The sequence below is a fragment of the Glutamicibacter sp. V16R2B1 genome (assembly GCF_005774635.1).
In the GTDB taxonomy this organism is placed as follows: domain Bacteria; phylum Actinomycetota; class Actinomycetes; order Actinomycetales; family Micrococcaceae; genus Glutamicibacter; species Glutamicibacter creatinolyticus.
This window is the reverse complement of the sequence record NZ_VATX01000012.1, coordinates 1-55,976: the sequence shown is the minus strand read 5'-3', so window position 1 is coordinate 55,976 and position 55,976 is coordinate 1. Positions and strand designations below refer to the sequence as shown.

The 55,976-nt window shown below is 66.9% G+C and carries 52 protein-coding genes and 1 pseudogene (1 of these 53 running past the window's edge); 20 read left to right on the top strand and 33 right to left on the bottom strand.

What is annotated here, in order from left to right:
* The 4 genes in view from FDN03_RS07595 to FDN03_RS07580 are tightly spaced (each overlapping or abutting the next) and all read right to left on the bottom strand, a layout consistent with a single transcriptional unit that may run on beyond the window.
* Nucleotides 1-510, bottom strand: the 5' portion of a protein-coding gene (locus tag FDN03_RS07595; RefSeq protein WP_138175635.1) for a response regulator transcription factor. It extends 96 nt beyond the left edge of the window; 510 of the gene's 606 nt are visible here — the first part of the coding sequence; its start codon is at nucleotides 508-510; its stop codon lies off the left edge, out of view.
* Nucleotides 507-1,631 (bottom strand): histidine kinase, encoded by a 1,125-nt coding sequence (locus FDN03_RS07590; RefSeq protein ID WP_171021173.1) that lies wholly within the window; start codon nucleotides 1,629-1,631, stop codon nucleotides 507-509. Before FDN03_RS07590 ends, FDN03_RS07595 begins: the two co-directional genes overlap by 4 nt.
* Complete coding sequence (locus FDN03_RS07585; RefSeq protein WP_138175631.1) at nucleotides 1,628-2,383, bottom strand: ABC transporter permease; 756 nt, start codon at nucleotides 2,381-2,383, stop codon at nucleotides 1,628-1,630. The genes FDN03_RS07590 and FDN03_RS07585 overlap by 4 nt, the downstream gene beginning before the upstream one ends.
* Nucleotides 2,380-3,297: an ABC transporter ATP-binding protein gene (locus FDN03_RS07580; protein WP_138175628.1), complete on the bottom strand. Its 918-nt coding sequence runs from the start codon at nucleotides 3,295-3,297 to the stop codon at nucleotides 2,380-2,382. Before FDN03_RS07580 ends, FDN03_RS07585 begins: the two co-directional genes overlap by 4 nt.
* A 161-nt stretch (nucleotides 3,298-3,458) precedes the next feature.
* On the opposite strand from FDN03_RS07580, the gene FDN03_RS07575 reads away from it, so the two are divergent.
* Nucleotides 3,459-4,214, top strand: coding sequence for a VTT domain-containing protein (locus FDN03_RS07575; protein WP_171021172.1), 756 nt, complete (start codon nucleotides 3,459-3,461; stop codon nucleotides 4,212-4,214).
* A 66-nt stretch (nucleotides 4,215-4,280) separates the two neighbouring features.
* Here the strand turns inward: FDN03_RS07575 and FDN03_RS07570 are convergent, their stop codons facing one another.
* From FDN03_RS07570 to FDN03_RS07545, 6 genes are all read right to left on the bottom strand, one after another.
* On the bottom strand, nucleotides 4,281-4,637 hold the full coding sequence (locus FDN03_RS07570; RefSeq protein ID WP_138175626.1) for a DUF2695 domain-containing protein: 357 nt from the start codon (nucleotides 4,635-4,637) through the stop codon (nucleotides 4,281-4,283).
* 131 nt (nucleotides 4,638-4,768) lie between these two features.
* Nucleotides 4,769-5,959 carry an aminotransferase class I/II-fold pyridoxal phosphate-dependent enzyme gene (locus FDN03_RS07565; protein WP_138175624.1) on the bottom strand — a complete coding sequence of 397 codons (1,191 nt, stop codon included), beginning with the start codon at nucleotides 5,957-5,959 and terminating at the stop codon, nucleotides 4,769-4,771.
* Nucleotides 5,956-6,441 (bottom strand): carboxymuconolactone decarboxylase family protein, encoded by a 486-nt coding sequence (locus FDN03_RS07560; protein WP_138175622.1) that lies wholly within the window; start codon nucleotides 6,439-6,441, stop codon nucleotides 5,956-5,958. Before FDN03_RS07560 ends, FDN03_RS07565 begins: the two co-directional genes overlap by 4 nt.
* 139 nt (nucleotides 6,442-6,580) lie before the next feature.
* Nucleotides 6,581-7,222, bottom strand: a complete 642-nt coding sequence (locus FDN03_RS07555; RefSeq protein ID WP_171021171.1) for a CueP family metal-binding protein — start codon at nucleotides 7,220-7,222, stop codon at nucleotides 6,581-6,583.
* A 77-nt stretch (nucleotides 7,223-7,299) separates the two neighbouring features.
* Nucleotides 7,300-7,887 (bottom strand): DUF305 domain-containing protein, encoded by a 588-nt coding sequence (locus FDN03_RS07550; protein ID WP_138175620.1) that lies wholly within the window; start codon nucleotides 7,885-7,887, stop codon nucleotides 7,300-7,302.
* Between the two features lie 119 nt (nucleotides 7,888-8,006).
* Nucleotides 8,007-8,462, bottom strand: a complete 456-nt coding sequence (locus FDN03_RS07545) for a DUF6153 family protein (protein ID WP_138175618.1) — start codon at nucleotides 8,460-8,462, stop codon at nucleotides 8,007-8,009.
* Nucleotides 8,463-8,862: 400 nt separating this feature from the next.
* Here FDN03_RS07545 and FDN03_RS07540 point away from each other — a divergent pair, with 400 nt between their 5' ends.
* From FDN03_RS07540 to FDN03_RS07530, 3 genes and pseudogenes are all read left to right on the top strand, one after another.
* A complete protein-coding gene (locus FDN03_RS07540) occupies nucleotides 8,863-11,004 on the top strand; it encodes a heavy metal translocating P-type ATPase (RefSeq protein WP_249354460.1) in 2,142 nt (713 codons plus the stop codon).
* 224 nt (nucleotides 11,005-11,228) lie between these two features.
* A complete protein-coding gene (locus tag FDN03_RS07535) occupies nucleotides 11,229-11,852 on the top strand; it encodes a TetR/AcrR family transcriptional regulator (RefSeq protein WP_138175614.1) in 624 nt (207 codons plus the stop codon).
* Between the two features lie 79 nt (nucleotides 11,853-11,931).
* Nucleotides 11,932-13,287: pseudogene (locus FDN03_RS07530) on the top strand (DHA2 family efflux MFS transporter permease subunit); the annotation flags it as partial.
* A gap of 57 nt (nucleotides 13,288-13,344) precedes the next feature.
* On the opposite strand, the gene rlmN reads toward FDN03_RS07530, so the two are convergent.
* From rlmN to FDN03_RS07505, 5 genes are all read right to left on the bottom strand, one after another.
* Nucleotides 13,345-14,787 carry a 23S rRNA (adenine(2503)-C(2))-methyltransferase RlmN gene (rlmN, locus tag FDN03_RS07525; RefSeq protein ID WP_249354418.1) on the bottom strand — a complete coding sequence of 481 codons (1,443 nt, stop codon included), beginning with the start codon at nucleotides 14,785-14,787 and terminating at the stop codon, nucleotides 13,345-13,347.
* A gap of 66 nt (nucleotides 14,788-14,853) precedes the next feature.
* Entirely contained in the window at nucleotides 14,854-16,029 is a 1,176-nt protein-coding gene (locus FDN03_RS07520) for an NAD(P)/FAD-dependent oxidoreductase (protein WP_171021169.1), read from the bottom strand.
* Nucleotides 16,019-16,729, bottom strand: a complete 711-nt coding sequence (locus FDN03_RS07515) for a methyltransferase domain-containing protein (protein ID WP_138175608.1) — start codon at nucleotides 16,727-16,729, stop codon at nucleotides 16,019-16,021. Before FDN03_RS07515 ends, FDN03_RS07520 begins: the two co-directional genes overlap by 11 nt.
* Nucleotides 16,726-17,877 carry a type III polyketide synthase gene (locus FDN03_RS07510; RefSeq protein WP_138175606.1) on the bottom strand — a complete coding sequence of 384 codons (1,152 nt, stop codon included), beginning with the start codon at nucleotides 17,875-17,877 and terminating at the stop codon, nucleotides 16,726-16,728. Before FDN03_RS07510 ends, FDN03_RS07515 begins: the two co-directional genes overlap by 4 nt.
* A 261-nt stretch (nucleotides 17,878-18,138) precedes the next feature.
* Nucleotides 18,139-19,287, bottom strand: a complete 1,149-nt coding sequence (locus FDN03_RS07505; RefSeq protein WP_138175604.1) for a hypothetical protein — start codon at nucleotides 19,285-19,287, stop codon at nucleotides 18,139-18,141.
* Between the two features lie 233 nt (nucleotides 19,288-19,520).
* Here FDN03_RS07505 and FDN03_RS07500 point away from each other — a divergent pair, with 233 nt between their 5' ends.
* From FDN03_RS07500 to FDN03_RS07490, 3 genes are read left to right on the top strand one after another with little or no spacing between them, the layout of a single operon-like run.
* A complete protein-coding gene (locus tag FDN03_RS07500; RefSeq protein ID WP_138175602.1) occupies nucleotides 19,521-21,092 on the top strand; it encodes a carboxyl transferase domain-containing protein in 1,572 nt (523 codons plus the stop codon).
* A 2-nt stretch (nucleotides 21,093-21,094) separates the two neighbouring features.
* Complete coding sequence (locus tag FDN03_RS07495; protein ID WP_138175600.1) at nucleotides 21,095-23,110, top strand: biotin carboxylase N-terminal domain-containing protein; 2,016 nt, start codon at nucleotides 21,095-21,097, stop codon at nucleotides 23,108-23,110.
* Nucleotides 23,107-23,901, top strand: coding sequence for a CoA ester lyase (locus FDN03_RS07490; RefSeq protein WP_138175598.1), 795 nt, complete (start codon nucleotides 23,107-23,109; stop codon nucleotides 23,899-23,901). The genes FDN03_RS07495 and FDN03_RS07490 overlap by 4 nt, the downstream gene beginning before the upstream one ends.
* Here FDN03_RS07490 and FDN03_RS07485 read toward each other — a convergent pair.
* The 4 genes from FDN03_RS07485 to FDN03_RS07470 form a co-directional block, all read right to left on the bottom strand.
* Nucleotides 23,898-24,632 (bottom strand): sulfite exporter TauE/SafE family protein, encoded by a 735-nt coding sequence (locus tag FDN03_RS07485; protein WP_171021168.1) that lies wholly within the window; start codon nucleotides 24,630-24,632, stop codon nucleotides 23,898-23,900. The genes FDN03_RS07490 and FDN03_RS07485 overlap by 4 nt on opposite strands.
* Nucleotides 24,633-24,726: 94 nt before the next feature.
* Complete coding sequence (locus tag FDN03_RS07480; protein ID WP_138175594.1) at nucleotides 24,727-26,256, bottom strand: APC family permease; 1,530 nt, start codon at nucleotides 26,254-26,256, stop codon at nucleotides 24,727-24,729.
* Nucleotides 26,253-27,362 carry an agmatine deiminase family protein gene (locus tag FDN03_RS07475; RefSeq protein ID WP_249354416.1) on the bottom strand — a complete coding sequence of 370 codons (1,110 nt, stop codon included), beginning with the start codon at nucleotides 27,360-27,362 and terminating at the stop codon, nucleotides 26,253-26,255. The genes FDN03_RS07480 and FDN03_RS07475 overlap by 4 nt, the downstream gene beginning before the upstream one ends.
* Nucleotides 27,355-28,332 carry a nitrilase-related carbon-nitrogen hydrolase gene (locus FDN03_RS07470; protein WP_138175592.1) on the bottom strand — a complete coding sequence of 326 codons (978 nt, stop codon included), beginning with the start codon at nucleotides 28,330-28,332 and terminating at the stop codon, nucleotides 27,355-27,357. Before FDN03_RS07470 ends, FDN03_RS07475 begins: the two co-directional genes overlap by 8 nt.
* Nucleotides 28,333-28,483: 151 nt before the next feature.
* Between FDN03_RS07470 and FDN03_RS07465 the strand changes: the two genes are divergently transcribed.
* Nucleotides 28,484-29,098, top strand: a complete 615-nt coding sequence (locus FDN03_RS07465; protein WP_212743878.1) for a TetR/AcrR family transcriptional regulator C-terminal domain-containing protein — start codon at nucleotides 28,484-28,486, stop codon at nucleotides 29,096-29,098.
* A 28-nt stretch (nucleotides 29,099-29,126) separates the two neighbouring features.
* On the opposite strand, the gene glsA is transcribed toward FDN03_RS07465, so the two are convergent.
* The gene (glsA, locus tag FDN03_RS07460) at nucleotides 29,127-30,161 is read right to left on the bottom strand and encodes a glutaminase A (protein ID WP_171021167.1); all 1,035 of its coding nucleotides are present in this window, start codon (nucleotides 30,159-30,161) and stop codon (nucleotides 29,127-29,129) included.
* A 119-nt stretch (nucleotides 30,162-30,280) separates the two neighbouring features.
* Nucleotides 30,281-31,288 (bottom strand): Lrp/AsnC family transcriptional regulator, encoded by a 1,008-nt coding sequence (locus FDN03_RS07455; protein WP_138175590.1) that lies wholly within the window; start codon nucleotides 31,286-31,288, stop codon nucleotides 30,281-30,283.
* A gap of 109 nt (nucleotides 31,289-31,397) precedes the next feature.
* On the opposite strand from FDN03_RS07455, the gene FDN03_RS07450 reads away from it, so the two are divergent.
* From FDN03_RS07450 to FDN03_RS07420, 7 genes are all read left to right on the top strand, one after another.
* The gene (locus tag FDN03_RS07450; RefSeq protein WP_138175588.1) at nucleotides 31,398-32,873 is read left to right on the top strand and encodes an MFS transporter; all 1,476 of its coding nucleotides are present in this window, start codon (nucleotides 31,398-31,400) and stop codon (nucleotides 32,871-32,873) included.
* A gap of 92 nt (nucleotides 32,874-32,965) precedes the next feature.
* The gene (locus FDN03_RS07445; RefSeq protein WP_212743877.1) at nucleotides 32,966-34,207 is read left to right on the top strand and encodes a M20 family metallopeptidase; all 1,242 of its coding nucleotides are present in this window, start codon (nucleotides 32,966-32,968) and stop codon (nucleotides 34,205-34,207) included.
* Nucleotides 34,208-34,349: 142 nt separating this feature from the next.
* On the top strand, nucleotides 34,350-34,772 hold the full coding sequence (locus FDN03_RS07440) for a hotdog domain-containing protein (protein ID WP_138175586.1): 423 nt from the start codon (nucleotides 34,350-34,352) through the stop codon (nucleotides 34,770-34,772).
* 236 nt (nucleotides 34,773-35,008) lie between these two features.
* A complete protein-coding gene (locus FDN03_RS07435) occupies nucleotides 35,009-35,428 on the top strand; it encodes a VOC family protein (RefSeq protein ID WP_138175584.1) in 420 nt (139 codons plus the stop codon).
* Between the two features lie 116 nt (nucleotides 35,429-35,544).
* Nucleotides 35,545-36,816: a histidine kinase gene (locus tag FDN03_RS07430; RefSeq protein ID WP_138175582.1), complete on the top strand. Its 1,272-nt coding sequence runs from the start codon at nucleotides 35,545-35,547 to the stop codon at nucleotides 36,814-36,816.
* On the top strand, nucleotides 36,804-37,493 hold the full coding sequence (locus tag FDN03_RS07425; RefSeq protein ID WP_138175580.1) for a response regulator transcription factor: 690 nt from the start codon (nucleotides 36,804-36,806) through the stop codon (nucleotides 37,491-37,493). Before FDN03_RS07430 ends, FDN03_RS07425 begins: the two co-directional genes overlap by 13 nt.
* Entirely contained in the window at nucleotides 37,490-38,344 is an 855-nt protein-coding gene (locus FDN03_RS07420) for a hypothetical protein (protein ID WP_138175578.1), read from the top strand. The genes FDN03_RS07425 and FDN03_RS07420 overlap by 4 nt, the downstream gene beginning before the upstream one ends.
* Before the next feature lie 134 nt (nucleotides 38,345-38,478).
* Here FDN03_RS07420 and FDN03_RS07415 read toward each other — a convergent pair whose 3' ends face one another.
* The 3 genes from FDN03_RS07415 to FDN03_RS07405 form a co-directional block, all read right to left on the bottom strand.
* Entirely contained in the window at nucleotides 38,479-39,297 is an 819-nt protein-coding gene (locus FDN03_RS07415) for a PspA/IM30 family protein (protein WP_138175576.1), read from the bottom strand.
* A gap of 229 nt (nucleotides 39,298-39,526) precedes the next feature.
* The gene (locus FDN03_RS07410; RefSeq protein WP_249354415.1) at nucleotides 39,527-39,700 is read right to left on the bottom strand and encodes a hypothetical protein; all 174 of its coding nucleotides are present in this window, start codon (nucleotides 39,698-39,700) and stop codon (nucleotides 39,527-39,529) included.
* 174 nt (nucleotides 39,701-39,874) lie between these two features.
* Nucleotides 39,875-40,717 carry a GNAT family N-acetyltransferase gene (locus FDN03_RS07405; RefSeq protein WP_138175574.1) on the bottom strand — a complete coding sequence of 281 codons (843 nt, stop codon included), beginning with the start codon at nucleotides 40,715-40,717 and terminating at the stop codon, nucleotides 39,875-39,877.
* Between the two features lie 635 nt (nucleotides 40,718-41,352).
* Here FDN03_RS07405 and FDN03_RS07400 point away from each other — a divergent pair.
* Together FDN03_RS07400 and FDN03_RS07395 are read left to right on the top strand one after the other, a co-directional pair.
* Nucleotides 41,353-41,541 carry a hypothetical protein gene (locus FDN03_RS07400; protein WP_054821063.1) on the top strand — a complete coding sequence of 63 codons (189 nt, stop codon included), beginning with the start codon at nucleotides 41,353-41,355 and terminating at the stop codon, nucleotides 41,539-41,541.
* Between the two features lie 43 nt (nucleotides 41,542-41,584).
* A complete protein-coding gene (locus FDN03_RS07395) occupies nucleotides 41,585-41,785 on the top strand; it encodes a DUF6480 family protein (protein ID WP_054821062.1) in 201 nt (66 codons plus the stop codon).
* A gap of 129 nt (nucleotides 41,786-41,914) precedes the next feature.
* Here FDN03_RS07395 and FDN03_RS07390 read toward each other — a convergent pair whose 3' ends face one another.
* The 6 genes from FDN03_RS07390 to fdhD all read right to left on the bottom strand — a co-directional run bounded on the left by FDN03_RS07390 (nucleotide 41,915) and on the right by fdhD (nucleotide 49,299).
* Nucleotides 41,915-42,391, bottom strand: coding sequence for a pyridoxamine 5'-phosphate oxidase family protein (locus FDN03_RS07390; protein WP_138175572.1), 477 nt, complete (start codon nucleotides 42,389-42,391; stop codon nucleotides 41,915-41,917).
* 151 nt (nucleotides 42,392-42,542) lie between these two features.
* Complete coding sequence (locus FDN03_RS07385; RefSeq protein ID WP_138175570.1) at nucleotides 42,543-43,007, bottom strand: hypothetical protein; 465 nt, start codon at nucleotides 43,005-43,007, stop codon at nucleotides 42,543-42,545.
* A gap of 559 nt (nucleotides 43,008-43,566) precedes the next feature.
* Nucleotides 43,567-44,757, bottom strand: a complete 1,191-nt coding sequence (locus tag FDN03_RS07380; RefSeq protein WP_138175568.1) for a histidine kinase — start codon at nucleotides 44,755-44,757, stop codon at nucleotides 43,567-43,569.
* 57 nt (nucleotides 44,758-44,814) lie between these two features.
* Nucleotides 44,815-46,047 carry an MFS transporter gene (locus FDN03_RS07375; protein ID WP_138175566.1) on the bottom strand — a complete coding sequence of 411 codons (1,233 nt, stop codon included), beginning with the start codon at nucleotides 46,045-46,047 and terminating at the stop codon, nucleotides 44,815-44,817.
* Between the two features lie 48 nt (nucleotides 46,048-46,095).
* Nucleotides 46,096-48,417, bottom strand: coding sequence for an FdhF/YdeP family oxidoreductase (locus tag FDN03_RS07370; RefSeq protein WP_138175564.1), 2,322 nt, complete (start codon nucleotides 48,415-48,417; stop codon nucleotides 46,096-46,098).
* Nucleotides 48,418-48,468: 51 nt separating this feature from the next.
* Nucleotides 48,469-49,299 carry a formate dehydrogenase accessory sulfurtransferase FdhD gene (gene fdhD, locus FDN03_RS07365; protein ID WP_138175562.1) on the bottom strand — a complete coding sequence of 277 codons (831 nt, stop codon included), beginning with the start codon at nucleotides 49,297-49,299 and terminating at the stop codon, nucleotides 48,469-48,471.
* A gap of 459 nt (nucleotides 49,300-49,758) precedes the next feature.
* On the opposite strand from fdhD, the gene FDN03_RS07360 reads away from it, so the two are divergent.
* On the top strand, nucleotides 49,759-50,214 hold the full coding sequence (locus FDN03_RS07360) for a DUF4383 domain-containing protein (RefSeq protein WP_138175560.1): 456 nt from the start codon (nucleotides 49,759-49,761) through the stop codon (nucleotides 50,212-50,214).
* Nucleotides 50,215-50,362: 148 nt separating this feature from the next.
* On the opposite strand, the gene FDN03_RS07355 is transcribed toward FDN03_RS07360, so the two are convergent.
* From FDN03_RS07355 to murJ, 3 genes are all read right to left on the bottom strand, one after another.
* Nucleotides 50,363-51,661, bottom strand: coding sequence for a carbamoyl-phosphate synthase (locus FDN03_RS07355; protein WP_138175558.1), 1,299 nt, complete (start codon nucleotides 51,659-51,661; stop codon nucleotides 50,363-50,365).
* A 17-nt stretch (nucleotides 51,662-51,678) separates the two neighbouring features.
* On the bottom strand, nucleotides 51,679-52,824 hold the full coding sequence (locus FDN03_RS07350; RefSeq protein ID WP_138175556.1) for a peptidoglycan bridge formation glycyltransferase FemA/FemB family protein: 1,146 nt from the start codon (nucleotides 52,822-52,824) through the stop codon (nucleotides 51,679-51,681).
* A gap of 122 nt (nucleotides 52,825-52,946) precedes the next feature.
* Nucleotides 52,947-54,719 carry a murein biosynthesis integral membrane protein MurJ gene (gene murJ, locus FDN03_RS07345; protein ID WP_249354413.1) on the bottom strand — a complete coding sequence of 591 codons (1,773 nt, stop codon included), beginning with the start codon at nucleotides 54,717-54,719 and terminating at the stop codon, nucleotides 52,947-52,949.
* Nucleotides 54,720-55,062: 343 nt separating this feature from the next.
* On the opposite strand from murJ, the gene FDN03_RS07340 reads away from it, so the two are divergent.
* Both FDN03_RS07340 and FDN03_RS07335 read left to right on the top strand, forming a co-directional pair.
* Complete coding sequence (locus FDN03_RS07340; RefSeq protein WP_138175554.1) at nucleotides 55,063-55,392, top strand: metal-sensitive transcriptional regulator; 330 nt, start codon at nucleotides 55,063-55,065, stop codon at nucleotides 55,390-55,392.
* A gap of 111 nt (nucleotides 55,393-55,503) precedes the next feature.
* Nucleotides 55,504-55,830, top strand: coding sequence for a heavy-metal-associated domain-containing protein (locus FDN03_RS07335; protein ID WP_138175552.1), 327 nt, complete (start codon nucleotides 55,504-55,506; stop codon nucleotides 55,828-55,830).
* Nucleotides 55,831-55,976: the final 146 nt, after the last annotated feature.

Here is a 55,976-nt window from a genome sequence, read left to right as displayed (position 1 = left end):
GCCCACGGAGAGGTGGATCTGGGTGGCGATCGCGGACACCGGCTGGCCGCTGGACGCCAGGACCAGCACTTCACGTTCCCGCTCCGTCAATGGGTTCACCGCCGACTGGACACTGATCATCGCCAGCTTCGGGTCAACCACCCGGCCCCCGGCGTGCACCTGGCGGACCGCGGCGGCCAGCTCGGCCGGGGAGGCGTCCTTGACCAGGAAGCCGTGGGCCCCGGCGTCGAACGCCTGGCGGAAATATCCCGGACGGTCAAAGGTGGTGACAATCAGGATCTTCACCCCCGGATGCTCCGCCCGCACCTGCACCGCGGTGCTCAACCCGTCCTGCCGGGGCATCTGGATGTCCAGCAGGGCCACGTCCACCGAGTGTTCGGCCAGGGCCGCGGCCACCTCGTCCCCGTCGGAGCATTCGGCGACCACCTCAATGTCCGCCTCCAGGTTCAGCAGCGCGGCCAGTGCCCCGCGCACCAGGTGCTGGTCATCGGCGATCAACACCCTAATCATGTATTGCTCCCCGTCCGCCCAAAATCAATGTGCACGCTGGTGCCGCCCAGCGCCGACTCCCCCACCGTACAGCTGGCCCCAAACAGCCGGGCCCGTTCGCGCATGCCGCGGATGCCGTGGCCTTCGGCGGCGGCGCCCAGCCCGTCCCCGTCATCATCAACGCTGACCCTGTCCTGCTCCAGGCGCACCCACACCGCGGAGGCGTGGGCATGGCGCAGCACATTGGTCATGGCCTCGCGCACCACCCAGGCCACATGGGAGCGCAGCGCGGAGGGAATGTGCTCGGCGTTGCCCACCAGGTTGAAGGTAATCCCGCTATCGGCGCACGCCCGACGCAGCTCCTCCAGCTCCGCACCCAGATCCTCCCGGTTGATCCCGTGCACCGTGGTGCGCACCGAATCCAGGGCGGAGACCGCCAGGCTGGACAGCTGCTCCACCTCGCCGCGGGCCCGCTCGTACTGCCCCGCGTCCATCAGCTGCAACGCCAGCTGGGCCTTGAGGTTCAAGGCAGTCAGCGAATGCCCCACCCCGTCATGCACGTCGCGGGCCATCCGTTCCTGTTCGCTGAGCACCAGGTAGTCCGCCCGCAACTGTTCGGCCGCCACCGAATGCTCGATCGCGCTGGAGGTGACGTAGTAAATGACCATCAGCACCAGGTTCAGGCCGATCAAAAACAACATGTCCAGGAAATCGCCAAAAATGACCGGCAACGCAAAGCAGAGCAACGTGGCCACCGCGTAGGTGGGGTACAGGACCCTGCGCGGCAGCAGGAAAGCGGCATAGGAAGTGATGAACGGAAGCAGGCCCAGGCTGCCGCTGCGCAGCACCGGGATGCCCAGCAGCACAATGCCCACCAGCGCGCCGAAGTACCACAACGCCTCCGCCTGGCGAGCACCGCCAAAACCCACCGCCCAGGAAAACCGGGCATAGCCGCGCAGGTACACGGCGGCGAACACCGCGGTCAGACCCAACCCGATGACCCGGATGGCGGCGGGGTACTCCCCCTGGATCAGCTGCAGGACCGGGAAAATCAGAAACAGGATCCAAACCCCGGAGATCCACCAGCCAAAACGGGCCCAGAACTCATCGGCCTCGCGTTGCGAGGCCTCTAATCCCGTCACTGCCGCGCCCGCGCCTTGCGGGTCGCAACGACCGCGAACACCGCGAAGATCACTGCCCATAGCACCAGATTAGTCGCTGGCATCCACAATGGATCGGGGGCGAACCCGGTTTCCGGGGCCACCTCGCGCAACTGCAGGTAGCGGATCAGCGCCACGTAGCCGTACATCGGGGTGAACCGGGCAATGTCCAGCATCATGCTCTCCAGCGGCATGAACACGTTGCCGAAGAAGGCGAAGAAGACCATCAGCCCACCGGCCAGACCCAGTGCGGACTCGGATTTGAAGACCATGCCCACCCCGATTCCGTAGCAGGCAAAGATCAGTGAACCGCCGATGGTGATCAGGTAGCTGGCCGCCCAGATCCAGTTCTCGCTCACCTGCGCCCCGGTCGCCGCACCCAGGGCAAAGACCAGGGCCGAGGAGATCGCGGCCACCGCGGTGGCCACGAGCATCTTTGAGGAGACAAATGTCGCCGGCGGCATGCGGGTCAACGCCACCTGGCGGCCCCAGCCCTGCATGGTTTCGGTGGCCACGGTGCCGGCAATCGCCACCGTGGAGACGGCCGCACCGTAGGCGGCCATGGACACCATGACGTAAAACTTCACGTTGCCGAAGCCCAGTTCCTGATCCGTGTAGGAGGGGATGTTGCCAAAGAGCACGTACATGGCGCTGGGCATCAGCAGGGAGAAGACCAGGTTGTAGCCGTCGCGCAGGTGCCGGGCGAACTCGACCCGGATGTAGGTGGCGTTCATGATGCGTCCTCCGTGAGGTGAATGAAGGCTTCCTCCAGGCTGGGCGCGGTGATCTCCAGGTCGTAGGCCCCGCACTCGGTCAGCAGAAGGCGGGCAAAGGCGTCCGAGTCCTGGCAGCGGAAGGTGGCGCGCAGGCCGTTGCGCTCCTCCAGCCGCACCTGGCCCGCACCGTTTAGTGCGTGGTCAATCGATGCGGCGGTGGGCAGGGTCGCCACGACCTTGCGCCCGGAGATCATCTGGCGCAGCTGTTCGGTGGCGCCGTCGGCAACCACCTGGCCGTGGGCCATCAGCACCGTGCGTTCGGCGAAGTTTTGCGCCTCTTCCAGATAGTGCGTGGCAAAGATGATGGTGCGCCCCTCGGTGGCCTCGGCCCGCATGGTTTGCCAGAAGTCACGCCGGGCCCGCACATCCATGCCGGCGGTCGGCTCGTCCAGGATCAGCACATCCGGGTCGGGCAGCAGGGCCAGGGCGAACTTGATGCGCTGCTGTTCACCGCCGGAGCATTTGCCGACCCGCCGCTTGCCGATGGCGTCCAGGCCAGTGCGCTGCATGACCGCTTCAACCCGTTCGGGCATCCGGTGCATGGAGGCGATGACCGTGATCGTTTCGCGTACCGTCATGTCCCGCAGCAGCCCTCCGGTCTGCATGACCGCCGAGACCCGTCCGCTCTTGACCGCGCGGTGCGGGTCCAGTCCCAGCACGCGGGCGGTGCCGCTGGTTGGCGGGGTGAGCCCGAGGATCATGTCCACCGTGGTGGTCTTGCCCGCGCCGTTGGGGCCCAGCAGCGCGACGATCTGCCCGGTGGGGATCACCAAATCCAGGTCCCTGACCGCCTCGACGCGGGTGCCGCCGGCGCTGAAGGTCTTGCCCAACCCCTGCAGGGTGACGGCGTCGGCTTTCGTCAGTGTTTGCATGTTTCCCAGTCTGGTTTGGGCGGGCGGCAACGCGAAGAGCCAAAAGTCATGAGCTGGGCATGACGAATGTCATGGGGCGGCACCGCGTCTAGCGCTGGCGGGGCGGTGATTTCGCTCAATTGGCTGGGAAACTCTCAGAATAATCCCGTAATCTTCTTACCGTGCCTGATCTTTCTTCCCTAGCTTCTTTTGCATCCCAGGGCGGCGTACTGCCGCTGGGTGCCGCGTTTCTGCCTGACTGGCTGAACCCTGCCGTATTCCTGAACGACCCTGCCCTCGGCCCCTGGGTGCTGCTGCTGGTGTGCGGCATCGTATTCGCCGAAACCGGCCTTTTGGTCGGCTTCTTCCTGCCCGGGGACTCCATGCTGTTCACGGTGGGCATGCTCATTGCCACCGGAACCATTCACATCCCGCTGTGGCTGTTCTGCCTGGCGATTTTCGTGTGTGCCTTCGCCGGTGACCAGACCGGTTACATGATCGGTAAGAAGACCGGGCCGGCGATCTTCAAACGCGAGGACTCCCGCTTCTTCTCGCAGTCCAATGTCCGGCGTGCCCACGACTTCTTTGAGCGCTTTGGCGGCCGTGCTGTGGTCCTGGCCCGTTTCGTGCCGGTGGTGCGCACCTTCGTCCCGGTCATCGCCGGTGTGGCGAAGATGAAGCACAGCACCTTTGTGTGGTTCAACCTTCTCGGTGCCCTGCTCTGGGGCGTCGGGGTGACCATGCTGGGCTACTGGCTGGGACAGATCGAGTGGATCGAGCAGAACATCGACCTGATCTTCATCCTTATCGTTTTCATCTCGATCATCCCGATCGTTTTCGAGTTGATCAAGGCATCGATGACCGCGCGGAAGAACGCCAAGGCCGAGAGCCAGGATGCTCCGGCTCAGGAATCCCGCTCGAACTCCACCAACAACTAGATCACCACGGCTGCCGGGCATCCTGCGTCCGGGGAACCGCCTTCGGGTCTCCCGGCGCAGGGAGGGCTAGGCAGAACGGCGGCGGAACTGTCCGCCGCCCCATTGCACGCCGCGGCGCATCAACCACTGGTCACAGGGTTGGATGCAGCCGCGGCGTACTCCGTGGCAGACAATGTCGGCGGCATCATCCAACAGCCGGGCCGTGGCCGCACTGGCCGGGCGTACAGCGTTCATCAACACCTCGCAGTCACAGTACGCACCAAGCAGATTGATCTTGCGTTCCAGGGCAGTGGCGCGTGGTGCCGCGGTATTCCGGTAGTGGATGAGGAACCGCAGCGTGCAATCGCAGTCAAAGTCCCGGGCCATTCGGTACAAAAAGCAGATCAGACATTCGTGGTCCACGGGTTCGGGCAGATCCGACATGTCGGCTCCTTTACTGCTGGAGGGATGAGGTCCCTGCCAGCTTCACCGCTTCACACCCGCGCCGCGGCCAGTCGCCGCCGGTTTGTGGACAACCACCCGCATTGGGTCTCTTGCCTACAAAGCCCGGTTGACTAACCTACATGCCTTGCAAGGAATGCTTCGACGCGGTCCAACGCTTCGGCCACGCGCTCGTACCCGGCGGCAAAGGACAGCCTGATGTACTGATGTCCTGCAAAGGGATCAAAATCGCCGCCCGGGGTCAGGGCCACTCCCGCCTCCTGCAAGAGGGCGGTGCAGTAGTCCGAGGCCGTTTCAAATTCGGCCAACACCCCCTGGGCGAGCTTCCCGTAAAGGTAGAACGCTCCGTCGGCAGGGGCCGCCTGGCTAATGCCGAGCTTGTGCAGCCCCTCCAGGACCAGGGCGCGGGTCCGGGCGAACTCCGTCACCCGTTCCTCGGCCTCCCGGTAGCTGGATTCCTCGAATGCCGCGAGCACCGCCTGTTGTGCCGGGGCCGGGGCGCACAGCGCCAGGTTTGAGGCCAGCGCATCCACGGCCTCGACCAGGTCGTCGGGCACCAGCATCCAGCCCAGCCGCCAGCCGGTCATGCCCCAGTATTTGGAGAAGGAAGAAACAACGATGGCGCTGTCCGAATACTTCCAGGCGGTCTGCGAACGACGCTCGGGGTCAAACTCGATGCCGTGGTAGATCTCGTCGCTGACCAGCCTCACCCCCTGCTCGTGGCACCAGCTGGCAAGCTGGCCCAATTCGACTTCGGAGAACATGGTGCCGGTCGGGTTGTTCGGTGAGGCGATGATCAGCCCGTCCAGTCGTCCGTGTTCGGCCCGGGCCTTTTCCAACAGTTCGACACTGGGTTGGAAGCGTTCGGCCGGCCCGGTGGGCAGATCCACGACTGTTAACCCCAACGCCTGCAGGATGTTGGCGTAGGCCGGATATCCGGGCCGCGCCAGCGCGACCACGTCTCCCTGGTCAAAGGCGGCCAGGAACGCCAGCTGGAAGGCTCCGGAGGAGCCGGTGGTCATCACCACGTTCTCCACCGGCACCGGCACCGCGTACTGGCGGTGGTAGTGCCCGGCCACCGCTTGGCGGGTGGAGGTCAGGCCGCGGGCGGGGGTATAGCCAAATTCCTGGTGTTCGCCGTGCAATGCGGCGGCCCGGTCGTTCACGGCCCCGGGGGCGCCGCCGCCGGGTTCGCCAACGCACAGGGAGATCACGTCCTGGCCGTGGGCGCGCAACACCGCCACCTGCTCGACAATCTTCATGACTTCAAAGCCCGGAACCTGGGCGCGGCGGGAAACCTTCATTTCTTGGCCTGCACCTTGAATTCGCGCGGGCGCACCGGATGGCGAGAGAGGATGGAGATGCGGTTGAACGCATTCATGGAGATGGCCAGCCACTGGATGACGGAGAACTCCTCGTCGCTGAGCACCATTCGGGCGCTGGCCAGTGCGGCGACCCGCTCGTCATGGCACGGCAGCTCCGTCGCGGCTTCGGCGATGACCAGGGCGGCGCGTTCGCGCTCGTCAAAAAGATCCGCGTCCTCCCACACCCCCAGCAGGGCGATGCGCTGCATGCTCTCCCCGGCCTCCAGGGCGCGGCGGGTGTGCAGGTCCAGGCAGTAGGAACACCCGTTGATCTGTGAAACCCGCAGGTTCACCAGTTCTGCCAAGCGGGCGTCAATGCCGGCCTTGCGGTACGACTCCCCCAGCTGCTCGGAGAAGGCGACGATGGAGCGCCACAGCTCGGGATTGGACTTGTCCAGGAACAGCGGATCAGAAACAGCCATAAGCCGAGTCTAGTATGCGCCCCCGCTCCCCGAGCCAGCGGACGCCGGCGGGCCGTGCCGGTTCCGGCACGGCCCGCCGGCGCGAGTCCCCGATTTCCTTTCGCTCCCGGTCAGCGCGCGACTGCCCGGGCCCGAGGGGCTAGGTCAGCTGCAAGGTGGTCAGGCAGGTCGCGTCCTCATCGGAGACCGTGGAAATGTTGGTCGTTCCGCTCTTGCCCTGTGCCTCGACCGTCAGGGTCCCCTCCATGCCGCGTGGCAGCCAGAGCCCCACAAATCCGTTGTCGAAGGTTTGCATGGATTCGTCCACGAGCTTCTGCCCGGTCTTGTTGTCGGTGACGGTGACCTTCACGTCGGAGTTCTGCATCTCCCCCAGGCAGGTGGTCAGGCTGTGGAAGTGGCAGTCGTGGGTCTGCTGCTGGTAGGGGGCGAAGGACAGGTAGAACTTGTCCTCCGGCATCGGCAGGGTGACTTCCTGCTGGTCATCCATGAGAACCAGTCCCGCGGGCCGCACCGAGGCGATCAGGGTTTGGCTGCGTTCGCTCACCGGCAGGGCATCCAGCCGGTCGATGATCTGGGTGGTGTTCAATCCGTCGAGTCCCTGGGTCGTCAGGAACTGCTGCGTGGAGTCGGCGGCCTGCACGCTGGTGGTGGGGGCCGGTTCCGGGGTGCTGCTGCACCCGGTCAGGGCCAGCGCCCCCACGGCGAGCACTCCAAGGACACGGGCTGTGTGTCCGGTGGCGGTGCGGTGGCGGTTGTGCTTGGTTGTTGTCGGCTTTGCCATGGTGGTTCCTCGTGCTGGGGTGCGCGGTGGGCCAGGGGCCCACCGCGCGTGGAGTGGAGTGGTTTTTTGGGGGTCGGTTACAGGCCGGCCAGCATGTCCTTCATCTGCTGAATTTCGGTCTGCTGATCGTTGACGACCTGTTCGGCCATATCGATGGCCGGTTGGTAGGACCCGTCGCGAATCTGGTCCTCGGCCATGGTCACGGCCCCCTCGTGGTGGGCAATCATCTGCTCAAGGAACAGCTTGGAGGCGTCCACCCCTTCGGCTTTCTGCAGGGCCTGCAGGTCTTCCTCGCTCATCATCCCGTCCCCGGGGCCCATGTCGTGCATGTTGTGGGACTCTTCCACGCCCCACTCCTGCTGCCAGGACTGCAGTTTCTCGATTTCCGGGCCCTGGGCTTCCTTGATCTGCTCGGCCAGGTTGGTCACCTGCGTGTCGATGCCCTGCTTGGCCAGGATGATGTCGCTCATTTCGATGGCCTGCTCGTGGTGAACGCTCATCATCGCGGCAAAGGACTTGTCCGCGTCGTTAACGCTTGCTGCCGGGGCGGAGGTGGCGGTCTGCTCCGGGGTGGCCCCCGGGTCCTGATCCTGGGTGGCGCACCCGACCAGCACTGGGGCAAGGCCCAGGCTCAGGGCAGCAAGAACGGCAATTGGCTTCTTCATGTGGGTTTTCTCCGTGATTTCGCATCGCTGAGGGCACGAACGGATCGAAAGTCCGCGTGCCGGGGCATGGGTTTTCGACTCCCGCCGGAAGCGCAGGAAGGCGCGCGGGAGCCTGCCGATCAGGTGCGGCTAATACACAGCGCGTGCAGCGATGGGCTTGGCCGGAAGCGCCGTGCCCGGAGGCGGTACCCGGGTCCTGCCCGGCAGAACCCGATGCGGCGGGCCCAGAAGGCTGGCAGCACGCCGAGGGTGAGGAAAAGCAGCAGCAGCGCGGCGACACAGGCGGCGCTCACCACCTGCTGGTCACCGCTTTTCTGGCATTCGGCGCATCCCACGGCAGAGGTATCGGCCAGCAGATGCTGGTTGTCGGTGGCCGCCGGCGTCTGTGCCAGCTGCCCGGCGGCGGTGAAGGGATGGGCCTCATGGGCAGGTGCGGTGCCGTGCAGGTTCAGTCCATGCATCAGCAGCAAACCCACCACGACGGCCGCGGCCAGCAGAATCCCACGCAACATGCCAGGCAGGGTGCCGGGCACCGAAGGCGCCGGCGGCTGCCGCAGGACGGGTGGGATGTTCATATCTGCAGATTCTAGCCACACGGACTGTGAGCCCCCTAAGCAGTGAAGTTCCATCTTCACGCTGGCGCGCGGGCTGACAGGGGCCTTGTCTGTTCCTGATGATTCGCTCACCCTCACTGGATTTAATACCCCTAGGGGGTATAGTCTCGGGTGTGGTGGAGGAAATGAAGATCACTCAAGCCGCCACCGGCAGCTCTAACCAGGACGGGCAACCACAACCCATGGTTTCCACAGCGAACGCGAAAGGGGCATCATGAGTACCTCCGAGAACGAAGAGCACCAAGGCCGCCACGGCCACTCAAGACAACCGCAATCTCCAGCGCACGCGGAACACCGCCAAGGGCGCCAGGAACATGCCCTGCATGCCGAAGCAGGGCATTCCGCCCAGCACGCGGAGCACTTGGAGCACCAGCATCCGGCGGATCACCAGGATCACGCCGGGCACGAAGACCATTCGGCACACGCCAGCCAGGGCGGACACGGCGGACATGGTGGACATGGTGGCCACGGCGATCACGCCGCCGTATTCCGCAAGATGTTCTGGATCAGCCTGGTGCTCTCCATTCCCGTGGTCTACTTCAGCCCGATGTTCGCCGACCTGCTCGGCTACCAGATTCCCCAATTTCCCGGGGTCCAGTGGATTGCCCCGATCCTGGGCACCGTCATCTACTTCTACGGCGGCTGGCCCTTCCTCTCCGGCGGTGTTTCTGAACTGAAGTCCCGCCAGCCGGGAATGATGCTGCTGATTGCCATGGCCATCACCGTGGCCCTGGTCGCCTCCTGGGCCACGAGCCTGGGCATTGGCGGGCTGATGCTGGACTTCTGGTGGGAGCTGGCGCTGCTGGTGGTCATCATGCTCTTGGGACACTGGATGGAGATGCGCGCGCTGGGCGCGGCCTCCGGCGCGTTGGACGCGCTGGCCGAATTGCTGCCCGATGAGGCGGAGAAGGTGACCGAGAACGGCACCGAAACCGTGACCCTGGACCAGTTGCAGGCTGGCGATACCGTCCTGGTCCGCTCCGGCGCCCGCGTTCCGGCCGACGGACGGATTGTGGATGGCGGCGCGGAGTTCGACGAGTCGATGATCACCGGCGAGTCCAAGACCGTCTACCGCGACGCCGGGCAGAACGTGGTGGCCGGAACGGTGGCCACGGACAACTCGGTGCGCGTTGAGGTGCAGGCCACCGGCGAGGACACCGCGCTGGCCGGAATCCAGCGCCTGGTCTCCGAGGCCCAGCAGTCCTCCTCCCGCGCCCAGGCGCTGGCCGACCGGGCGGCCGCCTGGCTGTTCTGGTTTGCCCTGGGCGCCGGCATCCTGACCTTCATCATCTGGATGCTCATCGGCCAACCCGATGACGCGGTGGTGCGCACCGTGACGGTGCTGGTCATTGCCTGCCCGCACGCGCTGGGCCTGGCCATTCCGCTGGTGATTGCCATCTCCACCGAACGCGCCGCGCGCTCCGGGGTGCTGGTGAAGAACCGCATCGCACTGGAGCGCATGCGCAACATTGACGTGGTGCTCTTTGACAAGACCGGCACCCTGACCGAGGGCGCCCACGCGGTGACCAGCATCGCGGCGGTTTCCCCGGTTTCCGAGGGCGAGCTGCTTTCCGTGGCCGCCGCGGCGGAAGCCGACAGTGAGCACCCGGTGGCCCGCGCCATCGTCGCGGCCGCCAAGCAGCACCCGCAGGCCTCGGCCCACCAGCTGCACGGCAGTGACTTCTCCTCGCAGACCGGCCGGGGCGTGCGCGCCACGGTGGACGGCGCAGAGGTGCGCGTGGGCGGACCGAACCTGCTGCGCGAGCTGGGCGTGGAATCCCCGGCGGAAATTGCCCAGGAGATCAGCACCTGGACGCAGCGCGGCGCCAGCATCCTGCACGTGCTGCGCGAGGGAAAGGTGATTGGGGCATTGGCCCTGGAGGATCAGGTGCGCGAGGCCTCCCGCGACGCGGTGGCGGCCCTGCACCAGCGCGGGGTCCAGGTGGCCATGATCACCGGGGACGCCCAGCAGGTGGCGGACGCGGTCGCGGCCGAACTGCAGATCGATGAGGTGTTTGCCAACGTGTTGCCGGAGGACAAGGACAGCAAGGTGGTTGAGCTGCAGCGCCGCGGCAAGTCGGTGGCGATGGTCGGTGACGGGGTGAACGACGCCCCGGCCCTGGCCCGCGCCGAGGTGGGCATCGCCATTGGCGCCGGCACCGACGTGGCCATGGAATCGGCCGGGGTGGTGCTGGCCGGCAACGACCCGCGCGCCGTGGTCTCGATGATTGAGCTCTCCCGCGCCAGCTACCGCAAGATGCTGCAGAACCTGGCCTGGGCGACCGGCTACAACGTGTTGGCGGTGCCGCTGGCCGCCGGCGTGTTGGCCCCGATTGGCTTCGTGCTCTCCCCCGCGGTGGGTGCGGTGCTGATGTCGCTGTCCACCATTGTGGTGGCGCTGAACGCCCAGCTGCTGCGCCGCGTGGAGCTGGACCCGCAGAAGCTGGCCGGTTCGGCAGGCCGGGCCCCGCAGCGGGAGCCGGCCACGGCCGGGCAGCGCTAGCAGCCTCGCCCCCACCGGCTTCAAGCGCCCCGGCGGCAACCCGGGCAGGGAGCCGGTCCCCCGCGATTCGAGGCGCAAGCGGCGGTGGCCGGTGTCCTGCGCCAGACCCCGGCCACTGCCGCCTGGTCCCCGGTTGCCGTCCCCGTGACCGGCAACACGCGGAGGGCTGCCCAACGCCCGAGCGCCCCGCCGGCCTCGCGCCGCCCGCTGGCTACACTGGCAGGGTGAGTGATCAAGCAGAACCCGCCAATCCCCCCGCCGCCTCCTCCCCGCCCCCGCGTCGCGGGCGTCCCCGGGATGCCGCGCGCGATCAGCAGATCCTCACGTGCGCCCAGCAGGTGCTGGCCGAGCAGGGGTTTGCCCAATTCACCATGGATGAGGTGGCCGCGCGCATCGGCGCCTCGAAGGCCACCGTGTACCGCCGCTGGTCCTCGCGCACCGAGCTGCTGGCCGCGGCGATCAGCTCCCTGGAATGGAACACCGCGGCCCCGGACACCGGGTCGCTGCGCGAGGACCTGATCCAGCTCACCGCCATCTGGTTCGCCCAGGATCCGATGCGCGATGCGATCTTCGTGAACCTGTTGGCGGCCCTGCCCAGCGACGAGCAGCTGCACGAGCTGTACATGGCCAATATCGCCACCCCGCGGGCGCACCTGGTGCAGACCGTGGTGGAGCAGGCACGGGCCCGCGGGGAGCTGAGCGCGCAGTCCAGCACCCAGTCCACGCGGGGCATCCTGCCGGCCATGGTCTTCCACCGCCTGGTGGTCGAACGCCGCCCGGTGGACCGCGCCTATGTGGAAAGCGTGGTGGACGAGGTGATCCTGCCGGCGATGCATCACCAGAAGTAGCCCCGCCGCCTGGCTGCCGGCGGTGCCGGAGCTCACCCCGCCACCGCATTGCCATTAACGAAACTGCTCAGTATCGTTAATGGCAATGCGGTGCCCGCTGCTGTGCGCCGCCCCGTATCCACACCCCTTGGCAGGGAACAGATGGCAGGCAATGACTAAAAAACTTCTGGAGAACCGCGAGACCACTCGCACCGGCGGCTTCAAGCTCGTCTTCGCCGGACTCATCCTGGCCGTGCTGCTCAACGCACTGGACCAGACGATCGTGGCCACCGCGCTGCCGACCATGGTCGGTGAACTGCATGGATTCGACCAGCTGGCCTGGGTGATCACCGCCTACGTGCTGGCCTCCACCATTGGGCTGCCGATCTACGGCAAGCTCGGCGACCAGTTCGGGCGCAAGCCGGTGTTCGTCTTCGCGATCGCGGTCTTCCTGGCCGGCTCGGTGCTCAGCGGGATGGCCGGATCCATGCCGCTGCTGATCGCCTTCCGCGCCCTGCAGGGCCTGGGCGGCGGCGGGCTGATGATCGGCGCGCAGGGCATCATCGCGGACCTGGTCCCGCCGCGGGACCGCGGCAAGTACATGGGCCTGCTGGGGGCCGCGTTCGCGGTCGCCTCGATCAGCGGGCCGCTGCTGGGTGGAATCATCACCGAGGCGTGGGGCTGGCGCTGGATCTTCTACATCAACCTGCCGTTGGGCGCGATCGCGTTGGGCTTCATCCTCAAGTACCTGCACGTGCCCGGCACCCCGCGGCGCACCGGAACCCTGGACTACGCCGGCATGGTGCTGCTGAGCATCGCCTCGGTGCTGGTGGTCCTGCTGACCAGCTTCGGCGGCGAGCAGGGCTGGGGCTCCGCGCTGGTGCTGGGGTTGGGCGCGGGCCTGGCGCTGACGATCATCGCCTTCGTGCTGGTGGAGCGCCGCGCCGCGGCCCCGGTGATGCCCGGCAGCCTGTTCCGCAACGGGCAGGTGCTGCTGGCCACCACCATCGGCGTGCTGGTGGGCGTGGTCATGTTCGCCACGATTTCCTACCTGCCCACCTACTTCCAGCTGGTCAACGGCGCCAGCGCGGTGATGTCCGGGCTGATGCTGATCCCCATGACCCTGGGCAACGTGGTCGGTTCGATGGGCAGCGGCTGGCTGGTCTCCCGCACCGGACGCTACAAGGTCTTCCTGGTCTCCGGGCCGGTGCTGATGCTGGGCGGGCTCGCGTTCCTGGGCACCATGGGCGTGGACACCGGCTACCTGTTCGCCGCCACCGGCATGCTGCTGGTGGGCTTCGGAATCGGGGTGATGATGCAGAACCTGGTGGTGATTGTCCAGGCGCAGGTGCCGCATCAGCAGCTGGGGGTGGCCACCAGTGCGACCAACTACTTCCGCATGATTGGCGCCTCGACCGGCATCGCCGTATTCGGTTCGGTGTTCGTCTCCACCTTCACCGGCAACCTGAACGCCTCCGGGGTGCAGCTGGATGCCGCCGGCGGCGGAGTGGGTTCACTGACCCCCGAGCTGATCGCAGGGCTGCCGCAGCGCAGCCAGGAGCTGGTGGCCCAGGCGGTGGCCGGATCCATGCCGCAGATCTTCCTGATCGGGATGTTCCTGGCCGGGGCCGCGCTGCTGCTCTCCATGCTGATCCGCGAATCCCCGCTGGCCACCCGGTAGCGGAGGATCCGTCAGCGCACACAGAAGGCCGCGGGTATCGCGCAGGGTGGTGGGCACGCCCAGCTCGTCCAGGCGGTGCACGAACTTGGAGGTGATGTCCGGTTCGGAGCGGGTCCAGATGGATCCGGGCACCGGGTTCAGCGGGATCGGGTTCACATGCACCCAACCGCGGCCGCGGGCGTTGAGCTTCTTGGCCAGCAGCTCGGCACGCCACTCGTGGTCGTTCATGTCCTTGATTAGCGCGTATTCAATGGAGACCCGCCGTCCGGTCTTCACGTAGTAGTCGTGCGCGGCGTCCAGCGCCTCGTCGACCTTCCAACGCGAGTTCACCGGGATCAGCTCGTCACGCAGCTCGTCGTCCGGGGCGTGCAGGGACAGGGCGAAGGTGACCGGGATGTTTTCATCGGCGAGCTTGCGGATCGCCGGGACCAGCCCGACGGTGGAAACGGTGATGCCGCGTGCGCTCATGCCCAGGCCCTCCGGCGCGTCGGCCACCATGCGGTGCACCGCGTTCATGACGCGCTTGTAGTTGGCCAGCGGCTCACCCATGCCCATGAACACGATGTTGCCCACCCGTTCGTCCGGGTGCTTCTGGCCGCCCAGCCCGCCTTCGGCGATGACGCGGTTGGCCTGGACAATCTGGTCCAGGATTTCCGCGGTGGACATGTTGCGGGTCAGCCCCGCCTGGCCGGTGGCGCAGAACGGGCAGTTCATGCCGCAACCGCACTGCGAGGAGATGCACAGGGTGATGCGGTTCGGGTAGCGCATCAGCACGGACTCAACCAGCGAACCGTCAAACAAACGCCACAGGAACTTGATGGTCTTCCCGTCATCGGTGGTCAGCCGCTTCACCTCGGTGAGCAGGGTCGGGAACATCGCCTCGGCCAGTTCCTCGCGCCCGTTCTTGGGCAGGTCGCTCATCTTGGCCGGGTCGGTGGTGTAGTGCTGGAAGTAGTGCACCGAAAGCTGCTTGGCGCGGAACGCCGGCAGCCCCAGTTCCTTCAGCTTCTCCTGGCGTTCGGCCAGGGTGAGGTCCGCCAGGTGGGTCGGCGGCTGGGAGACGCGGCGCTTGGCGGCGAACTGCAGCTGCGGGCGGCCATCGGCGCCCATCTCCTGCTTCCAGCCTTCGGGGGTGGGCACCACCTGGGTGCGGCCCTCGGCCTTGGCGCGGGACTGCGAGATGCGCAGCTGCTGGGCGCGCTGGGCCGCGGCCTGCTCCTGGCGCAGGGCCTTGCGTTCAGCCGCGGAAAGTGTGGAAGAGTCGATAGAAGTCATCGTTTCCATTGTTTCATGTCTTGCCTGGCAATGGGCGGTGAGTTGCCGCACGCCGGCGGCGGGCGCTCAGCGCCCGGGTGTCCCGGTGCCCTGCGCCCAGCGCATGGTGAAGGTGCGGGCCACCGCGGTGCGGAAGCGGTCGTTGGCGGCCAGCACCGTAAAGAGCCGGTCCCGGACCGGGACCAGGGCGGCGGGCAGCGGACGGCCAAGCAGCATGTTCAGGTGGGCCTGGTATCCGGCCCGACGGGCGGCGCGCAGCCTCATGCTGCTGAAGTGGTTTAGCTGCTGCGTCGTGGCGCCGGTGGTCAGCAGCCGGGCCAGCTGCTGCGCGTCCCCCAGCCCCAGGGTCATGCCCTGCCCGCCGATCGGGCTGACTTCATGGGCGGCGTCCCCGATCAGCACGGTGCGGCCGTGCACCATGCCGGGAACCCGCCGGTTGGCGGTGCAAAAGGTGCTGCGCATGGTGCAGGTGTGTTCCTCCAGCCGCCAGCCGGTGCGCTCGTGGACAATCCGGGGCAGGTCCCACGGCCCCTCCAGGGCGGCGTGGCGGCCCACGTGCGCCACCCAGCGGCGGCGGCGCTGGGGCAGCGGGAACGATTCGATGATGCCATGCGGATGCAGGAAGAGGGCGGCGGTGGGCCCATAGCCGGTGGTGTCCGGGTAATCGCCCATGGTGTAGGTGTCCGGCAGTGCCCTGCCGGACACCTGTAGGTTCAGGGCACGGCGCACCGCAGAATTGGTGCCGTCCGCGCCGATCAGCCAGCGGGACCGCAGCTGCTGCGCGGCGCCCGGCGCACCGGGCGCGTTCTCCTGGCGTACCGTGATGCTCAGGTCTCCCTGGCCGACCTGACTATGCCCCAGGTAGCCGGTCCCCTCCTGCAGGGCGTGCCGGTCCAGTTCGTGCAGGCGCTGGCGCAGCAGGGTGACCGTCTGGTTTTGCGGCAGCGACAGGACGTAGCGGTGCGCTCCGCCGATGACCGAGAAATCCAGGGCCCCGATGACCCGGTTGCGGGACAGCCCGGCCCCATCACGGATTTTCACGCCCTGGTGGCGGGCGGCCTCCCCGACCCCCAGCCGGTCCAGCACGGCCAGCCCCGGTGGGTGGATGCCGATCGCCCGGGAGTGCTCTCCCACCCCGCGGCGCTCATCGAGCACCCGCACCCGCCATCCGGCCTCGGTGAGCAGGATGGCGGCGGCCAGGCCGGTGGGCCCGGCCCCCACGATCAGCGCATCAAGCTTCATGGGGCGCTTCGGGCTGGTAGACGGCCAGGTTCCTGAACGGCGCGGCCGTCTCGGCGCGCCAGCCCGCAGGCAGCTGCCGCGCCAGTTCCACATGGCTGAAGCTGCGGCGGATCGAGGCGAGCCCGTCCCGGCGGATGAAGGAGCTGCCGGCCAGCGGCAGGGTGCCGGCACCGAACAGGGCCAGGGCCAGCCGGCTGCGGCGGATGTCGGCGTGCAGGGCCAAGTGCCTGGCCAGGCTGGCCGAGTCCTGCCACAGGCCCTGCAGCTGCTGGCCATCCAGGTGGTGCAGCAGGTGGTTGGAAACCACCACGTCAAAACGGCCCGGTTCAGCCAGCAGTTCATGGCTGTAGGCCTGGCGGAATTCCAGGGAGCCCGCGGGCAGATCCCGGTGCCCGGCATGCTGCGCCGCGTAGCGGTAGGCCCGTTCATCCGCGTCAATGCCCAGCACCCGGATCTGCAGCCCGTCGGCGTGGGCCCAGCGGGCCAGGGCGGTGGTGATGTCCCCGCCGCCGCACCCGATGTCCAGGATGCTCGCCGGCCCGCTGACCGGAAGAAGTGGGCGGATCCGCTGCAGGTAGAGGGAGCGCCACCCGGAGACCACCCGGTTCACCAGCCAGAATTGCCGGTAGGTGCGCTCCAGCAGCTGGGGGTCGCAGTCGGGAAGGTCCATTTGTTCCACGGCGTCGGGTTGGCGTCTCATTCCACCTCGATTTCCCGCTCGGGCAGCAGGGTCATCAACGCGCTTTCCACGGTCAGCCCCGGGCCGAAGGCCATGGAGCACAGCTTCTCCCCCGCGGGATCCGCCTGGGACAGGTGCCGGTCCATGATGTCCTTTAGGACGAACAGCACGGTGGAACTGGACATGTTCCCGTAATCACGCAGCACGTCGCGCGCCGGGGCCAGTTGCCGGTCATCCAGACCCAGCCGTTTTTGGACCTTGTCCAGGATGGAGCGTCCACCGGGATGGATGGCCCAGTGTTCAATGTCGGTGGCCGCGGAGTCGATCTGCGGGTCGTGGGCCAGCAGCGGGGCCAGCGCCCCGGTGATGTGCTCGTCGATGATGTGCGGGACATAGGTGCCCAACACCATTTCGAAACCCTCATCGCCGATGTTCCAGGCCATGGATTCCTCCCCCACCGGGGTCAGCACGGTTTCAAAGGCATCCAGCCGCAGCCCCGGGGCGCCGGTGTCCCGGCCGGTGATCAGCGCGGCCGCGGCGCCGTCCGCGAAGAGCGCCGAACCCATGATGGTGTCCGGGTCGTTGGAGGAATGCACGTGCAACGTGCACAGTTCCGCGCACACCACCAGCGCCACCGCGTCCGGGTTCGCCTTGCAGTAGTCGGCCGCCGCCCGCAGGCCCGGGAAGGCCGCGTAGCAGCCCATGAACCCCAGGTGGTAGCGGCGGGTGGCCGGGTTCAATCCGAGCGCCCGCACAATCTGGTAGTCCGGGCCCGGGTTGTAGAAGCCGGTGCAGGACACGGTGATCAGGTCCGTGACCTGGGAGGGATCCACGTCAGGGCAGGCTTCCAAGGCCTTGCGCGCCGCCTCAATGTACAGCGCCGGCGCCTTGGCGGCGTACACCTCGTTGCGGGTGCGGGTGCTGGGGCGGCGCAGCTCATTGGTTTGCCCGTCGTAGAACACCGCTTCACCCTCCACCGGCTTATCCCGGTCAAACTCCTCCACCACGGTGTAGCGGGTGTCAATGGCCGCGGAGTCAAAGGAGGTGGAGATCAGCCGCTGTCCCAGCCGGGTCAGCCCGGGCTGGGCGGCAAAGACGTCACGAACCTCGGGCTGGTGCAGGACAGTGGACGGCACGGCCGTCTGAATGGTTCTAAGCATGACCGACATGGGCCGAGCCTATGCGGTGGCTTCGGGGCGGTAAAGGACGTTCAGCAATTCCCAGTGGATCCGAACCTTCACCCCACACACCTTGCAGCGCCGGGCCCCTGCCTCGCCCTGTTGCCGTTGCCGTTGCCGTTGCCGTTGCCGACGGTTCCCGTGCTGTCCACCCCCCCCAGGGCGTCGACCTCGGCAGCTTGGCCACCGCAGCTGACCTTGCCGGTTGGGCGCATCTCGGCCCGCCTCGGGCACCGGCTGTCAACCGGGCTCTCACCGGCCCGCGTCCGCTGCCTCTTCCTCGGCCTGCAGCTTCTGCATGGTCACCTCCAGCAGCGCCGCCGTGGTGCGGATGAACGCACTGATCCAGCCGAACAGCACGGCCACCGCCGCCAGTTCAAAGCCGGTGAGGTTGAAGTAGTCCCAACGGGCCCAGAGCATCATGGACAGCACCAGCCCGCCCAGGGCGGCCAGGGAAAGCAGGTGGAAGATCGCCGGAAAGCCGGGGAACAGGAAGACGGAGCCGGCCAACAGCACCACCAGGGCGGCGCTGGCCGCCCACACCCCGCTGGCGTGCAGGTCCCCGAGGGTGTTCACCGGCACCACGGCGGCGAGCATCACCCCGCCGGCCACGATCAGCAGGCACCAGCGCACCACCTTCGGCCGGGGCCGGAAGACCCGTGAGAGCCGCTGCCCGCGCACCCGGGCCCGCCGGTCATAGGCCTGGGCCAGCCGGCTGAGGTCCCGCAGCAGGAATTCGCTGAAGGTCGCCAGCACCAGGCCGGTGACGAACAAGGTGGTGTTAAACGCCCAGAAGGAGCGCACCCCACTGTCGAAGGTGCCCAGGGTGGAGAACATGGTTTTCCACCAGATCGGGTTTTCGGCCACCAACATGCTGAGCATGACCCCGGAGACCATGAACCCGCCCAGCACCACCGACAGCGTGTGCGAGCTGGTGCGGGCGGTGGCCTCCAGGGAGATGTAGGCGCTCAGCCCCGTCCCGAGCCCCACCATGACACTGCCGGCGAACATGTCCACGGTCAGCCCGAAGAAGGAACGCTGGATCAGGTAGAAGAAGACGTTCAGGGCCATCACGGCAATCGCGGCGTGCACCAGCAGCAGGGCGAACATGGCGTTCAGCTCCCGCCAGCGCGGCAGTTCGCACAGCCAGCGCTCCCGCTGCACCAGCAGGTGCCGGAACCCCCAGACGCTGCTGCCGGCCGCGGCAATGCCCCCGGAAATGGCGCCCAACGCCCCCACGGACAGCCCGCCGTAGAGGGTGGGCCGACCACCGGCGAAGAGCAGCAGGCCCACGGCCGTGCCCAGCAGCGAGCAAATCAGTCCGGCCCAGAGTGCCTGGCGCTCAATGTCCAGTTCAACGGCAGGCGAATGGCGGGTATCCGAAGGGCTGAGGGTAGACACCCCTCTATTGTGGCTTTTTGCCGCCGCGTTTTCATTTTTGGGTCCAACCCGGGCCGCCACGGTTAGCGCCCGGGCCCCTCCCGGCCCGCCTCGGTGCCCTGCCCGCCGGGGAATGCGGGCAAAACACGGTGGCGGCATTGACATGGCGCGGATCACACTGTTGGCTAGAAGAGTAAATGACCCTTAACTGAAAAGCGGGTCGCTTCTTACCTCCACCCGATGGGAAGTGACTGATGAGCACACCAACTCCGGACACCGCACCGAGCATGAGAGCCCTGGTCGATGAGCTGCGCGAAAAACTGGCGCGCAGCGCCCTGGGCGGCAGTGAAAAGTCCCGGGCACGCCACGTGTCCCGCGGCAAGCTGCTGCCGCGCGAACGGATCAGCCGGCTGCTGGATGAAGGCTCGGATTTCCTGGAGGTCGCCCCGCTGGCGGCCCACGGGCTCTACGACGATGCGAGTCCCGGCGCCGGGATGATCACCGGCATTGGCCAGGTCGCCGGGCGCGCGGTGATGGTGGTGTGCAATGACGCCACGGTCAAGGGCGGAACCTACTTCCCGATGACCGTGAAGAAGCACCTGCGGGCCCAGCAGATTGCCCTGGAGCACCGCCTGCCGTGCATCTACCTGGTGGATTCGGGCGGGGCCTTCCTGCCCATGCAGGATGAGGTGTTCCCGGACCGCGAGCACTTCGGGCGGATCTTCTACAATCAGGCCCAACTCTCCTCGCGCGGCATCCCCCAGCTCTCCGCGGTGCTCGGCTCCTGCACCGCCGGCGGGGCCTACGTGCCGGCGATGAGCGATGAAACCGTGATCGTGCGCGAGCAGGGCACCATATTCCTGGGCGGCCCGCCCCTGGTGAAGGCCGCCATCGGCGAGGAAGTCAGCGCGGAGGAGCTGGGCGGCGGCCAACTGCACGCCGAGGTCTCCGGGGTGGTGGACCACCTGGCCGAGAACGATGAACACGCCCTGTCGATGATCCGCGACATGGTGCGCACCCTGCCCGAACCGACGCCGGTGCCCGAACGCGACTGGAACGAACCGGCCAAGGACCCGGCCGGGCTGCTGGAGGCGGTCCCGGTGGACGTGAACGCCTCCTACGACGTGCACGAGGTCATCGAACGCATCGTGGACGGCGGGTCGGTCAGTGAATTCAAGCCGGAGTACGGCATCACGATGGTGACCGCGTTCGCCACCATCTACGGGATGAAGGTCGGAATCCTGGCCAACAACGGGGTGCTGTTCTCCGAATCGGCGATGAAGGGCGCGCACTTCATCGAGCTGTGCGACCAGCGCGGCATCCCGCTGGTGTTCCTGCAGAACATTTCCGGGTTCATGGTCGGGCGGGACGCGGAGGCCGGGGGCATCGCCAAGCACGGGGCGAAGCTGGTCACCGCGGTGGCCACCTGCCGGGTTGCGAAGTACACGATCATCATCGGCGGCTCCTTCGGGGCCGGGAACTACGCCATGTGCGGGCGGGCCTACTCCCCCCGCTTCCTGTGGATGTGGCCCAACGCCCGGATCTCGGTGATGGGCGGGTCCCAGGCCGCCGGGGTGCTGACCACCATCCGCGCCGAGGCCCGCGCCGCGGCCGGGGACCCGATGAGCCAGGCCGAACAGGATGACTACGCGGCCCCGGTGCTGGCCGACTACGACCGGATGGGCAGCCCCTACTACTCCACCGCCCGGTTGTGGGATGACGGGGTGATCGACCCGGTGGACACCCGCCGGGTGCTGGGCATGGCCCTGTCCCTGTCCGACGGTGAACAGCTGCCGGACACCAACTTCGGAATCTTCAGGATGTAGCCGTGGACCTGTTTGACAAAGTTCTTGTGGCGAACCGCGGTGAGATCGCCGTTCGCGTGATTCGTACCCTCAAGGCCCTGGGCATCCACGCGGTCGCCGTCTACTCGGCCGCGGACGCCGCCGCCCGGCACGTGCAGGAGGCCGACAGCGCGCTCTACCTGGGCCCGGCCCCGGCCACCGACAGCTACCTTGACATCGACAAGGTGGTGCAGGCCGCCCGGGACAGCGGGGCGGCGGCCGTGCACCCCGGCTACGGGTTCCTCTCCGAAAACCCGGTGTTCGCCCGGGCCCTGCAGGCCGCGGGCATCACCCTGATTGGCCCGCAGGTCTCCGCGCTGGAGGCCATGGCGGACAAGATCAAGGCCAAGGAGCTGGTGGCCAGCCGCGGCGTGCCGCTGGCCGCCGGGTTTTCCGCCGCCGGGCTGGATGATGAGCAGATCACCGCCCGCGCCATTGAGGTGGGCTTCCCGTTGCTGATCAAGCCCTCCGCCGGCGGCGGGGGCAAGGGCATGGTCCAGGTCCACCGGGCCGAGCAGCTGTCCGGGGCGCTGGCCGCGGCCCGCCGGGTGGCGGCCACCGCGTTCGGGGATGACACGCTGCTGCTGGAGCGGCTAATCGAAACCCCACGCCACATCGAGGTGCAGGTGCTCGGGGACACGCACGGGAACATCGTGCACCTGGGTGAACGCGAATGCTCACTGCAGCGGCGCCACCAGAAGGTCATCGAAGAGGCCCCCTCCGCGCTGCTCGGCGACCTGCCCAACGGTGAGGCGCTGCGCGCCGAACTGGGGGCCGCAGCAGTCCAGGCGGCCCGGGCGGTGGACTACGTGGGGGCCGGCACCGTGGAGTTCCTGGTCTCCGCCCAGCGCCCGGAGGAGTTCTTCTTCATGGAAATGAACACCCGCCTGCAGGTGGAGCACCCGGTCACCGAACAGGTGGTGCGGGTTCGGGGGCGCCAACTGGACCTGGTGGAACAGCAGGTGCGCATCGCCGCCGGGGCGCCGCTGGACTTCGGACAGGAGGCGGTCAGCCTGCACGGGCACTCCATTGAGGCGAGGCTGTACGCCGAACGCCCGGAACACGACTTCGTGCCCTCCACCGGCACCATCACCGGGTACCGGGAACCCGCCGGCGCCGGGCTGCGCCTGGATTCGATGCTGGCCCCCGGGGCCACCGTCTCCGCGCATTACGACCCGATGCTGGCCAAGCTGATCGCCACCGGCAGCGACCGCGCCGCCGCCCTGCAGCGCCTGCGCATGGCGCTGGATGAACTGCTGGTCACCGGGGTGCACACCAACACCGAATTCCTGGCCGCCCTGCTCGATGACCAGCAGGTGCGCGCCGGGCAGCTGGACACCGAGCTGATCGCCCGCTTCCTTGACCGCTGGCAGCCGGCCGTCCCGGATTTCGCCGACTACGCCCAGGCGGCGGCCGTCTGGCTGGCGGCCCAGCCGGTGGGCCGCGGCCCCTGGTCGAGCACCGGGTTCAGCAGCACCGGGCCGCTCAGCCGCACCCTGCTCCTTGAGCACGACGAGCACTCATGCCAACTGCAGGTGACGGCCACGCCCGGCGGCTGGCAGCTGCGCCACGAGGACCAGCGGTGCGAGGTCAGCACCGGTGCGGGCCCGGTGCTGGTGGACGGCCGGGCGCTGCGCGCCCAGCTGGACCCCCAGGGCACCGCGTGGGTGCAGCGCGGGGCGGCAACGTTCGCGCTGCGCCGGGTGGACCGCGCCGAGCAGCTCTCCCGCTCCCTGGCCCTGCTGCAGCGTGCCGCCTCACCACTGGATGCCCAGCTGCTCTCCCCCATGCCCGGGGCGGTGTGCGTGCTCAACGTGCAGGACGGCCAGCAGGTGCAGGCCGGAGACGTGCTGTTGGCGGTGGAGGCCATGAAGATGGAACACGAGATCACCGCCCCGGCGGACGGAACCGTGAAGCTGCTGGTGGGCCTGGGTGACCAGCTCACGGCCCGGCAGCCGGTGGCGCAGATGCACTACGCCGAGGCGGCCGAGGAAGGATGAGCAGCATGGGCCCGGCATGGCTTTTCTGTCCCGCAGACCGTCCCGAACGCTACGGCAAGGCGGCCGAACGCGCCGACGTGGTGATCCTGGACCTGGAGGACGCGGTCGCGCAGGACGCAAAACACCAGGCCCGGCAGTGGGTGGGCGAATCCGCACTGGATCCGGCGCGCACCCTGGTGCGGGTCAATGCCGCCGACTCCCCGCACTTCGCCGAGGACCTGGCCATGGTGCGCACCAGCGGCTACACCAAGGTGATGCTGCCCAAGGCCGAGGACCCGCGGGTGCTCACCGAGCTGGAGGGGCTAAGGGTGTACGCGCTGATTGAGACCGCGCGCGGGGTCTTGGCGGCCGAGGCCCTGGCCGCCCATCCGGCGGTCCACGGGCTGATGTGGGGCGCCGAGGACCTGGTCGCCTCCCTGGGCGGGACCTCCTCCCGGCGCGCCGACGGCGCCTACCGGCAGGTTGCCGTGCACGCCCGCGCTCGCGTCCTGCTGGCGGCCCGCGCCTGGGACAAGCAGGCGCTGGACTCGGTCTACCTGGACATCCCGGACCTGGCCGGGCTCGCGGCCGAGGCGGAGGACGCGCAGGCCAGCGGGTTCACCGCCAAGGTGCTGATCCACCCCTCCCATGTGCCGGTGGTGCGCGAGGCGTTCGCCGGCACGCAGCGGCGGCAGTGGGCGCAGCGGGTGCTGCAGGCCGCGCAGAACGAGCGTGGGGTCTTCAGCTTTGAGGGCCAGATGGTCGACGAGCCGGTGCTGCGCCAGGCGCGGCAGATCCTGGAACGGGATTAGCCCAGCATCTCGCGCACGCCGCTGGCCAGCAGGGTCAGCGCCCCGGCGAACGCGATGATCACCACGAAGGCGCGGCTGACCTTGTGCGGGATTTTTGGGGCCAGCCAGTTGCCCAGCAGGATGCCGCACACCATGGCGATGGCGCAGCCCACCCACTGGCTCCAGTGCAGCTGCGGCATCCCGCCCTTGGCGATCAGCGAGGCAATGGAGAGCACAAAGAAGTACAGCTGCACCGAGATCGCGAACTTCGCCTGCGGCCAGCGGCTGGCCACCGCGTAGGCGGCAATCGCCGGACCGGAGACCGCCGCGGTGACCGACATGAACCCGGACACCGCCCCGGCCCCAATGGCCAGTCCCTTGCTGTCGGCGGATTTCAGGTTCCGCAGCAGGAAGCTGGATCCCAGGGCCAGCATCACCATCAAGGCGATGGCGATGGAAAGTTTTGGTCCGCCCAGCTGGCTGGCGACCCAGGCGCCGGGGACGGTCATGATCACCGCCGGGACCAGCAGCAGCATGACCTTGCGGTATTCCACCTCCCGGAACACCTGGGCCAGGATCAAGAAGCTGCTGCAGGTGCCCAGGAAGTTCACCAGCATGACCCCCTCGAAGGGGCCGAGCACCATCACGATGAAGGGTGAGGAGACCAGGGCGAAACCCATCCCGCTCACCCGCTGGGTCGAGGCGCCCACGAAGGTGGCGGCGCTGAGTGCGAGAATTGCACCAATTGTCACCGTACCCACCGAGCGCGCCCTCCCAAAAGACATTGTCCGGGACTGAAACCAGCCCCGGACAACGCTACCTCATTGACCGCCAGGGCGACCGGGCCTAGTTCCCCGGCCCCGGTTCGGCCGGCGCACACTGGGCAACCGTGGTGTAGAAGCGGGGGCGGCGGTGCCGCGCCCGGATCAGGAACAGCGCCCCGGCAGCCAGGATCCCGGCCCCGACCAGGAACACCAGCCCAAACCCGCCCAGCTGCGTTCCCGAGCCGTAGGCCGGGTCCAGGGAGTCGATCACGGTCTGGAAGAACACCGCCGCCAGCGCGATCCCGCCCAGCAGCGGGGCGAGCCCGCGCAGCATCAGGTTGCGCACCGACCCGCGCAGGGTGCGGCGGAAGTACCAGACGCAGGCGAACGCGGTGATCCCGTAGTAGAAGCAGATCATCATGCCCAACGCCAGGATGGTGTCATTCAAGACGTTCAGGGAAACAAAACGCATCAGCGCGTAGAACCCGGTGGAGAGCACCGCGGCGATCACCGTGGCAAACGCGGGAGTGCCAAAACGCGGGTGCACCCGGGTGAAGGCCTGCGGCAGCGCCCCATAGTGCCCCATGGCCAGCAGCGAGCGGGCCGGGGAAATCATGGTGGACTGCAGGGAGGCGGCACAGCTGGACAGGGTGGCCAGCGACAACAGGATCGCGGCCGGCCCCATCACCGGGGAGGCGAGCACCGCGAAGATGTTCCCGGCATGTTCCGGGTTTGCCAGCCCCAGCCCCGACGTACCGATGCCGGCGAACACCGTGGCCGCCACCGCGCTGAGCAGATACAGGCCCAACACCACCACCGCGGTGATCCCGGCGGCCAGGCCGCTGGTGCGTTCCCCGGCCTTGGTTTCCTCATTCATCGTCAGGCACACATCCCAGCCCCAGAAGGCGAAGATGGACAGGCTCAGCCCCACCGCCAGTGCGGAGAACGAGTCGATGCCCATCGGGTTGAACCACTCCATGCTCACGTGGGCGGCCGGGGCGGAGGTGGACATGGCGGCGAGAATGAACCAGCCCAGCACCACCAGCTGGAAGCCCACCAGCAGGTACTGCACGATGCCCGAGGCATGCAACCCGCGCACCGACACCCAGGTTGCGGCGAGCATGAACACCAGGCAGGTGGCCACGTTGACCCAGGGGTTCGCGGCCAGGTCCGCCAGTTCCGGGCGGGAAGTCAGCTGGGCCAGGAACAGGTAGAAGAAGTCCACCGCCACCCCGGCCAGGTTGGAAAGCACAATGATGTTCGCCGCCAGCAGCCCCCAGCCGCCCAGCCATCCGGCCCTCGGGCCGAACGCCTTCCACACCCAGGTGAAGGTGGTGCCGTTATCGGGCAGCGCCCGGTTCAGTTCCCGGTACCCCAGGGCCACCAGGAACATGGGGATGAAGCCGACCAGGAAGATGGCCGGAAGGTGGGTGCCCACCACATCGGCTGTGGGGCCGAGCGTACTGGTGATGACGTAGGCCGGGGCGATGGTGGAGACCCCGATGACAGTGGCGGTGGCCAGGCCAATCTGGCCACCGCGCAGGCCCTTGCCCTGGGGGCGCTGCTCGCGCACCGGCGCGGCCGGCCCCGTGGTTCTGGTCAGGGTGCTCATTGTTCCCCACCGCCTGCTTCCGGGCTGCCGGCTGCGGCACGGCGCGCCGGCAGCTGTTGGGTGATGCAGTGGATGCCGCCGCCGCGGGCGAACAGCTCGCGGGCGTCCACGCCCACGACCTCACGGCCCGGATAGGCCCGGCGCAGGATGCCCAGCGCCAGGTCGTCATTCGGATCATCAAAGGTGCAGGCAATGACCCCGTCGTTGGTGACCAGGTGGTTGAGGTAGGAGTAGTCCACCCACCCTTGCGCATCCCGCAGGGCCCGCGGCGCGGGGACCGGGATGAGCTTCAGCTTCCGCCCGGCCGCGTCCGTGGACTCAGCCAGGACCTGGCGGATCTCCTCGGAGATGACGTGGTCCGGATGCGCCGGATCGCGCTGGTCATGGTAGAGCACCACCCCGGGCTCGGGGAAGCAGGCGGTGATGTCCACATGCCCGCGGGTGCCGAATTCCTGGTTGTCCCGCGTCAATCCCCGCTCAAGCCAGATCACCGTGGAGGTCCCCAGCTGGCGGGCGAACTCCGCCTCGATCTGCTCCGCGCTCAGTCCCGGGTTGCGTCCCGGGTCCAGTTGGACGCTGCGGGTGGCCAGGATGGTGCCCTCACCGTCCACGTGGATGCCGCCGCCCTCATTGGTGATTGCGGAGCGGATGCGCCGCGCGCCGGCGAGCGCGGCGACCTCTGCCGCAATCCTTGAGTCCTTGCCCCAGGTGGCCCACGACTGGGCGCCCCAGCCGTTGAAGTTCCAGTCAATGGCCACCCGGTTTCCCTGCGCGTCGGCAACGAAGGTCGGGCCGATGTCGCGCATCCACGCGTCATCCAGGGGGCGTAGTTCATAGTGCACGTCCTGCCCCAGGTGCCGCCGGGCATCGGTTTCGGCCGCGGGATCCACGATCATGGTCACCGGAGTGAATCGGGAAACGGCGCGGGCCACGTTGGCCCAGGCGGTGCGGGCCGCCTCGGCCTGCTGGCGCGTATCGCCCAGGGTGTAGCCGCCACTGGGGAACGCCATGAAGATCCGTTCATGCGGTGCGGTTTCCGGCGGCATGCTCAGGACGGGTTGCTGGGTCCGGTCGGTGGCCGGGCTGGCGGTGCTCTGCCTACGCATTGGTCTTCACCTGCTCTCCCAGGGGTGAATCGGTCTTCGGGTCGGTGAGGGCCTGGTAGGTTTCCGGGCGGCGGGTGCGCAGGAAGGGGAACAGGCTCAGCCAGTCGCGGCGGGCATCCAGGTCCAGCGTGGCCACCAGCACCGCGGACTCATCGCGCGGTGCCCGGGCCAGGATGCGTCCGTAGGGGTCGGAGATGAAGGAGGACCCGTAGAAGTTCAGCCCGCTCTCGGTGCCCCAGCGGTTGGGGACGACCATGAACAGGCCGTTGGCGATGCCGTTGCCGATGATCGTCTGGCGCCACAACGGTTCGGTGTCGAAGTCCGGGTGGTCCGGTTCGGAGCCAATGGCGGTGGGATAGGCCAGCAGGTCGGCGCCGGCCAGCGAATAGATGCGCGGTGGTTCGCTGAACCATTCATCCCAGCAGGTGGGCAGGCCCATCCGCAGCCCGGGGATGCCCGAGAGCTCGTGCACCGGGTAGGGGTCTTCGTTGGGGCCTTCCCGGAAGTAGGTGTGCTCGTAGTAGCCGGCCGTGCGCGGGATGTGCAGCTTGTTGGTGGCCGCCACCAGTTCACCGTCCGGGCAGATGATGATGGCCGTATTCAGTCCCAGGCCGTCGGCCGCCTCGGCCTTGCGGAACAGTGAGATATGCACATACAGGCCGTGCCTTGCGGCCTGTTCGGCGGCGAAGCGGTAGGTGGGGCCGGTCAGCAGGTCTTCGGCCTGGGCGTCGGCCTGCCCGGGCTGCGGCTTCTGGAACGCCGGATAGCGGCTGAGGGTCAGTTCGGGAAGGAAGACAATGCGCGCACCGTGGGCAGCCGCCTTTTCAATGCCTTCGGCCAGTTCGGCGCGGGTCACCGCCTCATCCTCATGCCAGCGGTGCTGGACGGCGGCCACCGTCACGGTGCCGCGCTGCGGTGCGGCGGCACGTGCCGGGGATGCTGGAGGGGTCAGTGCCAATATTTCCTTCATGGGATCCACGTCCTTGAAAATCCGATAACGAATGCGATTCGTTTTCCAGCATAGGGTGAGCCAGACCACAAGAGCAAGAGTTTTAACGAATTAAATTCGTTTAGTTCTGATAGGCTCAGCTCATCGCCCTCAGATAGGTAGGTAGACACCCATGGCCCGCCCCTCAACCCCCAAGCTCAGCAGCGAACTCATTGCCGCCGCCGCGCTGAAGCTGGTGGACAAGAACGGGGAATTCACCATTCCGCAACTGGCCAAGGCGCTGTCGGTGTCCGCTTCCTCGCTCTACAACCACGTCGGCGGCAAAGATGAAATCATCGAGCTGATGCGCGGTCAGGCCATGTCCCGGGTCCAGCTGCCCGAAGCGCCTGGCGGCCACTGGCGGGAAACCCTGCGTTTGATCGCGGTGTCCTACTTCGAGTCCTACTCCCGGCACCCGCGGCTAATTCCCCTGTTCACCAGCCACACCGTGCGGGACCGCACCACGCTGCGCGTCTATGACGCCCTGGCCCAAACCCTGGCCGGTGCCGGCTTCGACCCGGCGGCACGGTTGACGGCGATCACCATCATTGATTCCTTCGTCCTGGGCTCGGCGCTGGATGCGGCCGCCCCCGATGAGGTCTGGGCGGCCGATGTCGATTCCTCAGCGTCATTCACCGAAGCCCTCGAAGAGGGGCTGGGGTCCGCCGAACGCGCCGAGCAGACCTTCGGGCAGGGCCTGGACATCATCCTGGCGGGGCTCGAAGCCCGGGTTTCCGCGCGGGGGTAGCGGGCCCCTGCTCCGCGCCGGGTTCAGATCAGCTGGTGGCCGGACGCTGCGGCGCGGAGGCGAAGAGGTTCAGTCCCAGCGCGCGGGAGAGGTGGCCGATGGCCAGCTGGGAGCGCACCGAGTTGCCAGCATTGTCCAACAGCGGCGAGAACGCGCCGATCGCGCCCTTGCCCGGGGCCATGGCCACAATGCCGCCGGATACCCCGGACTTGGCGGGGATGCCGATTTCAAAGAGCCATTCACCGGACTTCTCGTAGAGGCCATTGGTGGCCACCACGGCCAACACGTCCCGGCATACGTCCGCGGAGATTACCCGCTCCCCGGTGACCGGGTTGACCCCGCCGTCGGCGAGCGTGGAGCCCATGATCGCCAGATCGTGGGCAGTGACCTTCAGTGCGCACTGGCGGGTGTAGATGTCCACAATTTCCAGCGGTTCGCCCTCCAGCTGCCCGTGGGCCTTTAGGAGCCGGCCCAGCGCCTTGTTGCGCTCGTTGCTGCGGGATTCGGAGCGGTAGACCTCGCCGTCCATCTTCAGGTGGCGTCCGGCGAAGGCGGAGAGGCATTCGCGGATGTTCTCCCACTTCTCGGCCGCGGTCTGCCCCGGAACCAGTGCCGCGGTGGCCAGCGCCCCGGCATTGACCATGGGGTTCATGGGATGCCCCTCGTTCAGTTCAATGGCCATCACCGAGTTGAAGGACATGCCGGTGTTGTTCACCCCGATGTAGTCGCGCACCGCGTCATGGCCCAGCTCCTGCAGGACCAGCGCGTAGACGAACATCTTGGAGATCGACTGGATGGAAAACTCGTAGTTCACGTCCCCGGCGCACAGCACGTTGCCGCCGACGTTGGACAGGGCCACCGCAAACAGGGAGGGGTCCACTTCACCGAGGATGGGAATGTAGTAGGCCAGCATGCCTTCGTCGATGTCGGCGTAGCGGGCGTGCACATCCTGCAGCAGCTCCTCGATGCGAGCCTTTTCCGGCAGGGAGCCGGTGGAGACTTGCTGTTTGACATCACTGTAGTCATTTGGAATCACTGACGCCCCCTGTCCCTTGCCGTACATGGTCCGCTCCTGCCTCTACAGGCTATACCGAGGCGCCCTGCCCCGCCGCCGAGTTGAGTTCGGTGTTTCCAGTATCCGTGCCCGATCGGCACCACCACAAACCACGGTGTGCCGCGCGCCTAGCCGCGGACCAGGGAAACGATCTGCCCGGTGGCCCGCCCGGAGGGGGCCAGCAGGTGCCCCAGGTGCTTGTGCACCCTGATCACCGTGGAGCGATCCGCCACCCGGGCGCCGGGAATCCTGGATTCCAGGACCGCCTCCAGGCGCAGCGCGTCGGCCCGGCTGCGGCTGGTGAGCGCGACGATGAGGTTGAATTCCCCGAAGGCCACCCCGGCGAACTGGATCTCGGGCATGGCCAGCCACGCACCGTCCCCCTCCACCAGGGAGGCGACCGGTACCTGCAGGAAGTACCAGGTCACCGCCGGCCAGTTCGAGTACTGCTGGGCAACGTGGATGCGCAGATCCAGCGCCTGCTGCATGCGCAGCGTGGCCAGTGCGTCACTGGCCCGCTGCCCGCTGATGCCCAGCTCCCGGGACAGTTCGGTGTTGCTGGCGCGCACGTCCTTTTCCAGCACCCGCACGATGCCGGTGGCCAGCTGTTCGGGCACCACCTTGGCGGCGGCCGCCCGCGGCGGGCGGAAACGCGGAATGCTGTTGACCTGGGCTGCGGAAAGGGCCTGCACGGTCCAGTTCGCACCGAGCTTGAGAATGGAGTTCAGGATATAGGTGCGGGTGGAGCGCACCCCGGGCAGGGTTCCCAGCCGGGTGAGGATGTATTCGGCCAATTCGTCATCGTCGCGTGCGGTCAGCGTCATCACGATGTCCCGGCTGCCGCTGGTCAGGTCGATGGAGATGATGTCCCGGTCAAGGCTCGCCTGCTCGGCGGTGCGCAGCACCTGGCCGGGATGGCACTGCACCTCCACGATGGCGGTGCTGCCGCGGTGTCCAGCGTCCTCCATGGCCACCGACCAGGCGCAGCCGCTGGAGATGATGCGTTCCCAACGCCGGGCCAGGGTCACCGAGTCCAGCCCGAGGATCCCAGACAACGCCGTCCACGGGACGCGCGGCTCGACCTGCAGCGCATTAATAATCTGCAGGTCGATCTGCTGAAGCTCGAAATTCTTCATACTTGCCCGCCCTTGGGGAATTTTCCTTCATTTTAACCGCAACCGTTGCTCGGCCTGTCATTGTAATACGGGTCACGTCCGAAGGACGCACACGCAGAAGGAGAACGACATGGAAACCACTGGACACCGCTTGGGCACACGGGCGGTGGGAACGTATCGGCTACTGGTTCCCATCCTGATTGGCCTGGAGTTCTTTTCCGGGCTCGTGCAGGGATGGATTGTCCCGCTGCTCGGGGAGATTTCCCGGGTCTACAGTGTTCCGCTGGGCCTGACCAGCTGGGTGCTGGCCGTGGGCCTGCTCTCCTCGGCCGTCAGTGTCCCCTTGATCTCCATCCTCGGCGACCGCTTCGGCCCGCGCCGACTGCTGGTGGTGGCGGTGAGCCTGGCCGCAGCCGGTTCCATCCTGATCGCCCTGGCCCCGAACTTCGCCTGGCTGCTGGTGGGCACCGCGATCCAGGGCCCGGTCGCCGCGTTCCTTCCGCTGGCCATGGCGCTGCTGAAATCCCACCGCCCGCAAAGCGCAAACCGGGATGTGGGTCTGATCGTGGGCACGCTGACCTTCGGTGTTGCCGCCGGCAGCATCTTTGGCGGCATCGCCATGGACGCGATCGACCAGCTGCACACGGTGCAGCTGATCCCGGCGATCGCCCTGGCCGTCTTCGTCCCGCTGGTGCTGTTCTTCGTTGCCGAATCCCAGGCCGACGCCACCCGCAGCGTGGACTGGCTGGGCGCCCTGTTGCTGGGCATCGGCCTGGTGGGCCTGATGTACGGCCTGTCCGAAGGTTCGCAGTCCGGCTGGCTGGCAGCCGCCACCGTGCTGCCCATCGCGGTGGGCGTGGCCGCGCTGGTGCTGTTCCTGATGGTCGAACGCCGCGCGCTCTCCCCCATCGTGGACATCCCGGCGATGCGGGCGGCCGGGCTGGCCAATCCGATCTTCATCGGCTTCCTGGTGGCGCTGACCATGTTCGGCAACCAGTCCCCTCCGGTCATGTTCCTCACCGCCAATCCGGCCGAGCTGGGCTACGGCAACGCCATGCCGGCCTCCGGGGTGGGACTGGTGGTGGCCGTCTCGGCCGGCAGCCTGACCCTGGGATCGTTCCTGTCCAGCATGATCTCCAAGAAGCTGGGACGCACCAGCACCCTGGCCCTGTCCTGCCTGGCGGCGGCCGCCGCCCTGTTGTGCATGGCCTTCGTCCCCTCCTCCACGCTGCTCTTTGCCCTGTGGCTGGCGATCTGTGGGGTGGGCACCGGCATCGTGGTCGGCATCCTGCCCGGCGTGGTCATTGAACGTTCCCCCGAATCCGCCGCGGGCTCCGTGGCCGGGGTCTACAACACCGGACGCACCATTGGCGGTTCGCTGGCCGGCGCGTTCGTCGCCTCGGTGACCACCATGCTGGTGATCAACCCCGGCGGCGGGGCCGAAGCGGCGCCGGCACCCTCCCTGGCGGCCTTCCAGGTGGTGTGGGTCTGCTTCGCCGCCGTGAACGTGGTGGCCGCGGCCGCCTCCCTGTTCATCGGGCGCAAGGGTGCCGCCGCGCCAGCCGAACCTGCCAGTGTTGCGGCCCCGGACGCGGTCGCCAGCTGATTCCGGCGCAGTCGTTCACCACCTGGCACACCTGGACACCCGAGCCTTTCGAACATCCCCGACCAGCCGACATCTTTGAACAAGGAGTTCCCGTGAGCAACACCGAAGAAATCCGCGACCAGATCCTGGCCACCATTGAACAGCGCCAGCAGCAGCTGTTGTCACTGAGCCACGGCATCAGCAGCCACCCCGAATTGGCCTTCGAGGAATATTGGGCCTCCTCCGCCGTGGCCGAACTGCTGGAGAACGCCGGGTTCGCGGTCCAGCGCGCCGCCTACGGCCTGCCCACCGCCCTGGAGGCCGTCTACGGGCAGGGCGAATTCACGGTGGCGGTGGTGGGCGAATACGATGCCCTGCCGGAAATCGGACACGGCTGCGGCCACAACATCATCGCCACCGCCGGTGTCGGAGCCGCCTTGGCCTTGAAGCCCGTGGCGGACCGCCTGGGACTGCGCATCAAGTTCCTGGGCACCCCGGCCGAGGAAATCGGCGGCGGCAAGATCCTGATGCTGCAGCAGGGCGCCTGGGACGATGTGGACTTCTCCCTGATGGTCCACGGCAACACCGGGACCCAGTACAGGTGCCTCAGCCAGGGCACCCAGGCCTACGAGCTGCTGGATGTCACCTACACCGGGCGCACCGCCCACGCCGCGGCGGCACCCCACGAGGGAATCAACGCCGGCTCGGCCGTCACGCTGGCCCAAGTCGCCTTCGGCCTGCTGCGCCAGCAGCTGAAGTCCAATGTGGTGGTCTCCTCCTTCGTGGTCAGCGGCGGCACCGCCACCAATGTGATCCCCGGGGAGGCGAAACTGCAGGTGGAGATCCGCGCGACGCAAAGCTCGGACTGGGAAGATGCCCGGCAACGGGTGCGCGCCTGCCTGGAGGGCGCGGCGATCGCCACCGGCTGCCAGCTCTCGGTGGTGCAGCCCGAGCTGCCCTATGAGCCGATGCGCCAGGACCCGGCGCTGGCCCAGTACTGGGATCAGAACCTGGAGCGGCTGGGCTACCAGATCAGCGGGGAACAGCCGCCCACCGGCGGCTCGACCGACATGGGCAACATTTCCCAGTACCTGCCGGCCATCCACCCGATGCTGGCGGTCAGGAACAGCGACGCGGTGATGCACACCTCCGGCTTCGCCAGGGACGCGGCCAGCACCGACGGTGATGAGGCGGCCCTGAACGGGGCGCGCGCCCTGGCGTTGACCGTGGCCGATGTGGCCAATGACCCCGAACTGGTGCAGCGCCTGCGCGCGGCCCGCGAGCAACGTCCCTCCGCAAAGCTGTCCAACCGGTCCAGGGACGCCGTGCCGGCCCATGTCGGCTCCCCGGCATAGATCAAACCGTTCCCGCCCGGTGGTGGCCAGCACACCACCGGGCGGGAGGGCAAAGCCTCAGGCGGTGGCGGGAAATGTGTAATCCCCTACACTGTTTTGCAGGTTACTGCGCGCCGGGGCGCGGGCACCTAAGGTTTAAAACATGGCTGAAGCAATTACCTTTCACACCCGCAAGTGGGTCCGCCCCGAGGACCTGAACGCCAACGGCACGCTGTTCGGCGGTTCGCTGCTGCGCTGGATCGATGAGGAAGCGGCAATCTACTCGATCATCCAGTTGGGCAACAAGCACGTGGTGACCAAGTACATGTCCGAGATCAACTTCGTGGCCTCAGCGAAGGAAGGCGACCTGATTGAGATGGGGCTGACCGCCACCGACTTTGGGCGCACCTCCATCACGCTGCGCGCCGAGGTGCGCAACATCTTCACCCAGGCCAAGATCCTGACCATCGACAAGCTGGTCTTCGTCAACATTGGCGAGGATGGCACCCCGGAACCGCACGGCTACGACCACATCACCTACACCCGGGACCGCATCCCGCTGGAGATCACCAAGTCCCTCGTCTAGCACGCGCTGAAAGCCCTACCCGGCCCCTTCAGCCGCCAGGTTCCCAGCAGCTGCCCGGCGTGGTTTTGACGGTAACCCACCGTCAAAACCACGCCTTTCTCATGCCCCCGGGCGCGCCGGACTGCTCGCGGCGAAGAAAATCTTGCCAGCCCTTGCCGCACCACGCGGGTCTCGAGCACAGTAGTAGGTGCCCGGGCACAACAGTGCCGGACATCCATCCAGCTTGCGAGGTCCCCATGAGCCGCATGATCTTTGTCAACCTGCCCACCGCCGACCTGGCGAAGGCCGATGCCTTCTATGAGGGGCTGGGGTTTACCAAGAATGAGATGTTCTCGGATTCCAACGCCACCTCCTGGATGATCAGTGACACGATCACCGTGATGGTGCTGCACCGCGACTTTTTCGCCAGCTTCCTCATCGATGGGGACACCCCCACCGTGGGCAGCGGCACCCGTGAAGTGCTCAACGCCCTGTCCGCCGATTCACGCAGCGAAGTCGATGATTTCGTGGCCAAGGCCGTGGCCGGCGGCGGCGCGGTCTACCGGGAGGCCAGCGAACCGTTCGAGGGCATGTACCAGGCAGCCGTCAAGGACCCGGACGGGCACGTGTGGGAAATCGCGTGGATGAGCCAGGAGGCCATGCAGGACGAGGCCTGATCCATCGCTCGCACCGAAGGCACCCTGCCCCAGGCAGGGTGCCTTCGGGTTTTCCATAATGAAGTTCTCTGGATCCCTCCGTGTTGCCCGGCCCGGCCAGTACCTAGGGTTGAGGTATGACTTCGACACCGTTACCTTCTCCCCCGGGCACCTGGCGCCCGCCGCTGCGGTTGGGGCTGACCCTGCTGCAGCTTGCCGTGATGGGCACCCTTGGGGTCGCCGCGATCACGCTGTTGGCCGTCTGGCTTCCGGCCAGCCTGGCCCTGGTGGTCCTGCTGGGCCTGGGCCTGCTGATGCTGGTGGGGCTGGTCTATGCGATCTTTGCCCTGTCATGGTTCGAGACCCGCAGGGTCACCGACCTGTACGAGCTGCCCGTCGCCGAGCTGCGCTGGCAGCCCAGCCAGGGTCCCGGCTTCGGGCAGTACCTGCGCAGCCTGGGCCGCAATCTGTCCAGCGGGCGGATGTGGGCGGCCTTTGGCAGCTTCGCCCTTGCCGTATTGCTGGGTGCCGCCACCCTCAACGTGGCCCAGTGGACCATTGAGTCCCTGGTTCTCTCCTTCGCGCCGCTGACCGGGGCCGAGGAGGTTTCGGGCCCGTTCGGCTGGCAGCTTCCGGCCTCCCAGGCCCCGCTGATGCTGATCATTACCCTCGTTGGATGCGCGGCGCTCGTGGGCCTGGCATTCCTGCACCGGGCCATCACCACCGCCATCATCGGTTCGGTGGCCCGTGAAACCGACCTCAGTGCCCGGGCCTACACCAGCTCCGCCCAACGGGCCGGGGCGCTGCGGGCCGCGGAACTGGAACGCACCCGCATTGAACGGGACCTGCATGACGGGGTACAGCCCCGGCTGGTGTCGGTGGGCATGGCCCTGGGCCTGGCCCACCAGCAGATCGACACCAACCCGCAGGCCGCAAAGGAACTGGTGGCCGAGGCGCACACCTCCACGAAGGCGGCCATCACCGAACTGCGCCAGCTCACCCGCGGCATCTATGCCTCCGTGTTGGAGGACCGCGGACTGGATGCGGCCCTCTCGGCCGTGGCCGGACGTTCCCACATCCCGGTGAAATTGGATGTGGACCTGCCCGGGCGCTGCGAGAAGACCTCGGAAGCGGCCGTCTATTTCTCCATCGCCGAAGCCCTGAACAATGCGGCCAAGCACTCCCGGGCCTCCGAATGCCGGGTTACCGTGCGGTTGCGTGCGGAACAGGGCCAGTCCCGGCTCTGGGCGAGGGTGGAGGACAACGGGGTGGGCGGGGCCTCGGTCCTGCCCGGCGGCGGCCTGGACGGGATGACCAACCGGGTGCTGGCCGCCGGCGGCACCGTCCACCTGGACAGCCCGCACGGCGGGCCCACCGCACTGGAGGTGAACGTGCCATGCGCGTACTGATTTGTGAGGACTCGGTGCTGCTGCGCGAAGGGCTGGTGCGGCTGCTGGAACACTCCGGCCACGAGGTGGTCGCCGCGCTGCCGGACGCCGGTGGGCTGAGCGGTTTCATGCAGCAGGCGGACCCCTCCCAGTTCCCCGAACTGTGCATCCTGGATGTGCGCCTGCCCCCGAGCTACACCGATGAGGGGATCCGCGCGGCACTGCAGCTGCGGCGCAGCTATCCGCAGCTGCCGCTGCTGGTGCTCTCGCAGTACGTGGAGGAACGCTACGCCGCCGAACTGATTGCCATGCAGTCCGGGGCCCTGGGCTACCTGCTCAAGGACCGGGTGGCGGACGTGGCCGAGTTCATTGAATCCCTGGAACAGATCCGTTCCGGCGGAACCGTGCTTGACCAGGAAGTGGTGGCACAGCTGTTGACCCGACGAAACCATGACGACCGCATGCAGCGGTTGACCGAACGCGAACGCACGGTGCTGGCCGCCCTGGCCGAGGGCAAGTCCAACCAGGCGATCGCCAGGCTTCTGCACTTATCCGAAGCCAGCGTGGAGAAGTACATTACCTCCATTTTCCAAAAACTCGACCTGGAAGCCGATGGCACCGGCAACCGGCGCGTGCTCGCCGCCCTGGCGCATATCCAGGACACGGGCACCGGCAACACCGATAGGAGCACCCCATGACCACCCCCACCACCCCACCGCCAGTTGGGGACACCCGCCAACGCCGGCCCCTGGGCCCCGTGGGCATTGTGCTGGCCGTGCTGGGCGGGCTGATCCTGCTCGGCGTGATCGCCGGAGCCGTCAACCAATCGGTTGCCACCCTCTCCCGCAGCCACACGGTGCTGACCGCCGATGCCAAGGGAACCACCGACCTGAAGGTCAACGCGGAGGCCGGACAGTTCACCCTCGAATTCGCCGACACCCCCGAGGCGGTGCTCGATGTGCGCAGCTCCCGCGGCTCCTGGTCACTGGAGCGCCGCGGCAACACGCTGGAGGTGAAGCCGCCCGGCGGATGGCAGAGCTGGTGCTTCCTGGGCTGCGACCGCTCCCGCAACGACGTGAAGCTCACCCTGCCCCGGGAGCTGGACAATGGACAGCTGAACGCCACCCTGAACCTGGAGGCCGGTGAACTGCTGGCGAACGGAAACTTCGCGCGGCTCGATCTCGACGTTGATGCCGGATACCTGCGCGCCAACGGCTCGGCCACGAGCCTGGATGTGGATCTGGGGGCCGGGCAGGCCGACGTGGTCCTGGCCGATGTCGCGGACGCCACCTACGCCGTCGCCGCCGGACGGCTGAACAGCGAACTGACCGGCAAGGCACCGGCCACGGTTGACGCACAGGTCAGCGCCGGACTGTTGGATCTGACGCTGCCGGACACCAGTTATTCCGTGGCCAGCGAGGTCTCCGCAGGAAGCGTGGATAACCGCTTGCAGGTCAGTTCCAATTCCAGCCATCAGGTGGGCTTGCAGGTATCGGCGGGCTCGGTGCTGCTGCACCCCGGCGCCCCGCCCACCGGGGACGGCCGGTAGGGTCCAACCACCCCGGCTCGGAAAGCCCGGATGCCGGGGATCCGAAACCGCAACGATACAGGCCTCCGCCGCTAAACCACAGGGTTTAGCGGCGGAGGCCTGTGTCGTGGTGCTCGTCGCTGGAAGCCAACGGGCTAGGAACGGTCCTTCTTCAGCGCGGCCAGCCGGGCCTCCACCTCGGAAGGCTGCGGGGCACCCGCGGCGATTTCGCCGCTGGGCGCCGGAGCCTCGTCCACGATATCCGCACTGGGCTTCAAAGCCGCCAAGCGGGCCTCCACCTCCGCGTCCTGGCCCAGATTGTCCAGTTCGGCGAACTGCGCGTCCAGCGAGGAAGCCGCCAACTCGGCGGCGCCGCGGGCCTTGGCTTCCTCCTGGCGCACCTGCGCCTCAAACCGACCCACCTCGGAGGTTGGGTCGCTCATGTCCAAGGACTTGAGAGCATCCAGCATCTGCCCCTGGGTCTTGGCGTTGCGGGCGCGGGCCACCAGTTCATCGCGTTTGGACACCAGTTCCTGGCGCTTGGACTTCATGGAGTTCAGCCCGTCCTTGAGCCGGGCCACCACCTCGCGCTGGGTCTGGATGGTGGGTTCCAGTCCGGCGGCCCGCTTCTCGCAGGACATCTGGCGTTGGATGGCCACGGTCGCCAGCTGGTTGAACTTCTGTGCGTTCTGCTCATCCCCGGCCGCGCTGAACTCGTCGGCCTTGTTGGAGGCCGCCAGCGCCTTCGCTCCCCAGTCCTTGGCCTCACGCAGGGCCTTGGCGTGGTCTTCTTCCTGCATGCGCAGGTTGCCGATGGTCTGGGCCACCGCGGATTCAGCTTCGGCAATGTTGTTCGTGTAGTCACGCACCGTCTGATCCAGCATCTTCTTCGGGTCCTCAACGGCGTCCAGGGCTGCGTTGGCGTTGGCCTGGCCCAGCTTGAAGATCCGCGCGAAAAATGAACGTATAGACATGGTGTTCCCTTCGATTGCCGCAGGTTTAACTCTAGGCGACGAACCCCCGCCAACTGAACTCGATTTCGGTTCCTTCAAAGGATGCGGCGGTGAAAATCAGGAACGGGGCCAGGCAGACCACCTTCAACAGTTGTGCTCAATGCGGAACGCTAATTTTCCACGCGGGCAGTCCGCGGTAACAGGAGAAGCTCCGCCGGAGCCAGCCTCGATCTTATCGCCAGGCTATAAGCTATTCGACGCGCGGCTCGCACTCACGCGCACGGCGCAGGTACGCGACTTCGTCGATCACGCCGCGGGCCGCGGCAGTGAGGGCCTCGATGTCTTCGCGGCTTGGGATCCGTCCTTCCGTGCCATGCTGCAGCAAGTGACTGCTGCGCAAACAGTTCTGGCCCGCGTTGCTCAACCTCGAACTTCTCAGGCACGGCTGACTGCCTTCCAAAATGGTCCTAATGCTATTTGGCCGAATCGCCCGAAAACGGTTCATAGAGCTTTTCCCGCGATTTTGGTTCCGGATACAAATTTCGGGCAGCTTTACTCCGGCTTGCCACTCGAAATAGTGAGCTCCAGCCGGAACGTCTCAAAAACGAGCGTTCTCGAGACGCTTGTCAGCAGGTAATGCGTACTCGGTGAAGTAACCACATGTGGTGAATCCGAGGCGTCGATAGACCGGTTCCCCGTCCGCAGACGCCTGCAGCACTGCGGTCTCATAACCGGCCCCGAGCGCAGTACGCATTGTGGCCAGGGTGATGGCTCCGCCGTATCCTTGGCGGCGTTCTGATTTGAGCGTTGAGATGTTGTAAATACCAGCGACCCCATCGCTGAAGAAAACTTCAGCCGAGCAAACGGCCCGGCCATCAACATAGCCAACCAAGTAGCGCGCCGGGGAATCAGCGGCTAAAGCCGCGTCCGAAGCGTCGGCATAGAAACGCTTCACCGTAATCGCTGGTGGATTCCAGTTGGCGGAAAGCACGGTTGCATAATCAGCAAGTTCTTCTGGCGTCCTCACTAACCGTATTTCGAGACCGTCAACCTGCACTTCCGGGAAATTGCCCCGCAAGTCCTTCCACATGCCAGACTCAGTTTCAGAAGCCTCTAAACCGGATTTCTCGAGGTAATGGGCCAGATCATCTGGAGCACTGGCGGGGCCAACCCACCATGAGAATGGGCGTTCGGTGGCACCCAGGACCTGGAGCGTCTCTGCAACGCGAGTAGGTGCAGTAGTAGCGGTGAAGCGGGCGGCCGCAACGATATTGAAAGTGTCGTCGCTGAGGCCGCTATCCGCAATCACCAGATCATCTGTTTCAGTGACAGTTGCGCTGTCCAAGTACCGGTGCAGATGGCACGCGTGCTCAGCCAAGTTCTGCTCCATAGCGAGTTGAAGACTAGGTAGATCTACTGACGAACGCTTATCCAATTCCATAATGATCCATCTAAACATCCAGGTTCGACGATTACTCAGGGAGCAAGTGCAAAACAAGTTGCTTTGGGGGAAATCTCATCGCTAGTAACCGGCGGCGCACTGTAATAAGTTGCTAGTCCAACACACCAAAGATCGACCGTTTTGGGTTTCCCACAAGAGGAAAGAGCACTGGGATGATCGCGCCAAGGAGCCCGGACAGAGCACTGAGGCTCCGTTGCTTTGATTGCATATGAACCCAGGCCGCCTGGGCTACGATCAACCCGTCGATGGTGAGCTGGTTCAGACTTGGTGCGCAACCGGTCAAGGCTAGGTCCTAGTCCTCCGCACCGGTGGCCAGGGCCTCCCAGATGCAACCGGCAAGCTTGCCCGGCACTCAGCAGTTCATCGCGCACAGCGCCAACGGTGACGCCGGAGGTGGCCATGACGTGAACGGCGGTCCAAGTGCTTGGCGCAACGCCACCCACTCTTCCTGAGAAAAACATGCATGATTTCACGAGCCATTGATTGCGCCGTGCGGCGCTGGTTAGTCTCCACGTAGGTGCTGGCTTCAACCAGAAGGAACCGCCCTGCCAAGGGTGTTCATTCTGGACCGGCCTTCTGCCGCACAATGTCCGATCACGAGCGAAGGAAGAGAAATGACCCAGGAACCAACCTCGGATGATCAGCAGAACCAGAATCTGGACGAGAATGACCAGCCGGACAAGGCAACCGAACAGCAGGACCAGGGTGCCAAGAAGCGCAACGGCAAGGGCGAAGACGAGGGCATCGTGAAGGAATGGGAGAAGGAATCCTTCCCGGCCTCCGACCCGCCGGCCAACTACTAGGCCTCACCGCCAGGGAAACCGACTACGAACAGGAAGTGTCCCGATGACAAAGCATTCTTCATCCCGTCCGGGAAGCGACAAGGACGAGGAAAACCAGGTCGACAAGAAGCAGGCCGGTGCCACCTCGAACCCTGACCCGGTCAAGGACAACATCACCGGATTGGAACCGGGCGGCGGCGTACCGCCCGGAGAGACCCCACCGGCCGAGGGCTCCATGAGCCAGGATCAGGGGCATGACGAATAAACGGCATCCCTGATGCCAGTGGCCCGAACAGCAGGCTGGGCACCGACAGAGGCGTAGCCTCGACCTTCCTCCTAGGGGATCTGGTCGAGGCTACGCCTCTTTTTATCCGGTGGGCAGGGCCGGTAGGGGCTACAGGTCCACGGTGCCCGAGTCGCCCGGGTGGGCGCTCTTGTCGGTGAACTTCTCCTTGACCCAGCTGGCCACCACGCTGGCTGCACCGCCGGGGTTCTCCCAGTATTCCGCGGAGTCGGAGTCCACGTGCACCAGCACCACGTTGGAGGCCTCAGGGTCCTCTCCCACGAACGTCTCGACCATGGAGTTCCACAGTTCACGCTTCTTTTCAACGTCCCGCACGATGCGGGCGTTGCCTGCCACGGAAACCCACTTCTTGTTCCCGGCAAAGGACACGTTCACTTCACTGCGCGCTTCAATCTCGCGGACCAGCTCGGTTTCGGTGACCGTGAAGAACCACAGGTCCCCGTCCTCGGTGACGTCGATGACGGTCAGCGGGCGGCTGTAGAGCCGGTCCGGTCCGTGGGTCGTCACCATGGCAACGCGAATGTCCTTCAGGATCTCAACTACCTTGCGCGTATCGTCATTGGACATGCTGGTTCTCCTTCACAGTTGGCAACCTCGGTCACCGCCCACGTTACGGATTTCCAGGACACGCGAAAGGGTTTTGAGCATCTACCCAGCGGAGGCAGGGAGCATCACCAGCGGTTGCCCCGGATCGGCAGGCTTCGCTGCCCGCCGGATGCTAATTCACGCAGGGATCAACCCGTGTTGAGACCAGCTCGTGCCGATAGAAGCCGCGCCGTTCGCAGCCCTGAACGCTAAAGGGCGGAAGGACGTGCGCAACGGCGCTGGAACTCCAATGGCTGATCCGAAAGGTGACCAGGCAGGAACGGGTGGCTTGTTCGACAAGGTCCCACACCACCATGTCCTGGGGTGATGCCTCCACGGGCTGCAGGTCGGCGCAGGACCGGGAAATGTGCAGCATCCGCAGTGCGTCATCGTTCTTTCCCAGCACCGCAAGCAGCACCGAACCGTCGTAGCGGGCGGTGAGGGCCAGCGCCTCTTCCAGCGGCTGGAAGGGTTGGGTGACAAGAATGGGCATCCCGTGGATCCATTCATTGGATTCCAGGTACTGGCGGCCCTCACGGGACCCAAGCAGCTCCCGAACACGGGCGTTAACAGGCGAATTTCCAGAAAATGGGGACATGATCAGGCCTTTTCGTCGTCGCGACGATAGGGGTCTCCCCCTTCTCGTCGCGCCGCAGGCTAACATGTCCCTGACGAACAAGGACCACCAGGTGGCTGGCGGCTTGTTCGATGTTGGCTAGCAGAGCTTGTTTCCAAGCGTACGGGTTTATGGTGACTCGCGCCATGCCCGAAAGCTCATTTTTGGCTCAAGTCCGCGGGGCCAGCGCCTGCGGGACGGACTCTGGACGGCGGTCCGAAGCGCGGCTGGCCCCTATTGCTGCTTCTCAGCTGGGCTAGGCGGTGCAGGCCTCATTTGAGCAGCCGGCATCGCGTGGAATGTATTTATCCGTCCCCTCCACCTGCTCCCAGATGACGTGCCGGTGTTGGCCGCAGCGTTCGCATGACGGCGCCAGATACGTGGAGCGCTCCTGCATGGTGTACGCCCGAAATTCCCCCATCGTGACCTCCTGACGGTACCGGCCTTCCGACCAATTGTTCCCGCCCTTGCGCGGTGAGCTCACTCTAGCCTGAGCACTGCGGCGGAACCAGAGCCACCGGCCTTTGCCCGGAATGGGGGCTCAGGACTTGTCCGTCTGCGTGGCTCGAATTTCTGCGGAAAGCAGGAAGTGGCGCCCCAGCCGGCCCCATTCCACGCTTCCGTCGGCTTCACTGATCTTTTGACGCAACATGGCCAACCCCAGACCGTCCACGGCGTCCTTGGCCCCGCGGCGCACACCATCATTGCGCACGGAGACCAACCAATGCTCCTGGCCCTCGGACTCTTCCAGGCGCAGGAACACCACCAGGTGCGTGGTGTCGGCATGCCGCACCGCGTTGATGGCCGCTTCCCGCACCAGGCGCAACAGCAAGATCGGCAACCGGTCATCCAGGTCCACCCCGGGGGCGCTGACTTCCACCCGCAATCCGGCGTCCCGCAGCGTGGAGGCCAGTTCCTCAATGTCGCCCAGGGTACCTGCGTCCCGGTCCCCCAGCCCGTCCTGGTCCATGGAGTCCACGGTGCGCCGCAGCTCCTGCAGCGCCTTGGCGGAGGAATCACGGACGTGTTCCAGGTTGACGGTCGCCGCCTCATCCCCCGACACTTCCTCCAGGGCGGCGTTGGTGTGCAGGGAGACCAGCGCCAGATGGTGGGCGAGCTTGTCATGCAGCCTTCGGGAGACCCGCAGCCGCTCCCCCAGGTGCCGTTGCCCGGCCTCGGCCCGGGCCCGCAGGGTGGCCAGGCCCTTGAGTTCGTGCCGGCTCTCCTGCAGCTTGTCGGCGCGGTCGACCAGCCGGCGCCGGGTGGCGATCATTTCGCCCAGGGCGACCCCGAGCAGGCTCAGCGCCAGGATGGCGAGCAGTTCATAGCCCAGCACCACCTGGGTCTGCTCCCCGCGCACCAGCCGCACGCCCAGGGAGAGGATGATCAGCCCCAACATCACGGTCAGGGTAAAGAAGCGCAGCCCGGCGGCCGTCGCGGCGGCCGGGAACAGCAGGAGCGGCACCACCAGCCCCAACGCGGGAAACCCCACGCTCAGGTAACCGCAGATGCCCACGGCGGCAAGGATCAGGGTCAGCCGCGAGCCGCGTTGGCCCAACGCGGTGAGCAGGGCGAAGCCCAGGGAGAAACCGCCCAGGCCCAGCAGGTAGCCCAGGTGTCCGGCACCCCACCAGCGGGCGGGATCGGCAAGCAGCGCCAGCAGCAGGACGGCCAGGAAGACGGCCGCAGACCACAGCAGGCTGGCGATGCGAGAGCTACCTGAACCTTCCACAACCCCAGTCTATGACGCACCGCAAATCCGGGCAGGGTGCCGCGCCACAACCGGCGGCTACACCCGCACCAGCGTGCTGTCCTCCACGTAGCGCGGTTTGCCGGCCATCATCCCGGACACGGTCTGCAGCACCATCAGCGCCCCGAGCAGCAGCACCGGGGCCGTCCACGAATCGGTCATCTCATGCAGGGCACCGACGGCGAAGGGGCCGGGGAAGGCGATCAGGTAGCCGATGCTCTGCCCGAAGGCGGACAGCTTGGCCACCCCGGCGGCGGTGTGCGCCTTCAGCCCGATCATGGTCAGCGCCAGCGGGAAGTTCGCCCCGGCCACCCCCAGCAGCACCGCCCACAGCATCGCGCCCTGTGCCGGGTACGTCAGCAGCCCGGCCACCGCCAGCACCCCGGCCGTCCCGGTCACCAGCACCAGGGGGCGCTGGTTGCGGAACCGTCCGGCCAGGGCCGGCATGATGAACGAGAGCGGGACCCCCACACCCAGGATCACGGCCAGCAGCGCCCCGGCGTACCCGGGCGCCAGCCCGTAGCCGGTAAAGATCTTCGGGGCCCACCCCATGAAGATGTAGGCGGCCGAGGCCTGGGTGCCGAAGAAGATGGCCACCCACCAGGCGGTCGCGTTGCGCCACATCGGCCCGATCCCGTTGCCCTCACTGAACGCGCCGACCTGCTGTTGGCGTGCCGCGATCTGGTTGCGCAGCCCGAAGTACACCACCAGCCAGACGCCCAGGGCCAGGGCGGCCAGTGTGGCCCACACGCCCAGCCCCACCCGCCAGTTCCCGCCCAGCGCCTCGTTGACCGGCACCGCGACCCCCGCCACCGCCGAGGCGCCCAACGCCACCGCGGTGGTGTAGGCCCCGGTCACCATTCCCACTCGGTGCGGGAACCAGCGCTTGACCAGCACCGGCATCAGGATGTTGCCCAGTGCGATGCCGGTCAGCGCCAGGGCCGTGCACAGCAGGAACAGCCAGGTGCTCGGGGCGATGGAACGCAGCACCATGCCCAGCAGGATGGCGGCCATGGCACCGATCACCACCAGCTCCGGCCCGCGCCGCCCGGCCAGGCGCGGCGCCAACGGCCCGAGCAGCGCAAAGCACAGTGGCGGCACCCCGGTGAGCATGCCGGCCACGAACCCGTTCATTTCCAGCCCGTCAATCACCGGGTCCAGCAGGGCGCCCAGTGAGGTCACCGCCGGACGCAGGTTCAGCGCCGCCAGGATGAAGGCGATCACCAGCACGGCGGCGAAGCCGCGCGGTGGTGCGGTGGCAGTGGGTTTCATGGGCCTCGATATCAGGTGTGGTGGCGGCGGGGGCATGGGCTGGCCGGCTTAGCTGTCCAGGGTGGGGCCGGGCTGTTCGGTGTGCGGCACGAAGCGCACCATCATGGCCTTGAATCCCGGCGTGTTGGATTCGCGGGCCACCAGGTCCCGGTGCACCAGGGCGTTGGCCTCGGGGAAGTACGCTGCGGCGCACCCCTTCGCGGTGGGGTAGGAGATCAGCCGGAAGCGGTTGGCGCGGCGTTCGGTGCCGCGGAACGTGGAGATCACATCCACCAGCTGGCGGTCGGTGAACCCCAGGTCCTGCAGGTCCTGCGGGTGCACCAGCACCACCCGGCGCCCGTCCTTGATGCCCCGGTAGCGGTCATCCACCCCGTAGAAGGTGGTGTTGTACTGGTCGTGGGAACGCATGGTCTGCAGGATCAGGTGGCCTTCGGGGGCGTGCAGGGCCTCGAACCCGCTGACGGTGAAGCGCCCGCGCCCAATGTCGGTGGCGAAGGAGCGCGAATCGCGCGGCGGATTGGGCAGCACGAACCCGTTCTTCTGCCGCACCTTCCGGTTGAAGTCCTCAAACCCGGGCACCACCCGGGAAATATGCTCGCGGATCACGTCATAGTCCTCGGCCATGGCCCGCCAGTTCACCGGATGGTCCTCACCGAGGATGGCGGTGGCCATGCGCGCCACGATCACCGGTTCGGCCAGCAGGTGCTCGGAGACCGGGCTCAGCCGCCCCTGGGTGGAGTGGATGACGGACATGGAGTCCTCCACGGACAGGAACTGGGCGCCGCCGGGGTGCTTGTCGTCCTTGTCGGTGCGGCCCAGGGTGGGCAGGATCAGGGAGGTCTGCCCGTGCACCACGTGGGAGCGGTTCGGCTTGGTGGAGATGTGCACGGTGAGCTTGGCCCGCTGCATCCCGGCTTCCAACAGCTCGGTCTCCGAGTTCGCCAGGGCGAAGTTCCCGCCCATGGAGACGAACACGTCCACTGCGTCGTTCTCGAACGCGTGCAGGGTTTCGGTGGAGTCATACCCGTGCTGGCGCGGGGCGTGAATCCCGAACTCGGTGTCAATGGCCTTCAGCAGCGCTTCGCTGGGCTTCTCCCAGATGCCCATGGTGCGGTCGCCCTGGACATTGGAGTGCCCGCGCACCGGGCAGGCCCCGGCCCCGGGCTTGCCGAAGTTGCCCTGCATCAACAGCAGGTTGATGATCTCCTTCAGCGTCGGCACGGAGTGCGGCTGCTGGGTCAGGCCCAGCGCCCAGCAGAAGATGGTGGCCTTGGAAGCGACCAGCAGCTGGGCGATTTCGGTGATCTGCGCCCGGCTCAGGCCCGTGGCCCGCTCGGTGGCGTCCCAGTCGATGTGCTGGCGGGCCCGGCGGTAGGCTTCAAACCCGTCGGTGGACGAGTCGATGAAGTCCCGGTCAATGACGCGGCCCGGATCCTGTTCCTCGGCCTTCAGCAGCAGGTGCCCGAACGCCTGGAACAGGGCCAGGTCCCCGCCCACCTTGATCTGCAGGAAGTCGCTGCTGACCTCCTGCGGCCTGCCCAGCATGCCGCCCACGGTCTGCGGGTCCTTGAAGCCGAAGAACCCGGCCTCCGGCAGCGGGTTGACCGCCACCACCCGGGCCCCGCGCTTGCGGGCCTCGGACAGCGCGGAGAGCATCCGCGGGTGGTTGGTGCCCGGGTTCTGGCCCACCACAAAGATCAGTTCGGCATGCTCGAAGTCCTCAAGGGACACGGTGCCCTTGCCGATGCCGATGGTCGGGTTCAGTGCCGAACCGGAGGATTCATGGCACATGTTCGAGCAGTCCGGCAGGTTGTTGGTGCCCAGCGACCGGGCCAGCAGCTGGTACATGAACGCGGTCTCGTTCGCGGTGCGCCCCGAGGTGTAGAAGACGCAGCGTTCGGCCGTGGTGGCGTTCACGTGCTCGGCGACGGTGGCAAAGGCCTGGGACCAGCTGATCGGGGTGTAGTGGGTTTCCCCGGCCCGGATGATCATGGGGGTGGTGATCCGGCCCTGGGAGCCGAGCCAGTACTCGGTTTTCTCCCGCAGCACGCTGATCGGGTGTTCGGCCCACCACTGCGGGGTGACCACCCGGGCACTGGCTTCCTCGGCGATGGCCTTGGCCCCGTTTTCACAGAATTCGGCCGGCTTGCGCCGCCCGGTGATCGACTCGGGCCAGGCGCAGCCGGGGCAGTCGAAGCCGCCGCGCTGATTCACCCGGGCCATGGAGCGCAGCGTGCGGCTCACCCCGGCTTCGGCGAAGCCGCGTTCCATGGAGACCATCACCGCCTTGGCCCCGGCGGCGCTGCGCTGGGGCTCGCTGACCTTCAGTTCCTCTTCATTGATGTCCTGGGTGGGGGCCGGACGGTGCAAGGGGTTCCTCCATGATCTGGGTGCGGGCGGTACTGCTGGTGCGGGTGCCGGTCAGCTTCCGGTGACGCGTTCGGGGTGGGTGTACAGGTTGACGCTGCTGCCCCGGGAGAAGGCGGCGAGGGTCAGCCCGGTGTCCTCGGCCAGCCCCACTGCCAGGGAGGAGGGGGCGCTGACCGCGGTGAGCGTGGGGATGCCGGCCATGGCGGCCTTTTGCACCAGTTCGAAGGAGGCCCGCCCGGAGACCTGCAGCACGGTGTCCTGCAGGGCCAGCTTGCCGGCGCGCAGGGCGGCGCCCAGCACCTTGTCCACCGCGTTGTGCCGCCCCACGTCCTCGCGCAGCACCAGCAGCTGCCCGTCGGTGGAGAACAGCCCGGCGGCGTGCACGCCCCCGGTGTGGCTGAACAGCTTCTGGGATTCGCGCAGGGTGTCGGGCATGGCCAGCAGCACCTCCAGCTGCACCTTCCCGTCCTGTGGGCCAATGCGGAACGCGGACTTCTTGCGCACCTCGTCTATGGAGTTGGTGCCGCAGATCCCGCACGCCGAACTGGTGACCACGTTGCGCATGGCGGCCAGTTCGGGCGGGCGCGCTCCGGGCCCGAGCTGCACCTCGATGACGTTGTAGGTCTGGTTGCCCTCGCCGTCGGTGCCGGCGCAGTAGCGCATTGAGCTGAGCTGTTCGCTGCCGCTGATGATGCCCTCGGCCAGCAGGAACCCGGCCACCAGGTCGAAGTCGTCCCCCGGGGTGCGCATGGAGGTGGTGTAGGCGGTGGCGCCGAACCGGATTTCCAGGGGTTCCTCCCCGGCCAGCTTCTCCTCGCGTACCTTTCGGGCACCGTCAAGGGTGGCGCGGATGACGCGCCGACGCACGATTTTGCGTCCCATGACTGTGCTCCTTTGCTGCAGACCAGACCGGGGTTCGAGGTTCGGGCTCGGGCAGAACCCCTGCCCCTAAGTTAACCCACCGGCTTCGTTGACGCGGCCCGGAACCGCAAAGTATTACGGGCGGGCAGGAAACCGGTGCCCCAGACGGGCCGGTGGCTTGAGAAGCTCAGCGTATCAAGGGCCGCGCCCCGGGGCGTAGCCGGTGCCGGCCGGGAAGCTCAGCGGGTGCGGGAGCCATGCTGGATGTCCGCTGTGTCTTGTCACCCCCGTCTTCTGGTCCCCTGGCGGCGGCGGTAGCCTCAACGGCACATGGTGAGAACGCCGGACCCGCACCGAGGAGTCCGCCACCACGAGGTTCTGGCCGATCCGTGTCGGAGAAAGGCGTGCTTTTTCCAAAGAACTGCCACCTGAGTCGGTGCTGCCCGTTTCACCCGAACCCCTCTTCAAGGAGTATCAGCCATGTCCACGAATCATCCAACAACTAGTCGCTCACGCGCCGCCGTGCAGGTCGCCGCACTGGTGGTCGGCGTGGTGTTCCTGCTGGTCGGCATCCTGGGCTTCATCCCGGGAGTGACCACGAACTATGATGCCCTCTCCGGCGCCGGCCACCATTCGGAGGCGAAGCTGCTGGGCATCTTCCAGGTCTCCTACCTGCACAACGCGGTCCACCTGCTGTTCGGCATCGCCGGTCTGGTGATGGCCCGCAGCATCGGGGCGGCCAAGGGCTACCTGATCGGCGGCGGCATCATCTACCTGCTGCTGTGGATCTACGGTCTGATCATTGACTTTGACAGCACCGCCAACTTCATTCCGCTCAACGACGCGGACAACTGGCTGCACCTGGTGCTGGGCGTGGGCATGGTGGCCCTGGGCCTGGTGCTCTCGCGCGGCCAGCACCGCATCGAATACCACTAGCCGGCCGCCCAAAAGGCGCTAACCGGTCATGGCAGTGCCCGGGGAACTCATCATTCCCCGGGCACTGTCATGTTCCCCCAGTGCGCGCAGCTGCTGACGCGACTTGCCGCCTGGGCTGGTGGGGTGGCCGTGCGCGGCGGGGTGGCCACTAGGCCGTGCGCGGCGGGAACTTGCGGTATTTGCGCACGTGGTTGACGGCGTTCAGCAGCAGGTAGAGCTTGCGCCGCGGGTTCTTCTCGGCCCGGTACTTCAGCGGATTGGAGACCTTACCGGCCTTTAGCAGCGCGGCGGCCTTCCGGCCGGTCGGGGTGTCCAGGTAGCGGCGCAGCAGGGCGTGGGGCAACACCGTGAACAGGCGCTCCTCCCGCAGCTGGGCCATCCCGTCCTGAAGCACCACCGCCGGTTGCCGGCGCACGTCGAAAGCGTCGTACTGGGGGCCGAGGAACTCATTGACATAGAACCGGGCCGGGTTAATGCCCGCGGCGGTGAGGTAGAAGTGGTTGCGACCGAGTCGCGGGTTGATCTCGAAGAACTTGACCTGCCCGTCACGGTGGTCGTATTTCGCGTCGATCATCGCTACCCCGTGCCAGCCGATCTCCCGCAGCATCCGGGCCCCGGCCTCGGCGACCTCACGGTGCCGTCCGGTGACAATCGCCGCCGAGTTGCCCAGCACCAACGGGGCGTGCTCCTCGATCACCACTTCCCCGTACCCGGCAAAGACGACCTCGGTGCCCGAGTCCGACTCAGCGGCGAAGTAGGTGCACAGGCGCATGGCGTCATCCCCGCCGGGAATGTACTCCTGCAGGATGTAGCCCGAGTCGTAGCCGCTGGCATCGATGCGCGAGAGCAGGTCGGTGAGCTGCTGGAAGTCCATGAGCGTGTGGATCTTCTGCTTGCCGGCGAACTTCGCGGCAATCCAGTCCCCGGAACTGGAGGGCTTGCCGATCAAAGGGAAGTTCAGGCCCTCCACCACGGTGGCCACCGCGTTGCCCGGACGGTAGACCCGGGTGCGCGGGTGCGGCACGCCGAGCCGTTCGGCCAGTGCATAGAAGTTCTCCTTCAGCGCCGCCTGTTCAATGACCTCAAGTTCCGGATACGGGATCACGTAGTGGGCCGAGAGCTCCTCGCGGTGCCGGGCGATCAGCATGACGTGGTAGTCCAGGGACCCGAAGAGCAGCAGCGGCCGCTCGCCCTCGCCGGCCAGTTCCTCCGCGAGCTCGCGCAGCGCCTGGACCACCCGGGCCTCATCCGCCATGGAGCCGATGGGACGCAGCTCGATGGCCACCGAATGCTCGATGACCCCGTTGCCGGCGGCGGGCATGACCACCGAACGCACCCCGTAGACCTCATGGAATTCCCGGGCCAGGGTGTAGGTGCCGATGTCCCCGCCGAGGATGACCGGGGCGAAGGGCTGGGCGGGGTCAATCGAGGTGGATGGATTGGCCATAGTCTCTGCTTCCTTGCCTACTTCTTCGCGCGCCAGGTCATGTACTTGTCAAAGGCCCAGGCCAGCGGCTTGATCAGCGCCAGGTCCCATTCCCCGGTGGTCTGGATGATGTCACAGCCGGTGTTCGTCTTGAACTTGGTCAACCCCGCCAGGTGGTGGCCGGCCTCCAGGGTGGGGCTCACCCCGCCCTGGTCCAGGTAGCGGCTGCCGGCGGCGATGGAATCGGCGATCATGCGTTCCATGATGGCCTTGGGGGCAAAGAGCTTGCGCTGTTCGGAGGACGAGGCGCCGTAGATGTACCAGGACAGGTTGGTGGAGCGGATCACGATGGAGGCGGCCAGGTCGGTGCCCTCGTGGCTGGCCAGATACAGCGTGCAGGAGCCGGGCACCGCCCGGTTCAGCGCCAGGTACATGTTCTTGAAGTAGGACAGTGGACGGCCGGTGAACTCGTTGCGGTCCGCGGTATGCCGGTACAGGGCATGGAAGCGGTCCATGTCCTCCAGCCCGCCAACCTCCACCTCCAGCGGCCCGCGCAGGGCCTTGCGGGCCTCGTTGCGGGTGGTGGAGGAGTATTTGGCGCGCACCCCGTCCGCATCCAGCGGCTGGTCCTGCTCATCATGCAGGTCGATGCGGGCCACGTATTCGGGCTGCCCGGCGGCGAAGTCCATGCCGGTGTCCTGCTTGGCGAAGCCCATGGCCTGCAGCTCGCTGAGAACCGCATCGGCGGTGGCGCAGGTGTGCTTGGGCTCCAGGTCCGCCAGCGTGTGCATGCCCTCCTTGCCCAGCGCCTTGCGCACGGCACCCGGCGCCCAGGAACGCACCATCAGCCCGGGGCCCAGCCGCAGCTGGAAGGCCCCGTGGGCCTTGAGGTAGTCCACCAGCGGGGACAGCACCTGGCGCGGGGCGTAGGTGGAAAAGTCGATGACCGGGCCATCGGGAATGTAGGCCAGGGTCTTGCGCACCACCGGCAGCCCGCGGTGCAGCACCAGCGCGGCGCCCACCAGCTCATCCGCGGCGAACCAGCCCAGGGACTCGCCCCGCCATTCGCCCTTCACCTGGGCCCATTCGGGCCGCTGCAGGAAGCTGACCTGGCTGGTGCGCTCCAGGAAGGCGGTGTGTTCGGCGGTGGAAATCGGGCGCAGATGAAGATCTATCGTGCTCACACGCCCCAGCTTACCGTGCACGCCCCGCGATTCCCGGCAGCCCGGCGCCCCCCAGAACGCCGGGTAGGCCACACTGTTTCCGGGCTTCGGGGGTGAACGCCGGCCCGGGTTTGCACCTGCGGTTAGCGGCGCAGGTTCGGCACGAAGCGGGCCAGCGGGCCCAGGAAGTTATCCAGTTCGGCCGAGCGGATCATGCGCAGCAGCAGCAGGTAGACCACCAGCATCACCACGCCCACCACGGCCAGGGTCAGGAACGCGGCCGGGATGGAGGACCAGGCAAAGCCCCAGCTGTAGCCGCCCATGATGCCCAGCACCACGGCGCCAACCACCCCGGAGACCACGGCCATCGCCCCGATGCGGATATAGGTGTCAAGCACGTGCACGGTCCCATAGTCCCCATAACGGCGCACCAGCAGGAAGTGGGCGATGATGGCCGAGATGATGTTGGTGACCCCGTAGATCAGGGCCACCGCAGCGGTGATCTGCACGGCCGGCAGCGTCACGGTGGCGGTGAAGGCCAGCGCCACGCCCAGGGCGGCGATGATGCTTTGGATGATCATCGGGGTCTTGGTGTCCTCGTCGGCGAAGAATACGCGCAGCATGAAGAAGTGCGCGGACTTGAACGGCAGGCCCAGCGCGGTCAGCAGCAGCAGCTGACCGATGGCCGCGCCCTGCAGCATCGCGGTGGAGGAGCTACCGGCGAACAGCCGGCCCAGCGGGCCGGCCAGCACGATGAAGGCGACGGTGGCGAACACCACCGGCACCGCGGAGGTGCGCAGCCCCTTGGACAGCAGCGGCCCGATCTCCTCGGTGCGCTGCTCCTGGAAGGACTTGGTGAACTCGTTGAAGTAGATGGTGGCCAGGGCCAGCACGAACACCGAATGCGGCAGCACGGTGATCAGCTGGGTGGTGTTCAGCGCGTATTCGCCGGGCACCGAGGCGCCCCCGTTGGGCATGGCCAGGCGCGCCGGGGTGGCGGCGGAGACGAAGCGGGAGTTGACCAGCGAGGCGATGTTGCCCACCGTCATCGAGCCCAACGTCCAGATCGCGATCTTGCCCACGTGGCGCAGGCCCATGCCGCGCCAGGCGAAGTCCGGGCGCAGCTTCAGGCCCAGGTTGCGCAGCGGCCAGAACAGCACCACCGCCTGCAGCGCGATGCCCAGGGTCGAGCCGCCGGCCAGCAGCACGGTCTTGGCCGCGCTCCAGTTCTCCAGCTGGTTCGCATCCCCGCCGTATGCTCCGAACAGGGCGATGAAGGCACCGATCACCCCGATCTGCACCACGTTGTTCACCACCGGGGCCCACATGAACGCCGCAAAGCGCCCGTGCGCGTTGAGCACCTGGCCCACCACAGCGTAGACCCCGTAGAAGAAGATCTGCGGCAGGCACCAGAAGGCGAACGTGGTGCCCAGGGCCAGCATGGCCGGGGTCCACCCCAGGGTGAGCACCTTGATCAGCGGCCCGGCCATCAGGGTGAGCAGCACTGTTGCGGCGCCGACCACCACGATGGTCAGGGTCAGCAGCTTGGAGGTGTAGGAGCGCCCGTTGTCGCTGTTCTTCGAGGCCTTGATCAGCTGCGGCACCAGCACCACGTTGAAGATGCCGCCGGCCAGCAGCATGAAGATGATGGTGGGGATGACGTTGGCTTTTTCGAAGATGTCGGCCATGGTGGTCGACGAGCCGATCGCCACCGCCAGCAACGCGGTGCGCAGGAACCCGAGCACGCGCGAGACGATGGTCCCGGAGGTCATCAGCGCATAGACCTTCGAGGAGTGCTCCCGCTTCACGCTGGCGGCAGGGGGCACCGCCTCCTGGGGGGCCTGCGTGGCCACCGCCTCGGTCTGCGGGTCCTCGATCCGGGTGTTCTCGGATCGGCTCTTGGATACCTGGGACATATTCTGGAAAGCTTCACCCTATTGTTTCGGCGCACGCCCGGCCCGGTCCCGTCCCGGCTGCCCGCGGCAGCCCCGGTGAGGGCCGCACCCGTGCAGCGGGCCCTGTTAAAGGAATCCCGCACCGCCGCCGGGGACCTGCCGGTCCCCGCTGCGCCTGTGGCACCGGCCGGTTGCCCGGTCGGCGGCCGCCGGGCACGCCGGCGACAAACACTCATTGTAACGATCCCCGCTGGTCGTCAAAGCGGAAAAACCTAGGCCACGTGCTTACCGGACCTCAGGTTGCGATCCACACCACACGAATTCCACTTGATACCCCATACCCCCTAGGGGTATAGTCTTGATCATGGAACACGAAGCACAGAGCCATGATGCCCACGAGGGCCATGGCTACACCAGCGACAAGGCCGCGGTGCTGCGTCGCCTGAAGCGCATCGAGGGACAGGTGCGCGGGGTGGCGAAGATGGTCGATGACGAAAAGTACTGCATCGACATCCTCACCCAGATCTCCGCCATCAACGCGGCCATGCACAAGGTCAGCGTCCAGCTGATCGAGGAGCACATCGGGCACTGCGTGGTCTCCGCGGCCAACCAGTCCCGGGACACCGGCAACCCGGACATCGTCGTGGACAAGGTCACCGAAGCCAGCGCGGCCATCTCCCGGCTGCTGCGCTAGAAAAACCACGGACCGCCGGCAGCCACCGGCGGCCAGCGGGCGCGGAGAGAACCCCGCCCCGCCGCACACCAGCGCCCCGTGGGCGCACAACCATCACACAGGAGAACAATCATGGGAACCCAGAACGGATGCGGCTGCGGCTGCTCGGGCGAGTCGGCCAACAAGACCAATGAGGGCCTGAAGATCACCAGCCGCCCCGACGGGCAGGCCGAAGCGGTCCGCACCCAGGTGCAGATCAACGGCATGACCTGCGGGCACTGCGTGGCCTCCGTGACCGAGGAGCTGGAAGAGCTCTCCTCGGTATCCGGCGTGGATGTCCAGCTGGTCGCCAACGGCACCTCCACCGCCACCATCACCTCTGCCGCCGCCCTGGACGATGCCGCCATCCGCGCGGCCATCGACGAAGCGGGCTACAACGTGGTAGCAATCAGCCGCTAATTGCCCCAGCAGCAGGCGGCACACCTCTCCAACACCAAGGGATTGATGATGTCCACCCAAACCGAACAGAACCTGCCAACCGCGGGTGAGCGCACAGTTGACCTGGACATTCAGGGCATGACCTGCGCCTCCTGCGTGAACCGGGT

Coding starts and splice junctions, on each gene's coding strand:
- glsA (WP_171021167.1), bottom strand. CDS start 30,161: ATGTACGGCAAGGGACAGGGGGCGTCAGTGATTCCAAATGACTACAGT.
- FDN03_RS07385 (WP_138175570.1), bottom strand. CDS start 43,007: ATGTCCCCATTTTCTGGAAATTCGCCTGTTAACGCCCGTGTTCGGGAG.
- FDN03_RS07585 (WP_138175631.1), bottom strand. CDS start 2,383: ATGAACGCCACCTACATCCGGGTCGAGTTCGCCCGGCACCTGCGCGAC.
- FDN03_RS07340 (WP_138175554.1), top strand. CDS start 55,063: ATGGAACACGAAGCACAGAGCCATGATGCCCACGAGGGCCATGGCTAC.
- FDN03_RS07450 (WP_138175588.1), top strand. CDS start 31,398: ATGGAAACCACTGGACACCGCTTGGGCACACGGGCGGTGGGAACGTAT.
- FDN03_RS07580 (WP_138175628.1), bottom strand. CDS start 3,297: ATGCAAACACTGACGAAAGCCGACGCCGTCACCCTGCAGGGGTTGGGC.
- FDN03_RS07390 (WP_138175572.1), bottom strand. CDS start 42,391: ATGTCCAATGACGATACGCGCAAGGTAGTTGAGATCCTGAAGGACATT.
- FDN03_RS07455 (WP_138175590.1), bottom strand. CDS start 31,288: ATGAAGAATTTCGAGCTTCAGCAGATCGACCTGCAGATTATTAATGCG.
- FDN03_RS07400 (WP_054821063.1), top strand. CDS start 41,353: ATGACCCAGGAACCAACCTCGGATGATCAGCAGAACCAGAATCTGGAC.
- FDN03_RS07570 (WP_138175626.1), bottom strand. CDS start 4,637: ATGTCGGATCTGCCCGAACCCGTGGACCACGAATGTCTGATCTGCTTT.
- FDN03_RS07405 (WP_138175574.1), bottom strand. CDS start 40,717: ATGGAATTGGATAAGCGTTCGTCAGTAGATCTACCTAGTCTTCAACTC.
- FDN03_RS07560 (WP_138175622.1), bottom strand. CDS start 6,441: ATGGCTGTTTCTGATCCGCTGTTCCTGGACAAGTCCAATCCCGAGCTG.
- FDN03_RS07515 (WP_138175608.1), bottom strand. CDS start 16,729: ATGAGACGCCAACCCGACGCCGTGGAACAAATGGACCTTCCCGACTGC.
- FDN03_RS07375 (WP_138175566.1), bottom strand. CDS start 46,047: ATGAAACCCACTGCCACCGCACCACCGCGCGGCTTCGCCGCCGTGCTG.
- FDN03_RS07550 (WP_138175620.1), bottom strand. CDS start 7,887: ATGAAGAAGCCAATTGCCGTTCTTGCTGCCCTGAGCCTGGGCCTTGCC.
- FDN03_RS07395 (WP_054821062.1), top strand. CDS start 41,585: ATGACAAAGCATTCTTCATCCCGTCCGGGAAGCGACAAGGACGAGGAA.
- rlmN (WP_249354418.1), bottom strand. CDS start 14,787: ATGACTTCTATCGACTCTTCCACACTTTCCGCGGCTGAACGCAAGGCC.
- FDN03_RS07420 (WP_138175578.1), top strand. CDS start 37,490: ATGACCACCCCCACCACCCCACCGCCAGTTGGGGACACCCGCCAACGC.
- FDN03_RS07430 (WP_138175582.1), top strand. CDS start 35,545: ATGACTTCGACACCGTTACCTTCTCCCCCGGGCACCTGGCGCCCGCCG.
- fdhD (WP_138175562.1), bottom strand. CDS start 49,299: ATGGGACGCAAAATCGTGCGTCGGCGCGTCATCCGCGCCACCCTTGAC.
- FDN03_RS07425 (WP_138175580.1), top strand. CDS start 36,804: ATGCGCGTACTGATTTGTGAGGACTCGGTGCTGCTGCGCGAAGGGCTG.
- FDN03_RS07360 (WP_138175560.1), top strand. CDS start 49,759: ATGTCCACGAATCATCCAACAACTAGTCGCTCACGCGCCGCCGTGCAG.
- FDN03_RS07490 (WP_138175598.1), top strand. CDS start 23,107: ATGAGCAGCATGGGCCCGGCATGGCTTTTCTGTCCCGCAGACCGTCCC.
- FDN03_RS07415 (WP_138175576.1), bottom strand. CDS start 39,297: ATGTCTATACGTTCATTTTTCGCGCGGATCTTCAAGCTGGGCCAGGCC.
- FDN03_RS07545 (WP_138175618.1), bottom strand. CDS start 8,462: ATGAACATCCCACCCGTCCTGCGGCAGCCGCCGGCGCCTTCGGTGCCC.
- FDN03_RS07500 (WP_138175602.1), top strand. CDS start 19,521: ATGAGCACACCAACTCCGGACACCGCACCGAGCATGAGAGCCCTGGTC.
- FDN03_RS07335 (WP_138175552.1), top strand. CDS start 55,504: ATGGGAACCCAGAACGGATGCGGCTGCGGCTGCTCGGGCGAGTCGGCC.
- FDN03_RS07510 (WP_138175606.1), bottom strand. CDS start 17,877: ATGTCGGTCATGCTTAGAACCATTCAGACGGCCGTGCCGTCCACTGTC.
- FDN03_RS07565 (WP_138175624.1), bottom strand. CDS start 5,959: ATGAAGGTTTCCCGCCGCGCCCAGGTTCCGGGCTTTGAAGTCATGAAG.
- FDN03_RS07435 (WP_138175584.1), top strand. CDS start 35,009: ATGAGCCGCATGATCTTTGTCAACCTGCCCACCGCCGACCTGGCGAAG.
- FDN03_RS07355 (WP_138175558.1), bottom strand. CDS start 51,661: ATGGCCAATCCATCCACCTCGATTGACCCCGCCCAGCCCTTCGCCCCG.
- FDN03_RS07475 (WP_249354416.1), bottom strand. CDS start 27,362: ATGCGTAGGCAGAGCACCGCCAGCCCGGCCACCGACCGGACCCAGCAA.
- FDN03_RS07470 (WP_138175592.1), bottom strand. CDS start 28,332: ATGAAGGAAATATTGGCACTGACCCCTCCAGCATCCCCGGCACGTGCC.
- FDN03_RS07480 (WP_138175594.1), bottom strand. CDS start 26,256: ATGAGCACCCTGACCAGAACCACGGGGCCGGCCGCGCCGGTGCGCGAG.
- FDN03_RS07520 (WP_171021169.1), bottom strand. CDS start 16,029: ATGAAGCTTGATGCGCTGATCGTGGGGGCCGGGCCCACCGGCCTGGCC.
- murJ (WP_249354413.1), bottom strand. CDS start 54,719: ATGTCCCAGGTATCCAAGAGCCGATCCGAGAACACCCGGATCGAGGAC.
- FDN03_RS07440 (WP_138175586.1), top strand. CDS start 34,350: ATGGCTGAAGCAATTACCTTTCACACCCGCAAGTGGGTCCGCCCCGAG.
- FDN03_RS07465 (WP_212743878.1), top strand. CDS start 28,484: ATGGCCCGCCCCTCAACCCCCAAGCTCAGCAGCGAACTCATTGCCGCC.
- FDN03_RS07555 (WP_171021171.1), bottom strand. CDS start 7,222: ATGGCAAAGCCGACAACAACCAAGCACAACCGCCACCGCACCGCCACC.